We start from the raw sequence: 55,150 nt of genomic DNA, 5'->3' as shown, positions 1-55,150 counted from the left end.
TTGCGGCCCTTGCGGAACGTCGTCCCGATCGGATGGATCGGCGGCAGGTAGACCACGTCGAAGCCCATCGCGGCGATCGCGGGCAGCCGCCGGGCCGCCGTGCGGAAGGTCCCGTGCGGACGCTCCGCCGTGCCCTCGGAACGCGGGAAGAACTCGTACCACGAGCCGAACAGGGCCCGTTCCCGCTCCACGAGCAGGGGGACCGGGGCGCTCGCGGACACGAACTCCCGGAAGGGGTGGCGGGCGAGGACCTCGGCCACCTCCGGTGCCAGCGCGGCGGCGTACCGCTCGGACACCGGCAGCGAGTCGTCGAGCAGCTTCCTCGCGGCCTCCCGCACGACCGTCCGGGCCGGTCCGCGCGGCACGCGGGCGGCGGCCCGTTCGTGGAGCAGGCCGCCCTCCTCGAGGACGAGACCCGTGTCGATGCCCGCCGGGATCTTGATCTCCGCCTCCCGGCGCCAGGTCGTCACGGGGTCGCTCCAGGCCTCCACCGTGTACGTCCAGCGGCCCGCCTCGTCGAGCGTCACGTCGGCGCCCCAGCGGTCGGTTCCGGGAGCGAGTTCACGCATCGGCGTCCACGGTCCACGGCGGCCGTCGGGGCTCTTGAGGACCACGTTCGCGCCGATGGCGTCATGGCCCTCGCGGAACACCGTCGCGGTGATCGGGAACGTCTCCCCGCTCACGGACTTGGCCGGTCGCCTGCCGCACTCCACAAGCGGCTGGACGTTCCGTACCGGGATACGGCCGATCGCCTTCGTGGACCTCACGCTGCACCTCCGCTGTACCGAAACACGTGTCTGAAAACGGCTTGGGGGCGCCCGCCGTCGGATGCCGGATGGCCGGGGTGCGGGCGCTCCCTGCTAACGCTCGGCGGCCACACGCGGCACGGGTCGCGTCGACGCGACCCGTGCGACACCGTTCTTCCGCTTCGGCCCGCTCCGCCGGGGGCGGGTGTCCGCGACCCCGCGCAGATACTGCTCGGCGGCGTCGGCGGCCTCCCGCGCGCAACGCTTGCCCATCAGCACACAGAGGGTGTAACCGCAGTCCTCGAAGGTGGCGCGCACCGCGCGGTCGCCCGGGCACGCGAGCATCGCGCGCTCCCAGGCGCGGTAACTGCGCAGGCGTCTGGCTACTTCGGTCTTCGCTGGCAGCAGCATGGCGCTGTTCACCTTCCGGGAGTTCGAGAGGTACGTCGCCCCGCGACAAGCGGGTCGGCCCTGTAAGCAGAGGTGCGAAACCGTCAAACCTCCCGAGGCCTTCACTTATGGTGCACGGCCCACCACCCAACGTCCTGTTGGATCTTGGTCGTGGTGTGCTCGTGTTGCACGAATGGCGTAGCGGCCGCACTGTGGTTGTGACTCAGGAGCGATCAACGCTCACGCTTCGTGTTCGGGGTGCGGTCCGCGGACCGCCAACGAGCGGGAGCCTCGCCGGTGAGGAGCCAACGACGATGAAGACCGCAGTGCCCTGCTACTACCACCTCGACGTGGACGTGAGCCCGGAACGGGTCGGACAGGTCAGGCGCATTCTGGCCGCGCACCTCCGGTACTGGGACCTGGAGAACCTCGTCGAGCCCGTCTGCCGCGGTGCCGAGATGCTGCTGAAGGCCATCGACGAGCACGCCACGGACAAGCACACGTCGATCGAGATGTGGTGGAACCGCCAGCACCTCATCACCGCCGTCGGGGGCGACGACCGCGACCTGCGCCCGGACCAGGACCTGCGCGGCTGCCTGGAACACATCGCCGCGATGAGCGACGGCTGGGGCTGCTGCGCCACCGACAGCGGCAGCAAGGTCATCTGGTTCTCGCAGCGGGCCCGCGCCGGCGAACGCGTCCCGCTGGTCCCGACCACGCCGGAGCCGAAGCTGCGCGAGATGCTGCAGGTGCCGCGCGAACTGCCGGTGACGGCCCTGGCCGCCCCCGCGGACCAGGTCGACGGCGTCCTGGAGGGCACCCGGTGAGCTCGCGGACGAAGCGCAGCGCAGGGGTGCCCGTCTGGAGCGGGCACCCCTACCCGTTGGGTGCCGACTTCGACGGCGAGGGCACCAACTTCGCGTTGTTCAGCGAGGTCGCCCAGCGCGTCGACCTCGTCCTCGTCGACGACGACGGCAGCAGTCGCAGCGTGCCCCTGAGCGAGGTCGACGGCTTCGTCTGGCACGCCTATCTGCCCGGCGTCGTCCCGGGACAGCGCTACGGCTACCGGGTGCACGGTCCGTGGGACCCGGCCGCCGGACACCGCTGCAACCCGGCCAAGCTGCTCCTCGACCCGTACGCGCGGGCCGTGGACGGTCAGATCGACAACCACGCCTCCCTCTTCGAACGGGCGGGCGACCGGCCCGACCCGAAGGACAGCGCCGGGCACACCCTGCTCGGGGTGGTCACCGACCCGGCCTTCGACTGGGGCGACGACCGCCCACCGCGGCGCCCCTACGCCGACACGGTGATCTACGAGGCCCACGTACGCGGTCTGACCCGCACCCACCCCGACGTCCCGCCCGAGCTGCGCGGCACCTACGCCGGCCTCGCGCACCCCGCGGTGACCGACCACCTCACGTCGCTGGGCGTGACCGCGATCGAACTGATGCCGGTGCACCAGTACGTGCAGGACGGCGTGCTGCAGGACCGGGGCCTGTCCAACTACTGGGGCTACAACACCATCGGCTTCTTCGCCCCGCACAACGCCTACGCCGCCCACGGCAGCCGCGGGCAGCAGGTCGCCGAGTTCAAGGCGATGGTGAAGGCGCTGCACGCGGCCGGACTCGAGGTGATCCTCGACGTCGTCTACAACCACACCGCCGAGGGCAACGAGAAGGGCCCCACCCTCTCCTTCCGCGGCATCGACAACGCCTCGTACTACCGCCTGGTGGACGGCGACTGGTCGCACTACTACGACACCACGGGCACCGGCAACAGCCTGTTGATGCGCCACCCCTACGTCCTCCAGCTGATCATGGACTCGCTGCGGTACTGGGTGACCGAGATGCACGTCGACGGCTTCCGCTTCGACCTCGCGGCCACGCTCGCCCGGCAGTTCCACGAGGTGTCCCGGCTGTCGGCCTTCTTCGACCTGATCCAGCAGGACCCCGTGATCAGCCGCGTCAAGCTCATCGCCGAGCCGTGGGACGTCGGCGAGGGCGGCTACCAGGTCGGCAACTTCCCGCCCCTGTGGTCGGAGTGGAACGGCCGCTACCGCGACGCGGTACGGGACTTCTGGCGCGCCGAACCGGGCTCGCTGGCCGAGTTCGCCTCCCGGCTGACCGGCTCCGCCGACCTGTACGCCCACCACCGGCGGCGCCCGCGCGCCAGCGTCAACTTCGTGACCGCCCACGACGGCTTCACCCTGCGTGACCTCGTCTCCTACAACGACAAGCACAACCAGGCCAACGGCGAGGGCAACCGGGACGGCGAGAGCCACAACCGGTCCTGGAACTGCGGCGTCGAGGGCGAGAGCGACGACCCGGACGTACGGGAGCTGCGCGCCCGCCAGCAACGCAACCTCCTCGCCACGCTGCTGCTGTCGCAGGGCATCCCGATGCTCTGCCACGGCGACGAGCTGGGGCGCACCCAGCGCGGCAACAACAACGCCTACTGCCAGGACAACGAGGTCTCCTGGGTCGACTGGCGGCTCACGGGGGAACAGCGCGACCTGGTGGACTTCACCCGGCACCTCGTCGCCCTGCGCGCCGCCCACCCCGTCCTGCGCCGACGCCGCTTCTTCCGTGGTGAGACCGTGACGCACGCCGGGCAGCCGCTGCCCGACCTGGTGTGGCTGCTGCCGGACGCGCGCGAGATGAGCGACCGGGACTGGCAGCGCTCCGACGCGCACTGCGTCGGCGTCTTCCTCAACGGTGACGCCATCGCCGAACGCGACCCACAGGGCCGGCCCGTCGTCGACGACTCCTTCCTGCTGCTGTTCAACAGCTACTGGGAGCCCGTCGTCTTCCGGCTGCCCGGTGCCGAGTACGGGGAGCGCTGGACGGTGTGCGTCGACACCGTGGCAAGCGACGGCGGCCCGGACGAGGCCGAGTACAAGGCGGGCGACGCGGTGACGGTCGAGGCCCGCGGCCTGGTCGTGCTGTCCCGCCCCCCGAAGCGCTCGGAGTGAGGAAGGACGGCGGAGCGGGGTGCGGGACAGCTCAGAGGGAGGGGTTGCTCAGGGGGCTGCTCAGCGGTCCCGGTGCGAGGTCACCGTGAACTGGGCGCCGTCCGGGTCCCGCAGCACGGCCTCGTCGACGGCCTTGCCCAGCACGCTGCCACCGTGCCGCTCCGCGGCCCGCGCGCACGCCGCCACGTCGGCGACGGCGAAGTGGACCTGCCAGTGCGGCCGGATCGTCGGGTCGGGTGCCGCCTCCAGCGCACCCGACTCGATCCGGGCCACGATGTCGCCCCGGCTGCGCAGGACGACCTCTCCGCCCTCGTAGTGGACCTCGCAGCAGCCGGGCCGGTTCGAGGCCCAGTCGAGGATCTCGCCGTAGAAGATCGCGGAGTCGAAGGCGTCACGGGTGTGCAGCCGTATGAAGGTGGGGGCCGCCTGTCGCCAGGTCTCCCAGTTGCTGTTGAGCGCCCCCTCCCAGACGCCGAAGGTCGCGCCGTCCCGGTCGGCCAGCAGTGCCGCCCGGCCGGGTGGCAGGGAGATGGGGCCCACGGCGACCGTGCCGCCGCGCTCGCGGGCCCGCGAGGCGGCCACGTCCGCGCTGGGCACCGCGAAGTACGGTGTCCAGGCGACCGCCATCTGCCACATCGCGGCGACGGCGGCCACGCCGGCGACCGGGACGTCGCCGACCAGCGCGGTCCGGAAGTGGTCGCCGAGCCTGCCCCGGCGCCACTGCCAGCCGAGGACGGCCGTGTAGAAGTCCTGGGTGGTCTCCAGGTCGCGGCTGGTGAGGCTCACCCAGCAGGGTGCGCCGAACACGGAGTGCGTGGAGAGGACCTCCTTCGCACCGTGGGCAGATGTCGGATGATCGTTCATGGCACTCGCGTTCCTGCTCTCTCGGCGGTAGCCGGGGTCTTCCCCCAGTGTCCGGCCGGAACCGTCCACGGCGCCTGCCGAGAGACTCGACGGCACGATGGAGGAGTGCCACGAGTACCGCGCGGATCCGGCGGCGAAACGGACCGGACCGTCGGACTCCACAGAGAGGCCGACCAGCTCGGGGAGGCCGTCGCGCCGTGGTCGACCAGACGGTCGGTGCGGTCGTCGCCCTGGGGCGGATGACTCCGGACGGGGGATGGGCCGTGCCGCGGGAGTCTCCCCGCACACGAACGTCACACCGCGCCCTGTCGCGGAGACGTTCCTCGTCCGGGGGCGCACCGGGAACGTCCCCGGTCATCCGCGGGGAGCCGGCGGTGCTGGTCGACCGCCACGCCCCCTCCCGGAGGGGCGCGCCCCCGGTGGACCGCCGCGCGCGCCGAGCGCGGCCGCGCCCTCAGCGCACCTCGGAGACGACCTCGTCGCGCACGACCTCCTCGCGCAGTCGGGCGAAGCAGCCGCTCAGCAGCCGCGAGACGTGCATCTGGGAGATGCCGAGCTGTTCGGCGATGCTGCTCTGGGTCATCCCGCCGAAGAAGCGCAGGTACAGGATGGTCCGCTCACGCTCGGGCAGGGCGCGCAGACTGGGCGCCACGGCCACCCGGTCGACCACGGTGTCATAGCCGGGGTCGGGGTCGCCGAGGGCGTCCTCCAGTGCGTAGCCGTCGGTGCCGGGCATCTCGGCCTCCAGCGACAGCGCGGTGAAGCACTCCAGCGCCTCCATCCCGGTGCGCACCTCGTCCTCGCTCAGATGCGCGTGCTCGGCGATCTCGGCGACGGTGGGGGGCCGCCCCGGGGTGCTCTGGGACAGCTCCTTGGCGGCGTGCCGCACCCGGTTGCGCAGGTCCTGGACCCGGCGCGGCACGTGCAGCGTCCACATGTGGTCACGGAAGTGACGCTTGATCTCGCCGGTGATGGTCGGCACCGCGTACGCCTCGAAGGCGCGGCCTCGGTCCGGGTCGTAGTGGTCGACGGCCTTGACGAGTCCCAGGGCCGCCACCTGGTAGAGGTCTTCGAGGGCTTCGCCGCGCCCCCGGAAACGGACGGCGATCCGCTCGGCCATGGGCAGCCAGAGCCGGACCAGCTCGTCCCGGAGCGCCTGGCGCTCCGGCCCGTCGGGCAGCCGTGCGAGCCTGGCGAAGGACTCGGCGGTGTCCGGGGCGTCGTCGTGGGGGTGCTGCTTGGTTCTGACGGTGGAACGCATCACGCGCGCCTCCCTCAGGAGGGTGCCGGTGGATGGACGGACACCGTGGGACGCGCGCTCGGACCTGGCACGAAACACCCGGGGCCGGCCCTTCGACGGGATCCCACGGACGTGCCTCCTGTCCGAAGCACAGTGCTGCACATGCCCGCCGTGGTGGCTTTTGAAACAGTTGCGCTGTATTTGTCCACATTCTATGCGGCGACCGACGTGTCGGCCCCTCCTGCCGACATGCCGAGCCCCTCCCTTGACCCCTGACCTCTTCTTGGTGCCATTACCTCTGCTACAGAGATAATCTCGCGGCTGTGGACGAGGAAACCCTCCCGGAAGAGCTGGCCGACGCGCTCGTCGGTGTGCAGCGACTGCTCAGGCGCCGGCTGCGGGCCGGGCTGACCGCGCCGCACCTGCGGGGCGCCGAGGTCGAACTGCTGCGCCTCGTCGAGACCCGCCCCGGCATCGGTGTGTCGGACGCCGCCAAGGAGCTGTACCTGGCGGGCAACTCCGTGTCGACGCTCGTCAACCAGCTGGTCAGGGACGGCTACCTGGTCCGGGAGACCGACCCCGCCGACCGGCGAGCCGCGCGCCTGCTGCTCACCGGGGCGGCCGAGGCCCGGCTGCGGGACTGGAAGCAGCGGCGCACCGCGCTCGTCGGCCGGCACCTCGCCCGTCTCGACGCGGCCGACCAGGAGGCGCTGCGCGCCGCGCTCCCCGCCCTGCGCACCCTCGCCGACCATCTGCACGAGGAGGCCGAGGAATCATGACCACCACCATCGGCGACGCCGTCGCCTGCACCCGGCTCGCCTACGCCTTCGGGGCCGCGAAGGCGGTCGACGGGCTGGATCTGACCGTCCGCCAGGGCGAGGTCTTCGGTCTTCGGCTCCCACGCCCTCTATCCGGTCGACGTCATGCCGGGCTGGCTCCAGGCGGTCAGCAGGGCCAACCCCCTCAGCTACGAGGTGGACGCCCTGCGCGGCCTCCTCCTCGGCACACCGGCGCACCTCGCGCTGGACTTCGGGGTGCTGATCGCGGCCGCCGCGCTCGGCGTCACCGCGGCCTCCGCGCTGCTGGGACGACTGGCCCGCTGATCTTGCCCGGAGCCGCCGTTGGGACGTGATGTGCGGCACGCCGCCGATGCCGTGCCCGCGCCGCCGTGCACGGATCGTGCCTGCGCACGGCTTGATCAACGATCAAAAGGGGTGAATTCCCTGGCCACAGCGCATTCTGCCCATTTGACAGTGCACTGAGCACACGGATAGGAAGCAGCCCGAAGCAAGTCGAGAGGTGGACTGTGTACGAGCCGAACGTGGTCGGGGACTGGCACGAGTACGACGAGCACGCCGGTCTGCGGGTCCGCGTCCACCGCCTGGAGCGGGCCGAGCCGCCGCGCGGGCGCGACGACGCGGCCGAGGGCCTGACGTACTTCTGCCTGCGGGTGACCGTCGAGAACCGCGGGGAGCGCAGCTTCGGCGTCCACCTCGAGGACGGGCAGATGGACGTGCGGATCGGTCCCGACGGGGAGAGCGCCTTCATCGACTGGCGCAACTCCCAGTTCATCGAGGGCTTCGACGTCTACCCGCTGCGCCGCGCCACCGCCGTCCTGTACGCCGCCGGGCCGGAGGCCTCGCTGGGCCAGGTGGACGTCCAGATCCAGCTGCGCGTGGACGAGGAGTGGGCCGGGCGCCGGATGTGGGTGGGCGGCGTCGACCTGCAGGAGGGGACGGGCGGGGCCCCGGCCGGCACCGGCCGCGAGAGCCTGGCCCGTCAGGTGAGCAACTTCCTGCGGGACCAGGCCGAAGAGGGCACCGCCTGACGCCCCTCCCGCCCTGGCCGCCCCCGTCCGGGCGTCCGCGCCTGGCTGTCTCGCGGCCTCGGTGCGTCCCGCTTCGGTGTCTCCCGCCTCGGCGTGTCCGCCTCAGTGCGGGATGCCGTCGATGATCTCGCGGGCGCCCTGACGCAGCAGCGCGACGGCCACCGATGTGCCGAGCGTGGCCGCGTCGAGGCGGCCCGCCCACTCGTGGGCGTTGAGCCGGGTCTTGCCGTCCGGGGTGAACACGCAGGCCCGCAGGGACAGTTCGCCGCTGCGGTCCACGCGCGCGAACCCGGCGATGGGGCTGTTGCAGTGACCTTGGAGTACGTGCAGGAACATGCGCTCGGCGGTGGCCTCCCGATGGGTGGCCGGGTCGCCGAGCCCGCTGACGGCGTCGATGAGGTCGGTGTCGCCGTCGCGGCACTGCAGGGCGAGGATGCCCGCGCCGATCGGCGGCATCATCGTCTCCGGCGACAGGACCTCGCTGATCACGTCCGTCCGGCCGATGCGCTCCAGTCCCGAGACCGCGAGCAGCAGCGCGTCCGCCTCGCCCGCCGCCAGCTTCTCCAGCCGCCGGTTGGCGTTGCCCCGGAACGGCACGCACTCCAGGTGCGGGTGGGTCGCGGCCAGTTGGGCGACCCGGCGGACCGAGGAGGTGCCGACGCGGGTCCCGGACGGAAGCTCGTCGAGGGTGAGCCCGCCGGGGTGGACGAGGGCGTCGCGGATGTCGTCCCGCTGCAGGAACGCGGCGAACACCGTGCCCGCGGGCAGCGGCCGGTCCGCCGGGACGTCCTTCACGCAGTGCACCGCGAGATCCGCCTCGCCGGCCAGCAGCGCGGCGTCCACCTCCTTGGTGAACGCCCCCTTCCCCTCGACCTTGGACAGATCCCCCATCCACTTGTCACCGGTCGTCTTCACGGGGACGACCTCGGTGCGCACACCGGGATGCAGGACGGCCAACTCGGCGCGGACACGCTCCACCTGGGCCAGGGCCATGGGCGAGTCGCGGGAGACGATGCGGATGAGTTCCGGTACCGACATGCGGGACACGATAGACCCTGAGGGCGGTGGTCCGTGCCGTACGGTCACTCCCGCGCACCGCTCAGGACAGGGGCACACCGAGCACCGGCATCGTCCCCTCGCCGTGGCCGTGGGTGGCGTAGCGGCGTGTCGCGGCGCGCACCAGCTCGGTGAGGCGGGTGCGCCGACAGACGGTCCGCGAACGCCACCTCGTCGGTCCGCACGGCGGGGAGGCGTCCAGGGCGCACGGCACCGGCCGGCCGCGGGCGGCCGTGACTCGGCCACCATCGGGGCGTGGTCGGAGAGCCGGCCCAGCCGTTCCGGTCCGCGGGCGTCAAGCCGCTCGAAGGCCTCGTCGAGCCGTCCGCTCGTGTCGTTCGGATCGCTGCACCGGACGCTACGGTCCGGGTGGCGTCCCGGGACCGGGACCGGGGCCGGACCCGCGCACCGCTGGGGTCCTCCGCCCCGGGACCGATCCCGGTCACCGGCTCAGGCGTTGGGGTCGAAGGCGATCCCGGACGGCTTCGCCGACGCGAGGTGGCCGGCGAAGTTCGCGTCCTTCAGGCCGAAGTTGGCGCTGCCGAAGTTGTAGGCGCTCAACTTGTCCCGCAGGCCCGCCGGGTAGCCGTTCCAGCCGACCAGGGGCGGGTACTGCCAGGTCCCCTTGTGGTTCTCCGGGGGCTCGTCGCCCGAGCCGGCGAGACGGAAGCAGTGGGTGCTGATGCCGTCCTTGTGGTAGACGATCTTCGCGTGCGTGCCGTCGAAGCGGACCCCGGACGCCGCGGTGATGGTGAACGAGCCGTGGTTGGACGTCGAGACGTACTTCACCTGGTTGTTCTGCACCCAGACCACGACGTGCTCCCAGTCGTGGCGGTGTCCGCCGATGCTGCTGCCCGACAGGGCCTGGTCCTTCTCGAAGTAGAGGCCGTACAGGTAGGCGCACCAGCCGTTGTTGCACTTGTAGCGCGAGTAGCTGTTGGTGTTGTCCAGGTCGGAGGCGTCCCGGCAGTCGCCGCTGAGCGAACCGGTCGGGTTGAGGCCGCCGTTGACCGTGCCGTCCGGCCCGATCGCGGGGGTGGAGTAGCAGCCGTCCGTGTCGTAGTCGAACGCGGGCTGGTACGTCCGCTCGGCGGCCTCGGCGTTGGCCGGCAGCGCCTGGAGCGGGGCGGCGAAGGCGACGGTCGGGAAGGCGACGACGAGCGCGGCGGCACCGGCGAGACCGGTGAGCCATCTCCTGCGGTGTGCCTTCGACTTCGGTGACGACACTGCGTCCTCCTCTGGGTTGCGGGCGCAGCCCAACGGCTGTGGGGGAAAAGGCGGTTCAGCTTCCCCGGTTTTCACCACCGCGCCAAGAGGTCTCAGGCGTATCGGTGGTGAAGCGCAGCCCAATACTTGGGACGTGACGGCACATCACACGGGATTGTCCGGGATGTCGGCCGCGGACTCCTCGGGCGTGAGGTCGCTGCGCAGCCGCAGCCAGGACGGCTGGCGCAGCAGCCCGGCCCGCGTGCGGGCGCTGTAGCGGACCTCACCGACCAGCCGGGGCAGCACCCAGTGCGCGCCCCGCGCCGCCGGCACCGGGTCGAAGGGGCACGCGTCGGTCGTGATGGCCCGCAGCAGTGCCGCGAGTTCCTCGCGCTCCGCCGCGCTCCAGCCGGTGCCCACGCTGCCGACGTACCGCAGGGCGGAGCCGGCCCGCTGGCCGACCAGGACGGCGCCGGGCAGCCCCGTGAGCCGGCCCTTTCCGGGCAGCCAGCCGCCGACCAGGACGTCCACGCTGCGCATGTTGCGGATCTTGATCCAGGCCCGGGAGCGCACGCCGGGCTCGTACACGGAGTCCAGCCGCTTGCAGACCAGGCCCTCCAGGCCGTGCGCGCGGGTCGCCTCGAGGGCCTCGCGCCCGTGCCCCACGAGCGCGCCCGGTGTCGACCAGCACGGCCCTTCCAGACCGAGCGCCTCCAACCGGGCCCGCCGCCGCAGATAGGGGAGCCGGACGAGGGAACGGCCACCCAGGTGCATGACGTCGAACAGCACCAGGTGGACGGGGGCCGTCGCCGCGAGGCGCGCCGCCCTGGCCGGTGCCTGCACCAGCCCCATCCGGGACTGCAGCATCTGGAAGTCGGCGCGACCCTCCTCGTCCAGCGCGAGCACCTCCCCGTCCAGCACGGCGGGCGTCGGGCCCAGCGCAGCGCCCAGCGGACGCAGTTCGGGATAGGCGGCGGTGATGTCCTCCCCCGAGCGGGCCCGCAGGACGACGCCGCCGTCCCCGGCGAGGTAGACCACCGCCCGCTGCCCGTCCTGTTTGGTCTCGTAGGCCCAGCGCGCGTCCTGCGCCGCGGGCGGGAGGGTGCCGGGGGTGGCGAGCATGGGGGCGATCAGCGGCAGGGTCACGGGGGAGTTCTCGACGAACCCGGCCCACGCCACGCCCGCCGTCCGGGGGTTTCCCCTGAACGGAGGGGAGGAGACGCGGTCGACGGAGTGCCGGTGGGCCCCCGGATGGGCGGACCGATCCCCGGTGCGGACCCGTCGTCACCGGACCGCGGTCCGCGGGGCGCGGTCCGGTGGTCCGCGGTCCGGTGGGCCGGCTCGCCGTCACCGTCGTCCGCCCCACGCCGCCACCCGCTCGCCGTCACCGCGCGCCCCGATGCGTCCCGACGGGCCCCGACGGACCCCTGACGGGCGGCGACGGGTGCCGCGGTGAGCGGGCGGCCGGTGGCGGGCAGTGGGCAGTGGGCCGTGGGCGGCTCGGGTCGGCTCACCCCTCGTCGTCGTCCAGGGTGACGACGACCTTCTCCGCCGCGCCCGGTGTCAGCGCGAACTCGAACGCCCGGTCGGCCTGGGCGAAGGGGACGCGGTGGCTGATGAGCTTGGCGAAGCGCTCCTGGTGTTCCACCAGGTCCGGGGTCACCTCGAAGATCTCGGTGGGGTAGCCCTGCGAGGCGACGAGGGTCAGCTCGCTGCGCAGCATGCCACCGAGGTCGATCTCGGAGCCCGGCTTCTGCACCGCCACCATGACCAGCTTCGCGCCCCACTTCGCCGACCGGACCACGGTGTCGAAGACGACCGGGACACCGGCGGCGTCGATGAAGATGTCGGTGCCCGGCCGGGGCTGGCCGAGCGCGTTGGCGCTCCGGCCGTGCAGTTCGGTGAGGCGCTCGGCCACGTCCTCCTGGGCCGAGTCGATGACGGCGTCCGCCCCCACGGCCAGTGCCTTCTCCAGCCGGGAGGGGATGACGTCGGCCACCACCACGTGCTCGACGCCGCGCAGCTTCAGCCAGATCGCGGCGCCCAGACCGATCGGCCCGGCGCCCAAGACGACGACCTTGTCGCCGGGCTTCGCCTCGGAGCGGTTGACGCAGTGGCGGGCCGTGGCGGGCCACGGCCATCGGTTCGTTGAGCGAGGCGACGTCGAAGGGCACGGTGCCGGGGAAGACCGCGACGCTCCTGCCGACCTCGGCGTTCTCGATGAGCAGGTACTCGCTCATGCCGCCGTACCGGCCGCCGCAGCCGATGATGCCGGTCGGGGCGTCCTGGGGGTTGACCACCACGCGGTCGCCCACCCGCAGGCCGTCCACCTCGGCACCGACCTCGACGACCTCACCGGCCGGCTCGTGGCCCAGGGCCACCGGGACCAGGTCGCCGCCCAGATGCGCCCGGGCCGGCATGCCGCCCATGTGCAGGAAGGTGACGTCAGTGCCGCAGATGCCGCAGGCGCGGATCCGGACGAGCGCGTCCCCGGGCCCGGGCACGGGGCGCTCGACGTCCACGACCTCGATCCTGCCGGCCCCGCCGGTCCGGACGGACTTCATCATGCTCATAGGAGGGCCTTTCGGTGGGTGCGACGGAGGTCTACCGTGTTACTTGAGTTAGGCAAACACATGTGGATTACTTGAGTCAAGCAAGTGATAGTGAACGGTCTCGTGGATGAACGCCCACACGACGGAGCAGCCGTCTTCTGTCCGCGGCGCGGGGCAGCGCGTCCTGATCGTCGCCGGCGAACCGGGTGTCGCCGAACTGCTCGCCACCACGCTGGAGTTGGCCGGTTACCGGATCGGTCTCACGGGCAGTCTGGCCGAGGCGCTGGCGCGGCTCGACGCGCACCGCTTCGATCTCGTGGTCGCCGACACCGCCTTACCCGACCTGGCAGCGGTCGACGGCGAGCGCCGCCCGGTCGTCGCCCGACGGCCGCCGGTCCTCTACCTGACCGCCTGTGACTCGCTCGGCCGGCTGCTGCCCGAACTCGGCCCGGGTGAGACGGACTACGTCACCAAGCCGCTGCGGGTGGCCGAGGTCCTGGCTCGGATGCAGGTCCTGTTGCGCGGCACGGTCCCCGGTGGTCCGGGCCGCTCTCTGTGCTATGACGACCTCGCCCTGGACGGCACCCTCTGCCGGGCCCGGCGCGGCTGCCGTCCCCTCGACCTCACCCCCGCCGAGTACCGCCTGCTGCACCACCTCCTCGCCAACGCGCACCGTGTCCTGTCCAAGGAGCAGATCGGCCGGTACGTCTGGGGCGACTTCCACGGCGACAACGCGATCGAGCAGCTCGTCTCCCGGCTCCGGCGCAAGGTGGACCGCGACGCCCCGGCGCTCATCCACACGCGCCGGGGCTTCGGGTACTGGCTGGGGAGGGAGGGCGCAGGCTGAAAACGTACGGAGCAAACGCCCGGCACGTCGGTCCGCCGGGCGGAGGCGGGCGGCGTCGGGAGGTCGTCGAGCCGCCCGTCGCGCTGCCGGCGAACATCGGGACGGGGACGCAACTGCCGTGCCGGTGAGGCACGTTGGGGGAGAGTGTTGCTGATCCGCCCTCCGTGTCGGTCGATGTGATCCACGTCACGTCAGCTCTCCGACAGGAATCTGACCGGAAGGCGTCAGCCCGCTCTGTTTGCATGCGCTCACCGAGGCTTCGACCCCTTCCCCCGGCGCTCCGGCCCCACCGGAGCCCCCCACCACCGAGGAGAGCCATGGCCGACACCCTGACCGGCCCGGTACCCGAAACCCCGGGCGCCGTCCCGGAGTTCCCGATGCCCCGCGCGGACCGCTGCCCCTTCGACCCCCCGCCCGCGCTGAAGGACCTGCAGCAGCGGACCCCGCTGACCAGGGTCCGGCTGTGGGACGGCACCGAGCCGTGGCTCGTGACCCGCTACGCGCAGCAGCGGGCGCTGCTGGGCGACCCGCGGGTCAGCGCGGACACCGACCGCCCCGGCTACCCGACCAAGGCCTCACCCGAGGCGGGGGAGGGCAAGCTGAGCTTCATCATGATGGACGACCCGGAACACGCCCGGCTGCGCCGGATGGTGACGGCGCCGTTCGCCGTCAGGAAGGTGGAGGCCCTGCGGCCCGCCGTGCAGCGCATCGTCGACGACCTGATCGACGACCTGCTGGCCGGCCCGCGACCCGTGGACCTGATGGAGAGGTTCGCCCTTCCGATCCCGTCCCTGGTGATCTGCGAACTGCTCGGCGTGCCCTACGACGACCACGCCTTCTTCCAGGACAACACCAGGACGATGGTCCACCGGGACACCACCCCCGAACAGCGCGGCCAGGCCGCCCGGGACGTGGCCGCCTACCTCGCCGGGCTCATCGGCGAACGGCTCGCCGCCCCGCGCGACGACCTGCTGTCCGCCGTCGCCGGCCGCGTCACCGCCGGCGAGATCGACCACCGGCAGGCCACGGAGATGGCGCTGCTCCTGCTCATCGCGGGACACGAGACCACCGCCAACATGATCGCGCTCGGCACCCTCGCCCTCCTCCGGCACCCCGACCAGCTCGCCCTGCTGCGTGAGACCGACGACCCGAAACTGGTCGCCTCCGCCGTCGAGGAACTGCTGCGCTACCTGCACATCACCCACCTCGGCCGGCGACGCGCGGTCATCGAGGACATCGAGGTCGCCGGACAGGTCATCAAGGCCGGCGAGGGCGTCATCCTGGCCAACGAGATCGCCAACCGGGACCCGGACGTCTTCCCCGACCCCGACCGGCTCGACATCACCCGCGACGCCCGCCGCCACGTCGCCTTCGGCTTCGGCGTCCACCAGTGCCTGGGCCAGCCGCTGGCCCGCATGGAGCTCCAGGTCGTCTACGGCACCCTCTACCGGCGCGTCCCCACGCTGGCCCTGGCCTGCCCCCTGGAGGACGTGCGGTTCAAGCACGACGCCTTCATCTACGGCGTCCACTCGCTGCCCGTCACCTGGTGACGGTTCCCCTCCCGCAGACCGCACGACACCGAACGTGAAGAAGGGGAGCCCCATGCATCCCACCCAGCCCACTGAACCCGTGAGTCCCCTGACGGTGGAACTCGAAGCCGACAAGTGCGTCGCCTCCGGGCAGTGCGTCGTCGCCGCCATGCAGGTCTTCGACCAGGACGACGACGGTATCGCCGTCCTGCTGGCGGACCGGATCGGCCCCGAACTCGTGGACGACGTGCGCGAAGCCGTGGCGGTCTGCCCGGCCGCGGCCATCCGGCTGGTGGAGCGGTGAACCGGATCGTCGTCGTGGGCGCCTCGGCCGCCGGACTCGCGGCGGCCGAGACCCTGCGCCGCGAGGGCCACACCGGCGCCCTCACCCTCGTCGGCGACGAACCGCACCCGCCGTACGACCGGCCGCCGCTGTCCAAGCAACTCCTGGCCGCCGCATGGGAGGCGGACCGGCTGCCGTTGCGCCCGCCCGGCGACCTCGCCGCCCTCGACGTCGACCTGCGTCTCGGTGTCGCCGCCACCGGCCTCGACCTCACCGGCCGGACCGTGCGGCTCGCCGACGGCGCCGAGGTGCCCTACGACGGGCTGGTCCTGGCCACCGGGGTCCGGCCGCGCCGCCTGCCCGGGGCGGGAGCGCACGTGCTGCGCACCCTCGACGACGCGCTCACCCTGCGGGAGCGGCTCGCGCCGGGCCGCCACCTGCTCGTGGTGGGCGCCGGTTTCCTGGGCGCGGAGGCCGCCGCCGTGGCCCGGCGCCTCGGCGCCCGGGTCACGCTGCTGGAACCGGCGGCGGTGCCGCTGGCCCACGCCGTCGGCGCGCGGGTCGGGCGGGAGCTGGCGCAGGCCCACCGCGAGCGGGGCGTCGACCTGCGCTGCGCAGTCACCGTCACCGAGGTGACCGGGGAGGGCGTACGGCTCGGGGACGGCGAGGTCGTCGAAGCCGACGAGGTGCTGGTCGCGATCGGCTCGCTGCCCAACACCGACTGGCTGGCCGGCAGCGGTCTGACGGTCGGCGACGGCGTGGTCTGCGACGCGTACCTGGAGGCGGCGCCGGGCGTCTACGCGGCCGGTGACGTGGCCCGCTGGTACAACCCGCTGTTCGGCACGTCGATGCGGATCGAGCACCGCACCAACGCGGCCGAGCAGGGCATGGCCGCCGCCCGCAACCTGCTCGCCGCCCCCGGCGCGCGCACACCGTTCGCGCCGGTGCCGTACTTCTGGTCCGACCAGTACGAACTGAGAATCCAGGCGTACGGCTTCCTGCGCGGCCACGACGAGATGGCCGTCGTGGCGGGTGATCTCGCCGCCCGCGCGTTCGTGGCCGCCTACCGCACCGGCGACCGGGTGAGCGGGGCGCTCGCCGTCGGGATGCCGCCCCGGGTGCTCCGTCCGTGGCGGCGGGCGATCGCGGCCGGCGCCGCCTGGCACGAGGTGACCGCCGCCGCGTAGCGGAGCGCAGACAACGGAGGGGCGGGGTCCCCGGCGGCACCGGACGCTGGTCCCTGCGCTACGACACCCGCACCCTGCTCGTCTGCGGCGCGACCGCCCTGCTCACCGCCTGCGTCCTGGTGCTCGCCCTCGGCACCGGCGCGTACGCGCTGACCCCCGCCGAGGTCGTGCGCACCCTCGCGGGGAGCGGGCCGCCCGGCGCCGGGTTCATCGTGACCGGACTGCGGCTGCCACGGACCCTCGTCGCCGTCCTGTGGGCTTCGGGATGGGCCTGGCGGGTGCGGTGTTCCAGTCGCTGACCCGCAACCCGCTCGGCAGCCCGGACATCACCGGCTTCGGCAACGGGGCCTCGGCCGGCGCGCTCCTCGCGATCATCCTCTTCGACGCGGGCGCACCGCAGACGGCGCTCGGCGCGGGTGTGCGGCGGCCTCGCCACCGCCGCGGCCGTCTACCTCCTCGCCTGGAAGCGGGGCGTGCACGGCTACCGGCTCGTCCTCGTCGGCATCGGGGCCTCGGCGGTGCTCGGCTCGGCGACCAGCTTCCTGTACGTCCGCGCCGACATCGGCAGGGCGGCCCAGGCCGCGAGCTGGATGATCGGCTCCCTCAACGCCCGTGAGTGGACCGACGTGCGCATCGCCGCCCTCGGGCTGGTCGCGCTGGTCCCCGTCGTCCTGGCGTACGCCCGGCGGCTGACCCTGCTCGAAAGATGGGCGACGACACCGCCGCCGACCTGGCCACCCAGCGGCTCACCGGCTCGGCCCTGCTGCCGGTCGGTGTGGTGACCGGCGTGGCGGGCGGCGCGTACCTGGCGTGGCTGCTGAGGGGCGAGCGAGGAGCCGGCCGGCTGTGAACGCGGGAGCCGGTGCCGACCCCGCCGACCCGGCCAAGTTACTTGACTTACGCAACAAGATGGTAACGTGTGGCGCATGTCCAACGAACCGCTCCCCGCCTCTGCGGAAGTGATCGAGATCGAGCGCGCGCTCAACCGGATCACCTACCTGAGCACCCGTGCCCGCCAGCACGACCGGCTGATGGCGCTGGCCGGCGTCCCGCTGGACCGTGCCGCCGTGGCCCTGCTGCGGCAGGTCGCCGACTCCGAGCCGCTGCGGCCGGGAGAGCTGGCCCAGCGGCTGGGGGTGGAGGCCTCGCACGTGACGCGCACGGTGCAGCAGTTGCAGAAGTCCGGATACGTCACCCGGGTGCCCGACCCGGACGACGGCCGGGCCCAGCGGATCCAGCTCACCGACGCCGGCCGCGACGCCGTCGACCGGGTCCGGGACGCGGGTGCCCGCGGCATGCAGATGGCCCTGTCCGCGTGGTCCCCGGAGGAACTGCGCGAGCTCGCCACGCTCTTCCACCGCATGGTCGACGACTTCCTCTCCCACGCCGTCGACGAGGAGACCGACCAGCCGGCCGGACCGCGCGCCGACGGCGCCTGACGTCAGCGCCGCTCCAGCGCCCGCCCGGCGGGCGCGGGCTCCCGCACCCCCCGCAACAGGCACCCGGCCACCAGGGGCGGGACGACGAGCGGGGCCAGCCCCACCTGGAGGGACGTCGCGTCCGCCAGCGCACCGACCGCCGGGGCCACCACACCACCGACGCTCACCGCCAGCCCGAGGGTGACACCGCTCGCGGTCCCCACGCGCCGGGGCAGACAGTCCTGGCCCAGCGTCACATGCAGCGAGAACGGCACGTACAGTCCCGCCGACGCGAGCGCCAGGCACGGATACAGGGCGGGACCCGGCACGCACACCACTCCGGCCACCGCGACCACCGTCACCAGGTACGACCGGCGCACGACCGCGAGCCGCCCGTACCGCCCGGCCAGCCGGCTCCCGGCCAGCGTCCCCACCGCCCCGCCCGCGTAGAGCACACACAGGGCGGCCGTGCCGGCCGCCGCCCCTCCGCCGACGCGCTCACGGACGTACAGCGCGACGAACGCGCTCAGGCCGACGAAGACGATCGACCGGCACACCACGGCACCCGACAGCCGCAGGAACGACGCCCAGTCGTCGGCGCCCGCCCCCTCGGCCGCCGCGGCGCCCCGAGCACGGGCGCCCGGCGAGCGCACGGCGGCCGCGCACAGCACCGCCCCCGCCAGCCCGGGCGCGACCAGCAGCCACGTGGCCCGCAGACCTCCGCCGCCCACCACGGCCGAGACGAGCAGCGGCGCGAGCGCGAAACCCACGTTGCCGCCGAGCGCGAACCAGCCCATCGCCGTGTGCCGGCCGTCCGCGACGGCCCGCGCCGCCCGGGCGGCCTCCGGATGGTAGGCGGCGACACCGATCCCGGACGCGGCCACCGCCGCCAGGGTGAGCGCGTACGAGCCGCCCACCCCGCTCGCCGCGACGCCCGCCCCGGCGGCCAGCGCGCTCAGCGGCGGCAGCCACCACAGCGCCCACCGGTCGGTGACCACCCCGAACAGCGGCTGCGCCACCGAGGACAGCAGCGAGGCCGCCAGGACGATGCCGGAGGCGGCGGCGTACGAATAGGCGCGCTCGGCGACGAAGAAGGGGACCAGCGCGGCCACGGCCCCCTGGTACACGTCCACGCACGCGTGGCCCAGGGACATCAGGATGACGGATCGTTTCTCGGACACCCCGCGATCGTCGCGGGGGCGGCACCTGTCGCGCTTCCGGTAATCTGCCGCGTTGTGTCGCACATCCGCCACACCCCCGAGGCGCCGACCCGCACCCAGCTCCTCGCCGCGGGACAGCGCGTCGACGCCCACCGGCACGACGACCACCAGATCGTGTACGCGGGCTCCGGCGTCCTGGCCGTCACCACCGACGCCGGCACCTGGTTCGCGCCCGGCACCCGCGCCCTGTGGGTGCCCGCCGGCACCGTGCACGCCCACCGGGCCTACGGACACCTCGCCCTGCACCTCGTCGGCCTGCCCGCCGACGACAACCCGCTCGGCCTGGACGCCCCCACCGTCCTCGCCGTCAGCCCCCTGCTGCGCGAACTGATCCTCGCCCACACCCGCACGCCCGAGGACACGAGCCCCGAACGCGCCCGCCTCCTCGCCGTCCTGCGCGACCAACTGCGCGCCTCACCGCAGCAGCCGATGCGACTGCCCACCCCCACCGACCCCCGCCTCGCCGCGGTGTGCGCCCTGGTCCACGCCGACCCGGCCGACCAGCGCACCCTCGCCGCACTCGGCGCCGCGACCGGCACCGGTGAACGCACCCTCAGCCGCCTCTTCCGCCGTGAGCTCGGCATGACCTTCCCCCAGTGGCGCACCCAGTCCCGCCTGTACCACGCGCTGCGCCTGCTGGCCGACGGCACCGCCGTCACCACGGTCGCCCACCGCTGCGGCTGGTCCTCCGCGAGCGCCTTCATCGACGTGTTCCGCCGTTCCTTCGGATGTACGCCGGGCGCCCACCTGCGCCAGGTCCGGGACGAGACGTCCGGTCCGTCCTCGCCGTAGGTCTCACCGGCCCTGAGCTGCGGTCCAGTGGGAGGGCCCGCTGCGGGAGCGTTGCCTACCCTCCAGTAGGATCGCGCGCCAGGCCGTCAGAGGAGGAACCGTGTCCCGGTCCGAACGCTCACCCCTGCTGCTCGCGGGCCTGCTGGCCGGCGCCGGCATCGCCCACTTCGCCGCCCCGCGCACCTTCGACGCGATCGTGCCGCGGGCGCTGCCCGGCTCGGCCCGGACCTGGACGTACGCCAGCGGCGTCGCCGAACTGGCGCTGGCGGCGGGCGTGGCGCTGCCGCGGACCCGGAAGGCGGCCGCGCTGGCCACGGCGGCGTTCTTCGTCGGCGTCTTCCCCGCCAACGTCAAGATGGCCGTGGACTGGCGGCACCGGCCCACCCCGCTCAAGGCCGCCGCGATCGGCCGGCTGCCCCTGCAGGTGCCCCTCGTGCTGTGGGCCCGCAGCGTCGCCGAGCACGCCGGGAACGCGGAGGGACGCTCATGAGCAAGGCACCGCGGACCGGTGACGTGGTGGAGGACTTCGCGCTGCCGGACGAGACCGGGACGGTGCGCCGCCTCACCGAACTGCTCGCCGAGGGGCCGGTGGTCCTGTTCTTCTACCCCGCCGCCCTGACCCCCGGCTGCACCGCGGAGGCCTGTCACTTCCGCGACCTGGCCGCCGAGTTCGCCGCCGTGGGCGCCCGGCCCGTCGGCATCAGCGGCGACTCCGTCGACCGCCAGCAGGAGTTCGCCGGACGCCACACCCTCGGCATGCCGCTGCTGTCCGACGCCGACGGCGCGGTGCGGGAGATGTTCGGCGTGCAGCGCGGCTTCTCCTTGGCTCCCACCAAGCGGGTCACCTTCGTCATAGGGCAGGACCGCACCGTCCTGGACGTCGTCCGCAGCGAGCTGCGGATGAACACCCATGCCGACCGCGCCCTGGACGTGCTGCGCGCCCACCGCTCCTGACCGCCCCCGGCCCCGGTCCGCCACGGTCGGCGCGGCGGACCGAAGGGACCATTCCCGGGGCCGGTCCAGGCCCTGCGTCCTCAGCCGCCGCCGGATTGAGCGAGCCGTCTCAGAACTCCTCGTGCCTCTCCGGGTCCCCTCCGAGCCGCCGGTGCGCGCGGTCCGTGAGCGCGCGCATCCGGGCCGGGTCCAGCTCGAAGCCGAGGACGTCGAGGTTGGCGCGTTGACGGCCGGGGTCGGACGACTTCGGGATGGGGACGGCGCCGAGCTGGACGTGCCAGCGCAGGACGACCTGGGCCGGGGTCACCCCGTGGGCCTCCGCGGCGGAGAGGACCGCCGGGTCGGAAAGGAGTGCCGAGCCGCGGCCCAGGGGGCTCCAGCTCTCCGTGAGGATGCCCTTGGCCTCGTGGAAGGCGCGCAGGTCGTCCTGCGGGAGGAGCGGGTGCAGCTCGATCTGGTTGACCGAGGGGCGGACACCGGTCTCCTTCTCCAGCCGCTCGATGTGCCCGGCGGTGAAGTTGGAGACGCCGATCGAGCGGACCAGGCCGTCCTCGCGGAGCTTGATCATGGCCCGCCAGGAGTCGACGTACCTGTCGACGCGGGGGAGCGGCCAGTGGATCAGGTAGAGGTCCACGTGGTCGAGGCCGAGGCGGCGCCGGGACTCCTCGAAGGAGGTGAGGGTCTCCTCGTAGCCGTGGTGGCGGCCGGGGAGCTTCGTGGTCACCACGATCTCCTCACGGGGCACGCCCGAGCGGGCCACCCCGCGTCCGACGCCGGTCTCGTTGCGGTAGTTCGTCGCCGTGTCGATCAGGCGGTAACCCAGGCCGAGCGCCGCGGCCACCGCCTCCTCCGCCTGGGCGTCGTCCATCGGCCAGGTGCCGAGGCCGAGGGCCGGAAGGGTCGTTCCGTCGTTGAGCGTGTGCACCGGGATGTTGATCACCGTCGGGCCTTCCCTCGACTGTGCCGTCCCTCCCAGCCTCACCGACACCGGGAGGATCGATCAACCGGACGGACGGGGGACGACGGCGTCCGCGCCGTCCGGCTTGCTCCTCGACGGGGCACCGCGCTCGCGCTCGTCGGCGGGCAGGCGATCTCGCACACCGGCCCTGTCGCCAGGCCGCCGCTTCGCTGTCACGATCTTCCCTGAACGGTACGACGACGAGCGGAGCGCTGATGACGACGGACAGTTGGACGACCGACCTGGACCGGCGGGCCACCGAGGCCGCGCGGGCGGCCGGCATGGTGGTGAACCCGGTCGCCGGGCACATCGGCGCCGAGATCACGGGCGTCGACCTCGCCGACGGCCTCGACGACAGGCAGGTCGCCGCGACCCGGGCCGCGCTGCTGCGCTGGAAGGTGGTGTTCTTCCGCGGACAGCGCCTGGACCACGCCGGACACGTGGCGTTCGCCCGGCGGTTCGGCGAACCCGTCGTGCTGCGCAGGCGCGGCAGCGCCTCCCCGGCCGACGTCCCCGAGATCGAGACCACCGCCGACCGGCTGGAGCTCGGCGGCCGGTTCGGCATGGAGCACGACGAGTGGCTGCGGCGCCGTCGCCACACCCTGCAGCGCGGCTGGCACTGCGACCACGGCGCCCGCGTCGACCCGCCGGCCGCGACCATCCTGCGCGCCGAGACCGTACCGCCCTACGGCGGCGACACCACCTGGTCCAACCTGGCGGCCGCCTACGCCGGACTCTCCGCCCCCGTGCGGGAGTTCGTCGACGGGCTGCGCGCCGAGCACCGCCTGGGCGTCGGCTACCAGCCCCGCCCCGGCGACGACGCGTACGTACGCCATCTCCTCGACCACCAGGTGGCCTCCGTCCACCCGCTGGTACGGGTCCACCCGGAAACGGGGGAGCGGGTGCTGTTCGTCAACGGCTACTACGTCGAGCAGATCACCGGTCTCTCCCGCGCGGAGAGCGCGGCGATCCTGGAGATGCTCCTCGACCAGGCGACCCGGCCCGAGTACACCGTCCGCTTCCGCTGGGAGCCGGGCAGCGTCGCCTTCTGGGACAACCGGGCCACCATCCACCTCGCCCCCGGCGACAACGCCCACCTGGGCTTCCCCCGCACCATGCACCGGGTGATGCTCGCCGGTGAGGTGCCGGTCGGTGTGGACGGCAAGCCGTCGGAGCCGGTGACCGGGACCGAGCCGGGACGCTGGTGAGGCCGGCCGGAGGGTGACCGGCGGCGGTCGGGCGGGCTCCGCGCGGGTCACGAACGGGCGGTCGTCCTCCGGCAGGCGCAGAGGACGCGCACGCGCGCCGAAGCACCGCTCCAGCCCTGCCGGTCGGACGCCGGCCCGGTCACCGCCCTCCCGCCGCGGTCCGCCAGCCCAGTGCCGGACCCAGCTTCGTCGCCATGTCGGTGAGGATCTGCACGTAGTCCTCGTGCGCGAAGGTGAACGGCAGCGCGAACGCCACCTCGTCCACCTCACGGAACGCGGCGTGTCCGTGCAGCCGTTCGGCGATCTCGTCCGAGGTGCCGACCAGGTCGGGCGCGAACAACAGCCGCGCCGGGCCCTGCGGGGACGTCGTCCGCGGCAGGCGCGCGGCCGCGAACTCCTCGTACTTCGCCCGCTGTCCGGGTGAGGCGGAGTCCGTGGGGATGACGACCAGGCCCTGGGAGACACGGGCGGCCTCCCCGTCGGGGTGGGCGGCGCGGAAGGCGCGGATGTGGGACAGCTGGATGCCGGCGAAGTCCCCCGCGCCGTCCGGTCCTTCGGCCTTGACGACACTGCTGGTGAGGAAGTTCATGGCGTGCTCCCCGGCCCACCGCGCCGACCCCAGGCTGCCGCCGCCGTACCACATACGGCGGCCCAGGCCGGGGGAGTGCGGCTGGACGCGGTCCGAGAACGTCTCGAAGCCCACGACCCCGGTGAAGCCGGTGGCGGGCTCGCCCCGCACCAGGTCCAGCAGCCGCCGCACCCGCCCGTAGCCGAAGTCCTCGGCGTCGGCCGAGTCCGGGTACAGGGCCTCCTTGACGTGGTCGTAGTGCGTGGGCGGGCCGACGCTCACGCCCGGGTTGAGCCGCCCCCCGGACAGGACGTCCACGGTCGCCAGGTCCTCCGCCAGTCGCAGCGGGTTCTCCCAGCCCAGCGGGGTGACCGCGGTGCCCAGCTCGATGCGGCTCGTGCGCTGCGAGGCCGCCGCGAGGACGGCGACGGGGGAGGAGATGCCGTACTGCAGGTGCCGGTGGCGCACCCACGCGCTGTCGAAGCCGAGGCGCTCGCCCAGTTCGATGATCTCCAGCGTGGTCTCGTGCCCGCGGCGCGGATCGGCCCCGTCGAACAGGCCGATGGTGAGGAAGCCCAGCTTGCGCAGCGGGCGTGAGGCGGACGGCATGGACTCCTCCATCGTCGACGGCGTACGTCCGCCGTCCTGTGGTGTGCGGGGGCGCGGGTGGTCAGACCAGCGGGATGGTGACCTCGTCCTCGACGGGCGGGTCGAGTTCCTGCGCCCGGTTGCCGGTGGCCGCGTAGCAGCGCAGCCGGACGGCTTCCGGGCTCACGTCCAGACGCAGGAAGCACTTGAAGAACGGCGGACTGTACGTCGCCGAACTCGGTGAGAACAACTGCGTGTAGATCTTGCGCACGGGCAGCCGGAGGCGGGCGCTGCGGTCGGGGCGGCGACCGGCCCCCAGCAAAGTGGCGACCAGCCGGATCCGCCGCGTGAGCCGGACCTGCCCGCCCGGGGTCCGGGTCGGCGGGATGCCCAGGCGTTCGGCGACCACCGCCGTGGCCTCGGCCTCGGTGAGGGTGAAGAAGCGCGGCAGCCGCAGCCGGCGGCCGTACAGGCGGCTGTAGAAGGCGAGGGAGTCGCCGCGCAGCGGATAGCAGCGGAAGTCCGCCTCGGTCACACCGGCGACGTCGACGCGCGGGATGGTGTGCGTGGCGTGCATGAACGCGCCGCCACCGCCCGAGACGACGTACTGCAGGGTGCGGCCGTCCGCCAGAGGCACCGGATAGCGCTGGTAGTTGTGGATGTCGCCGCCGATCGCCGCGACGTAGTGGTGCTCCGGGTCGCGCACGATCTCGTCGACGGTGCCACCGCCCTCGACGGGGCACGGGTGGTGTTCGCCGTCCACGTACAGGGGCGACCCGGTGACCAGGATCTTCGGGCGGGGTCCTCGCGACACCTCGCGCAGCCACGCGCCCTGTTCGGCGTCCAGCGTGCCCAGCAGGCCCGTGTCGATGCCGATGATCCGCACCGGCCCGGAGTCGATCGCCCAGTACGGGCCCGGCTGCACGGCCTGTTGGGACTCCGCCGAGCGCAACGCCCGCGCCTCGGCGAGGCGTTCACCGTCGCCCGGGCGGGGCCGGTGCCACAGGAGCGAGCGCAGCCAGGCGCGGGTCAGCGGGCGCGGGGCGGGTTCGGCGGACAGCGGCGGGGCGTCGTCGCAGAAGACGCGCATGAACCCGCCGAGGTCCTCGTACCAGTCGTGATTGCCGGGTATCGCGTAGATCGGCGCCCGGTAGTCCCGGTACGGCCGGAAGAACTTGCCGTCGTAGTCGTCCGCGCTGCCCACGGGATAGATCACGTCACTGGCCAGGACGGCGAACCGGGTGTCCTGACCCACCTTCAGCAAGCCCGGCACCACCGCGTACTGCGGATCGTCGCCCTCACCGGTGTCACCGATGACCAGGAACGAGAAGCGGTCCGGGTCCGAGCGCCGGATCACCTTGTCCGCGGGCGCCCCGGCCGCCGCCCGCTGCGCCACCCAGCGTCCGCGCGTACGGCCCGTGGGGTCCCCGAACCAGGACGCCAGCACACCGTTGCGCGCCGCCCACAGCATCCTGGGGTCCAGCCACGAGATCTTCTCGACCCCGCCCGGCATCAGCTGTCGGTACGCGCCTCGGTCGGCGCCGCCCCAGCCGGCGCCTTCGGCGGTATCGCGTGAGGAGTTGGCCACCGGGGCACCGTAGCAATGACGCACGAACGTGTTCGGGCGGGGGCTGACCAGGAGGGCCTTCGGCCGTGACGGGGTCCGTCCGTCTCAACGAGGACGTACGCCCCTAAGGGCCGGCTCCACGCGCGGCCGGCGGCCGGCCCGGCGAGGGCCTGCCCCACCGGTCGATCGCACGCCGGCTGGCGGCCGATGGCTTTCGTCGACTGGGACCTGGCCGCGCCCGGCATGCGGATCCACGACGTCGCGCACCTGTGCTGGCAGTACCTGGACGTCGGGCCGGGCATCGCCGATCTCCCACCGCCGCGCGCCGCCTCCGGTTGGTCTGCGCGCGTACGGCCTGGAGGATCGCGAGCAGTTCGTGGTCACCGTCCTGTGATGGCAGGAGCGTTGTGGGCGCGGCATCGAGGAGGCCGCCGGACGCGGTGGGACCGCCATGGTCCGCCTGTGCCGGCAGGGGGTGCCGGCCCAGATCCGTGCCGCGCACCGCTGGGTCCACGACCGGCGCGCGGAGCTGGAGGCAGCCCTCCGACAGCGGGGGCGGCAGCCCCGGGAGCTGTCCCGTCGGCCGGTGCGCCGCCGTTTTGCGGCTCCGGGCGCCGGGGCAGCGGGACGGGGTTCCCCTTCTGGCGACCTGCCGCCCCCACCGGCCGATCGTCCCGCACGCGGGCTCCCTCCGCGTGCGGGACGTCGCCGTGGCTCAGTTCAGCGGGTCGAGGGTCAGGTAGGCCTGGCGCGGAGCGCCGTCGTGGACGAGGGACTCGTGGTGGCCGACGTCGTCGAAGGCGAACGCGTACGCCTTGCCGTCGGCCATCTGCGCGTGGATCTTGCGGGCGTAGTGGTTCGTCACCACGTCCTGGTAGAAGGCCGCCGACGAGGTGTCCGGCTGGTTGGGGTTGACCAGGAGCGTGGAGCGGTTGAAGCCGGCGCACAGCGTGCGGGAGATCGGCCCGCGCACGGCGTCGTTGGGCGCGTCCAGCAGCCGGTGGCAGCCGAAGACGCTGTCGGCGTCCGGCTTCTGGAAGCTGGTGACGACGGCTCCGGCGCTGTTCGTGAAGTTCAGGACGCCACCCGACACCCGGCCGTAGTACTTCGTTCCCGGCTGGTCGGCGAACGGGGTCACGGTCAGGGTCGTCGTCGCGTACTTCTGCCAGACCCGGTTGATGTAGTCGTCCATCACCGACCGCGGCAGGGCCCCGGTCTCCAGGCCGTACAGCGGTGAGAGCGCCCTGAGGACGGTGCCGTCGGAGCGGGTCTGGATCAGGTTCGCCCAGCCGCCGGGCTGCCCGCGCAGGGCGTTGAAGAAGCCGTTGTAACCGCCCGGCTTCAGGCGTCCGGTGCTGATCGTGCTTCCGTCGGAGCGCTGCACACCGACCGCGTACGGTGCCGAGAACATGTCGACCTGGGTGCTGTTCAGCCAGAGACCGGAGTCGTTGAGCGTGTACTCCGACCAATTGAACAGGATGTTGCGGTTCGGATCGCTCGGATTCTGCACGGCCGGCTGCACGAGCCCGCCGGTGGTCAGCCTGAACACCAGCTTCTGCCCGTAGGAGAAGTAGATCCGGCCCGAGAACTTGGGGATGCGGATCGTCGTGGACTGGCCGGCGGCCGGTCCCGGGATCGAGGCGTCCGGAGCCGGTGTGGGCGGGTTGCCGCCCGCGGGCCACGCGTGGAACGTGCCGTTCGCGTCGGCCCAGCCCTGCTGACCGGTGGTCAGGAGGGTGCCGAGGTTGTAGACGTACAGGGGCTCGCCGCGGCCCGAGTTGTTGGTGATCTTCAGGGGGATGGTGTCGGGGACCGCGGCCTGCGCCGGGGGCCCGAGGGTGAGCAATGTGCCGGCCAGAGCGACGGCCGCCGCCGCTGCCGCCAGCCGGGACCTGAGTGTGCGGAGCACTCTCCACCTCCGTGCGGGTAGACCTGTGGGGTTGGTCCGTACCTTGTTGAGAGCGCTCTCAAAATCCCATCGGGTAGTGAACATGTCAATCACTTGCGCACGAGGAGGCGCCCGCGGCGCTCTCGCCGCGGGCGCCCGGCAGCGGCCTCAGAAGGTGCGCTTCAGCAGGTCCAGCAGCGCCGTCCAGTGCCGCTCGGCGGCTTCCTGGTGGTACGCGGCGGTGTCGGCCTGGGTGAAGCCGTGGTGGGCGCCCTCGTACACCTCGCAGCGGTGGCGGACCCCCGCCGAGGTCAACGTGGCCTCCAGGCGCTCGATCTGCTCCGGGGGCAGGGACGGGTCGTCGTCGGCGTGCCCGAAGTACAGCTCGGCGGTGACGCGGTCGGCCACCAGGTGCGGGCTGTCCGGCGCGTCCGTCGCGAGCCGCCCGCCGTGGAACCCGGCCGCCGCGGCGACCCGGTCGGGGTGGGTGCCCGCGGTCAGCAGGGCGAGCCGGGCGCCCATGCAGTATCCGGTGAGCGCGACCGGTCCGTCCGCCACGAGCGGGCTCTCCGCCAGCCAGCGCAGGTAGGCGCCGGCGTCGCGCGCGGCCGACTCGTTGGTCAGCGACTGCATGACCGGGCGCAGCCTCTCGAAGATCTCCGGACGCGCGGAGGGGTCGATGAACTCGGGCAGCTCCACGACCGGGGCGCGCCCGTGCCGGTAGAACACGTTGGGCACCAGCACCGTGTACCCGGCCTCGGCCAGCCGGTCGGCCATCGCCCGCAGATGCGGGCGCAGCCCGAAGGCGTCCTGGTACAGCAGCACGCCCGGGCGGGGCGAGCCGTCACCGGGATGGGCGAGGTAGGCGTCCGCGACACCGTCCTCGGTGGGGATGTCCACGGCGGTTCCCTGTACGGAGGTCATGGGGGTGCCTCTCTGCGTGGTTCACGGGGCGAGCGGGGTCCGCCCGGCGGGGCAGCCGGGCCGGCCGCGACCATAGTTGCACGCACCATCCAACCGACCGCGAGGCCCCCCGGCGGGCAGACCGTGGCTTTACTCGGACCTGGGAGTCGTCCGAACCGCGGGGCGTCCCGACCCGGGGGTCACCCGGACCCGCCCGTCACCCGGACCGCGGCTCACTCGAACCGCGAGGTGTCACCCGCTCCGTGCCGCACGATCTCCGCCTCGCCGCCGGAGAAGTCGATGACCGTGGTCGGCTCGGTGCCGCAGTCCCCGGAGTCGAGCACACCGTCCACCACGTGGTCGAGCCGGTCCTTGATCTCCCAGCCCTGGGTCATCGGCTCCTCCTCGCCGGGCAGCAACAGGGTGCTGGACAGCAGCGGTTCACCGAGCTCGGCGAGCAGGGTCTGGGTGACGACATGGTCGGGGATGCGCACGCCCACCGTCTTCTTCTTCGGGTGCTGGAGCATGCGCGGCACCTCCTTCGTCGCCGGGAGGATGAAGGTGTAACTGCCGGGCGTCGTCGCCTTGATCGCCCGGAACACGTCGTTGTCCACCCGCACGAACTGCCCGAGCTGTGCGAAGTCCTGGCAGACGAGGGTGAAGTGGTGCCGGTCGTCCAGCTCGCGGATGGACCGGATCCGGTCGACGCCGTCCCGGCTGCCGATCCGGCAGCCGAGCGCGTAGCAGGAGTCCGTCGGATACGCGATCAGTGCGTCGGCCCGAATGGCGGCCGCGACCTGGGCGATGGTGCGCGGCTGGGGGTTGTCGGGGTGCACGTCGTAGTACTTCGCCATTCGCCGAGCTTATGCCGTGACACGGGGGCGCGCGTCGCGGGCCCGTCCGCAGTGCGCACGGCGGGCCGGGCACGGCCGATGCCGCGGGCCGATGCCTATGCTCACGCCCCGGCCCCGTGCGCGGTGGGCGTACCCCCGGGCCGGGGAACGGCAGGCGCTGCGGGGCCGTCGCCTTCGGTCACCCCCGGCCCCGTGGAATCGCGCGACGGCGGGCCGGGCACGGCCGGCCCATGCGGGGCCGTCGGCCTCGGCCACGCCCGCCACTCCGTCGACCGCGTCGGTCCGCCGGGCTTCCACGTCGAGCCCCGGCCGGACGCCCGCGTCGTACGGTACGGCGTGCGCCCGGCCCCCGGTCCGATGGGTGCCGCAGGGGGCGAGGGGGCCGCCGTCCGCCGGGGCTCACCGGCCCGGGTGGGGTAACGTCCCCGACCGATATGACTGATGGGGCCCGAGCGGGCCGCGAAGGACGAGGAGAGCGCCGACATGGCTGGCCGGGACGAGGAGAAGCGCCACACCGGCGTGACGGACGCCGGGCCGACGTGGGCGCAGGAGCTCCTCGAACACCTGCGCCCGACCGGACGCGACGTCCGCAGGATCGCCGACTGGCTCGCCGCCACCGTCGACGCGACCGTCTCCCTGCGCGACGACCACGGCACCTCGCTCGCCGGACCGCCCACCCCTCTCGACGAGAACCTGGTGGCCGACATCGTCAGCGGCCGCATCGCCTCCGCCGCCTGGGAGGGCGACGGCCGCCATCTGCGGCTGATGCGGGTCGAGCTCCCGGCGCCCGCGAAGGCGGGCGTGCTCGTCGTCTCCCGTACGGCCCCCTTCGACCGGCGCGCCTTCGAGGTCGTCACCCACACCGCGGCCGCCCTCGAGCTGCTGCTGCGCGCGGAGCGCACCGCCGTCACCGGGCACCGCCTCGCCCGTGCCACCTCCGACCTGCGCCTGGCCATCCTTCAGCTGCTCATGGTCGAGGACACCGTCGCCGCCCGCCGGGTCGCCGCCGGCCTGTGGCCCGGCCTCCTCGACGCCGACACCGCCTGTGTCTACGTCGTCGAGAGCACCCCCGAGGACCGCGACCGCCTCGCCGAGGCCTGCCTCGCCGCGACCCGCGACCACGCCCTGGTCGTCCGCTGCCCCGCCATGGACGCCCACGTCATCGTCGTCACCCCGCACGACACCGCCGGACGGGAACTGCGCGGACTGTGCGACCGCCACCCCGACACCTTCCTCGGCGGCAGCGTCCCCCAGAGCCTCGCCCACACCGCCACCGCCTACGGACAGGCCGTCAGCGCCCTCGCCGTCGCCCGCTTCCGTCCCGACAAGACGGCCGTCTACGCCGAACGCACCCACCCCGAACGCCTGATGGACCCCGCCGTCCTACGCGCCTGGACGACCCGTCTGCTGCGCCCCCTCGACACCCTCCCGCACCACACCCGCGCCGAACTCCTCGCCACCACGCGGCTCGGCCTGGAGTTCACGGCCGTCGCCGCGGCCAAGGTCCTCGGCGTCAGCCGCAACACCGTGCGCGCCCGCATGGAACGCGTCGAGGCCCTCCTCGGCACGGACTTCTCCGACCTCACCGTCCGCGCCACCGTCCACCTCGCTCTCAACGCCCAGGTCGGCATCGCCGAGTGCTACCCCGGCGCCGCGACGGCCCCCGACCGCCTCGACGACGTGCTCGACGGTCCCGCGCTGCGCGGCTGGGCACACGACCTGCTCGCCCGTCTGGACCTCGACAGCCGCGACCTGCGCCGCACCCTGCGCACCTGGATCGCCGCCGGCGGCAACTCCGAACGCGCCGCCCACCTGCTCGGTGTGCACGCCCAGACCGTCCGCGAGCACGTCCGCAGCGCCGAGCCCGTCCTCGAACGCCAGCTCCTCGCCGCGGGCAGTGACCTCTACGAGGTCGTCCTCGCCCACCTGACGACCGGTGACCTCCCCACGCCCGTTCTCCCCGTGACGGAATCGGGCCTTCCGGACTCACCTGTGCACAGGTGAGTCCTCCGGCCCCGTCAGCGGGCACCGGCACGATTCACAAGCCCTGGGCCCGCCACGTAGGTTCGACGCATCGCGGGGGCACGACCGGAACGGGGGACCGGTCGCGCCCCCGTGCCCGGTCAGCCCCGCGTCCGCACGGGGATCTCCTGCCAGCCGAACGCGATGAACGACGGCACCTGCCGCAGCTCCTCGGCCGCGCCGTCCAGCCGCAGATCCGGGAACCGGTCGAACAGGGCGGGCAGCGCCGTCAGCGCCTCCATCCGCGCCAGCGGGGCGCCGACGCACCGGTGCACACCGATCCCGAACGCCAGATGGTCGTCCGCGCCCCGGGTCGCGTCGAACACGTCCGCGTCCGGCCCGTAGTGCGCCGGGTCCAGGCCCGCCGCCGCGTACGTCGTGACGATGGCGTCCCCGGCCGGGATCGTCACGTCGCCCACCGTCAGGTCGCTCACGGCGAACCGCAGCGGCAGTGAGGCGATCGACGGGTGCACCCGCAGCGACTCGTCCACCACCGCGTCCCAGCCGATCTCACCCCGCCGCACGGCCGCCAGCTGCTCGGGCCGGTCCAGCAGCGCCACCACCGCGTTCCCGATGAGGTTGACGGTCGTCTCGAACCCGGCCCCGATGACCAGCAGCAGCGTGTACAGCAGTTCCTCGTCGCTGAGCCGGTCCCCGTCCTCGTCGCGCACCCGGATCAGCTCGGTCGTCATGTCGTCGCCGGGGTGTTCGCTCTTGTGGGCGATGAGCCCGCCCAGCACCGTGCCGATCCGCTCCTGCACGAAGGCGGCGTGCTCCGGGCTGGTGTCGGAGGTGTCCATGATGGCCGCGATCAGCCGGGCCGTGTCGTCCCGCATCTCCTCGGGCACACCGAACAGCTCGCAGATGATCCGCATCGGCAGCGGGTGCGCGAAGCCCGCTTTCAGGTCGACCGCCGCACCGCCCGCGGAGGCCTCGCCGAGCGCGTCCAGCAGCTCCGCGGTGATCGACTCCACTCGCTCGCGCAGCGCCTCGGTGCGCCGGTGGGTGAAGCTCGGTGCCACCAGCTTGCGCAGCCGCGCGTGGTCGGCGCCGTAGCTGGAGAGCATGTTGACCACGCCGACCCAGCCCAGGATCCAGCCCCAGGAGGGGTGGTCGCCGATCTCGGGCCACAGCCGCCAGTGCCGGCGCGGATCCTTGCTGACCTGCGGGTCGAGGATCAGCTCCTTCAGGGTGTCGTATCCGGTGGGCGCCCAGGCCGGGATGCCCCCGGGCAGCTCCACCGGCACGATCGGCCCCAGGGCGCGCAGCCGGGCGCTCTCGCCGGGGATGTCGGTGCCGAACGGGTCGAGGGCGATGCGGTCGGTCACGGTCACGGCTTGACTCCTGGCTGGTCGGGGGAGCGAGGGCTGAAACGGACGGGAAGGGCGGTCAGCGAGCGGTGGAACGGGCCCGGCCGCCAGGTCAGCCGCTCGCGGGGCAGGAGAGGATCGAGGTCGGGCAGCCACTGGGTGAGCTGCTCGATCGCCTCGGTGACCAGCAGCAGCGTGTGCTGCCTGACCGGGCAGGCGTGCGGGCCCGCGCCCCACGACAGGTGCGAGGCGTCGTTCGGGTGCCGGCCGCCGGTGACCTCCTGCCCGGGGACGGGGGCGCCCTGCCCGCCCTGCGGGTCGTGGGGAACCCCGAGCGCCCCGTACGACACCACCACGGGCACCGCGTCCCGCAGCCACACCCCGTGGAAGGCGACCGGCCTGCGCGCGTAGTAGATGCCGTAGTTGGCCAGCGGCGTCTCGTGGTGCAGCACCTCGACCACCGCGTCCATGACCGGACGGGCACCGCTGGTGAGGGTGGAGTAGTAGGCCGGGTTGCCCAGGATGCGGGACAGGGTGTTGGACAGCAGGTTCGCGGTCGGTTCGTACCCGGCGCCCAGGGTGAGGAACACCTGCCAGGTCACCTCCTCGCGGGTCAGCCCGGCCGGATGGTCGAGGAGCCGGCTCGGCAGGTCGTCGCCGGGCCGCTCGGCCTTGGCGGCGATCAGCTCCAGGACGTACCGGCCGTACTCGGCCTCGCCCTCCGCCGCCTGCGGCCCGCCCTCCATCATCTTGCCCAGACCCTCGTTGAGCCGGTCGCCGTAGCTGTCCGGCAGCCCGAACAGGTCGTTGAAGACCAGCGCCATCAGCGGCCGCGAGAAGTCCCCGACGAGGTCGGCCCCGCCGCGCGGGCCCACCCGGCCGACCAGCAGACGCACCGCCCGGTGCACGCGCGCCCGCAGGTCGTGCGGCTCCACCAGGTCGAACACGTCGATGAGGGTGCTGCGGTAGCGCACGTGCGCGGCCCCGTCGGCGAACAGGGCGTTCGGCCGCCACCGCATCATGCCCAGCACCGGTGAGTCGGCGGGCACGGTCTTCTCCCACGCGCGCGGGTCGTGCGAGAACGTCTCCGGGTCGCGCAGCACGTCCAGCGCGGCCCGCCGGTCCGTCACCAGGTACGCCGGCACACCGGGCGCCAACTCACCCCACCCGATGGGCCCCTGCGCCCGCAGGGCCGCGTAGTAGCGGTGCGGATCCGTGGCGAAGCCGTCCTCCCACAGCCGCACGGGCGCCGACCGCGTGAAGTCGTGCCGAGCCGGGGGATAGGTGGTCACCGCGCCTCCCCGGGGTCACCGGCGATCAGGTGGTCGACCAGGGCGAGCAGCGCGTCGATCGAGGAGTTCGCGTCCCGCGCGTCGCACGTCACCATGGGCGTTCCCGCCTCCAGGTCCAGGGCCCGCCGCAACTGCTCCTCGCCGTAGTGGCGGGGCGCGTCGGGGAAGGTGTTGAAGGCGACCGCGTACGGCAGCCCGCTCTCCTCCACCAGTCCCAGCACGTCGAACGACGCGTCCAGCCGGCGGCTGTCGACCAGGACCAGGGCGCCGAGCGCCCCGTAGGCGATGTCGTCCCACAGGGACCGGAACCGCTCCTGACCGGGCGTGCCGAACAGGTACAGCACCACCCCGCCGGCCAGGCTGATCCGGCCGAAGTCGATCGCGACGGTCGTCGTCGTCTTCTCCCGCACCCCGGCCAGGTCGTCCACCTGCGCGGACGCCTCGCTGAGGTGCTCCTCGGTGTGCAGCGGCCGGATCTCGGACACCGAGTCGATCAAGGTGGTCTTGCCCACCCCGAACGGACCCGCCACCAGGATCTTCACCAGGTCGCGGGCGGTGTCCGGCAGGTGGATCGCGTCGGGTGTGCCGACGCTAGGCGTGCTTGAGGGCGCGGAGGCCATCGGCCACTCTCTTCAGCAGGTCGGAGTCGAACCGTTCGGCGGGCGGGATCGGCGCGCGGGTGAGGACCAGGTCCCGGTCGGCGAGGCCGGCCGCCAGGACACGCACCGCGGAGACGGGCAGCCTGAGCAGCGCCGCCGCCTCCACCACCGTCAGCGAGCCGCTCTCCAGGAGGTCCAGCAGGGCGAGTTCGGCGGCGGGCAGACCGGACGGCACGGGCTCGCCGCTGCGGGTGAGCACCGACAGCCGTTCCAGGTGGGGGCGGCTGGGCCGGGCGACCCCGCCGGTCGACAGGTAGGCGGGAACCAGGGGACGGCCGGCCGGGCGGCCGGTCATGCCGGAGCGTTGTCGTCGGCTCCTCGGGGCGCGGCCGCCATGGCCTTCTCGCCGAGTCGCGCCACCTGGGAGTGCACCCGGTGCGCCAGCAGGTCCAGGCGCACCTCGGCGTCCCCGTACGCGGCCACGCAGGTGCCGTGGTCCGTCGGCACGATCAGCACGTAGCCGTGGTCGGACTCGATGACGACCTGGCGCACCTCCGCCCGGTCCCGGTCGGCGAACGCGGCCGCCGCCGTCCGGCACGCCCCCTGCACGGTGCTGGTGATGGCGGCGACCCGCTCGGCCGACGGCTGCGACAGCGCGTCGGTGTACCCCGTGACGAGCCCGTCGCGGGTCAGCATGACGGCGGCCACCACGTGCGGCACCTGCAGGATCGGTTCCAGCACCCATGCCGTGTCGCCCGTGTTGCGGCTGGTCATCGGGCCGCTCCCCCCTCGTCGTCGGTGTGGTCGGTGTCATGGGCCGCCGGTGCGGCGCCCTCGGGTACGGCCTCGGCGGCGGAGCGGGCCGCCGCGGTGCCGGACTGCAGTGCGCCCAGCGCGGCCGCGGCCTCCTCCGGGCGACGCGCCGGCCGAGCCGGCGCGGGCCGCTGCGGTGGGGCGGCCGCGCGGGTGCGGCGGCGGCGCTGGGGCAGCCCGTCGGCGTCCCGGGGTGTGCGGGGCCGGGGCGCGTCCGGCGCGGGATCCTCCGTGCCGTACGCGTGCGCGGCGGTCGCGGCGGCCGGTGCGCTCCCGCGGGTCGTGCGCGGCGCGCTCGCCGCCGGTGGCCGGTCGGCCGGGTCGAGGTCGGTGAGCAGGTGGCTGTCGACCCGCAGCACCGCCCGCACACCGCCGTACGGGGAGGCCGAGGAGACGTCGACGCCCAGGTCGAACTGCCGGGTCAGACGGCCGATGGCGGCCAGCCCCATGCGCGGCGGATCGCCGAGCTCGGTCAGCAGGATGGGGGCGCTGCCGGCCACCAGGCGCTGGGCGCGGTCGCGTTCGTCCCGGGTCATGCCGAGGCCCGCGTCGTCGATGGTCACGCACACGCCGTGGTGGACGTGCTCCAGGCTCACCACGACGTCGGTGTCCGGCGCGGAGTGCCGCAGGGCGTTGTCGAGGAGTTCGGCGACGATGATGGCGACCGGTTCCACCGCGTGCGAGACCAGGGCGGTGCCGGGCTCCAGATGGTTGTGGACCTTGACCCGGTGATAGCCCGCGAGCCGGGCCTGTCCGCCGGTGACCGCGTCCACCAGGTGGGACTCCTCGCGCGCCAGCCCCACCCAGGCCCCGCACACCACGGCGGCGACCTGGGCGCGGCGCAGCGACTGCTCGTTCTCGTGGTCGAGCTGGAAGAGGGTCTGCGCCAACTCCGGGTCGTCGTAGCGCTCTTGCAGCCCGCGCAGGGCGTCCTGGAGCCGGTACAGGGCGGCCTGGATCTCCCGGGTGGCGCCGCGCATCCCGGCCTGCGCGGCCGCGTCGACCCGGGTGCGCTGCTCGGCCACCTCGGACCGCACCGCCAGGAGCACGTTCTCCAGGGCGATGCCGAGCGGTGTGCCGAAGGTCAGCGGCTGGAGAGGGCCGGGCACGTCCAGGTGGGGGTGGGCGACCTGGTGGGCGGCGGCGGGCACCCGCCGGGCGGCCAGGTACTCGACCTCCGCCGTGAACGCCCTGGAGGAGCCCTCGAGCTGGGTGCGCAGCACGGTGATCTCCGCACGCTGCCGGGTCTGTTGCCGTCGTAACCGCAGCAGCCCGCCGCCGAGGGCGAGCGCGGACAGTGTGCCGGCGGCCAGACCGCCGGCCACCAGGTCCGGTAATTCGATCATCGATTCGGTTCCAGGGAGGGTCGGGCATTGCGCGGAGCGGAAGGGCAGGGGTGGGTCCGAGGACTTCGGACCGGGCACCCGCAGCACAGTACACACCGTCATCGACCGATCTCGCACGGTCGAGTCAGACTTCACATCGAAAGTGCTCGGTATCTGTTCGCTTCTGCGTTGACTGTCTGAATTGCCGTGCGGGCCAAGCGAGTTGGTGTGAGATACGCGTACCGGCCGCCGTGAACATGATCATAGGGGCGGGCCCCATGGCTCCGTGCCCTGGGCGCGGGGAGAGGGCGGCGAGGGCGGCGTTGACTCCGGGCGCGACGCGGGCGGCGTCCCCGGCCCCTGACGGACTACTCGCCGCCCGGCGGAGTCAGCACCGCGAGGGTGCCGTTGGCCTGACGCAACGCCAGCTCCAGTCTGCCGGGCGAGTGGAGCGCACCGGTTCCGTCCGGCGGCACGAGCCACTCCAGGAACCGCGCCGGCCGGTACGGCGGGGGCACCGCCACCCAGGTGCCCCGGCCCGCGTGGCGCAGCCCGGCGCCGATCCACCGGCTGCCCGGGTCGGGCGGCAGGAAGAAGCCCACCCGGTGGGCCGCGGTGTCCACGAGGGTCGGCCCCGGCACGGGCAGCGACGGCTCCCACAGCAGGTCCAGGGTGAGCAGGCCGAGCCGGTCGGGCACACTGAGCACGTCCCAGTACCGGCCCGCCTCCAGCAGCACGATCCCGCTGCCCTGGTCCCAGTCCCGCTTGCAGACCCGTGGGTCCGTCGCGGCGGCGGCGAGCCACTCCACGCTCCGCCCCCACATCACATCGCTCATGTCGGCTCCGTATGAGATGCGCCCGGGCCCGGGCGCATCTGCATGCTGGTAGATGTTTCTGGGTGGCGGAAGGGGTGGCGGACCCTGGCGTTTCGGTGTGGTGCGTTCGGCTCTCGTGCCCCTGTTCGACCCGCGACCTCGGGCGGGGCCCGGACGCGAGGGCTTCGGCCGGTGTGCCCCCGGTCGCGATGGGTACTCGGCGGGCGAGCCAACGACGTCAAGATCACGCTGGGAGGAGGCCCGTATGGCCACTGGCACGGAAACCGGCGACGTGACCGGCACCCGGGACAAGGACTACAACCTCATCTGGTACGTGGAGGCGTGTCTGGACAACGCGCTGCGGCTGGAGACCTACATCCAGGACGCCGAGCGCGCCAAGGACACCGAGGTCGCGGACCTGTTCCGCAAGGCCCAGGCCGACAGCCGCAAGGGTGCCGAACTGGGCAAGGAGCTGCTGCGCACGCGCCTGAGCGGCGGCTGATCCGCGCGGCGCGGAAGGGGCCCGGACACCGTGGGACGGTCACGGTGTCCGGGCCCGCCCGCATCTCCGGACCGGTCCGGACGGGGGCCCGCCCGAACGGCGCCGGACCGGCTCACGTGCGGCCGGCGCTGCCCTGCGGCACGGACAGCGGCGGCTCGGCCTGGCGCAGCTCGGCCAGCAACTCGTTCTGACCGGCGAGCAGTTCGGTCAGGATGCGGCGGGCCGCGCGCAGCAGCTCGGCCACGTCGCCGCCGGCGAGCGCGTAGCTGACCGTCGACCCCTCCCGGATCGACACCACGATCCCGGAGCGGCGCAACACGGCCAACTGCTGCGGCAGGCTGGACGGTTCGATCTCGATCTCGGTGAGCAGGTCCCGCACGGCGACGGGGCCGCCCTGCAGCAGTTCGAGGACCCTGATGCGCACCGGGTGCCCGAGCATGCGGAAGAACTCGGCCTTGGCCTGGTAGAGGGGAACCTGCATGGCCGTTCGCTCGCTCCCTGCCGTGTTCGCGGTCCTGGGTCGGTCACGATCCTGGCGACCGCGGGCGCCGCACACCCCGGTGATGCACGGATGTGGATGTGTCGAGTTGAAGAATCCTGCAACTCGCGGGCGTGCGAAGCCGCCGGCCGCCGAGCCGTCTACACCTCGAGCTCCGTCTCGATCCGCTTGAGCTGGTGGCGGGCCATGGCCGGGTTGGAGCGGCCGCGGTCCAGGACGAGGTAGAGGAACAGGCAGATGCTTGCCACGTTCATGCGTGCGTTGTCCGATTCCGCTTCACCGCCCCACGCGTCATGCAGTTGATGTCTCCCGGACCGCCCCCGCCGGCCGGCACCAAGGCCGCCCGGTCCCGGCAGGCCGCGGCGCCGTGACGGAGCGGCCCGGTCCACCGTCGCGGGCAAGGCCCCTTCCCGCGACCGCTGACGGGCTCGGGCGGGCCTGCCCCTTCCCGTCCGCGGGTTCGCATCCCGCCGGCGTCCGCAGCCACCCCGGAGCAGGCGGCTCGGTGAAACCACGGTGGTCCGCACGGCCGCGGCCGGGCCGAGACCGGCGTTCGGCCCGCGCCCGCGGACCGCGCCGCTTGCGGCCGGCCCGACGAGCGGGCAGGGTTCGGTGCCGTGGCCACCTTGCTGATCGTCCATCACACGCCCTCGCCGAACTGCCAGGCGATGTTCGAAGCGGTCGTCTCCGGCGCGACCGACCCGGACATCGAGGGCGTCCGCGTCGTCCGCAGGGCCGCCCTCGTCGCGACGGCCTCCGACGTCCTGGACGCCGACGGCTACCTGCTGGGCACCCCGGCGAACCTCGGCTACATGTCCGGCGCCCTCAAGCACTTCTTCGACCAGGTGTACTACCCCTGCCTCGACACGACCCGAGGCCGCCCCTTCGCCTATTACGTCCACGGCGGCAACGACGTCACCGGCGCCGTCCGCGGCATCGAGGCGATCACCACGGGCCTGGGCTGGCGGCGCAACGCCGAGCCGGTGACCGTCACCGGGGAACCCGGCAAGGCGGACCTGGAGGCGTGCTGGGAGCTCGGCGCGACGGCGGCCGCGGGCCTGATGGCGTGACCGTCCCGGCGAAGCCCGGACGGTCCGTGCCCGGCCTCACCCGTCCCGGCACACCGGCTCGGGCACACCGGCTCCGGCTCACACGGTCCCGGCTCACCGGTCCGGGCTCACCCGTCCCGGCGGCTCAGTCCCACAGCGGATAGCTGACGACCTCGGCGAACCGCTCCGGCCGCTCCGCCGTGTACTCCAAACTGATCCGGCCGTAGCGCTGCACCTGCGGGTCCTTCTCCCAGCCACGCGGCTCGTCGAGCCGTACGACGACCGGGTAGGCGCGGAAGGTGCCCGCGGCGCAGTAGGGCTTGCAGTCGTTGACGAGGTTGACGCCCTCGGCCTTCGCCGAGTCCGCGCGCCAGTGGTCCCACTTCAGGGAGACGAGCCGGCTGTTGCCGTCGCCGCAGGCCAGGATGAACTCGTCGGGCCGCACCTGCGGGTGCCACAGGCAGTCGACCAGGACGGCGGCCGCGGTCTGCCGCGGGGCGGCCCGCTCGGCCTGCTGTCCCGGTGACGTGACGGGCGCGGCCGAGGCCGTACCGACCGCCGCGGTGAGTCCCAGCGCGGCACACAGCAGGGCCGCCGTCCTCGTGGTGTGTCCGCGCATGTCCGCTCCTGCCAGCCCGTGTCGCAGCCCGGTTCTGTATCGACGCTACGACGACCCGGGGACGAGGACCACTCGAGCGGGTCGGAGCCGCGGAGGCGGGGGAGCGGGACGCCGTCCTCCCGCCGCACCGGCGGTGCCGGCACGTGGGCCGCGCGTCACCGGACAGCCGCCCTCAGGTGCGGTGCGGCCCGGCGCCGCCGCGGCCGGTGATCTGGGCCAACGGCGTCCCGCGCGCCCACAGCCGCAGGCGGGCGCCGTCGATCGGGTAGGTGTTGCCCTGGCGAGCGGCCCGGGCCTCGTCCCGGTGCGTGAACGTCCCGCGGTGCACGACGAGCCGCACCCGAGGCCCGGCCCGCGCCCGTGATCGGCAGGAGCAGGCGGTCTCCTCGTCCGGCAGGGGCTCGGCCACCGGCCGGAACGCCACGTCGAGCAGCCGGCCCCGCCCGTCCCGCGCGGCGAGGTGCGGGACGGTGTGCGCGGAAGGGGGCACGACCCGCCACCCGTCCCGCCGCAGCATCCGAGCCACGGCGAGTACGAGCGCGGGCAGGTCCAGCTCGGCCAGTTCCTCGGCGCTGTAGTAGCCGCGCCGCCGCCGCGCCGGCCGCCGCGACCGACGCCCTAGGACGCCGACGGCGACGACGAGCACCGCGAGGACGAGTACGGGAACCCACACGCCGACGACGCGGCCCGTCGGCGCGAGGGCCGCGGCCGTACCGCACACGACGACGACCACGACGACCAGAGCGGGCAGCACCTCGCGCAGCCGGGGTCCGTCACGGCCCGTCGCACGCAGCTCCCGCACGACCCGACGGCGCCGGGCACGCGACGACTCGTCGCCCGACGCTCGCTGCCCCTCGTGTCCCCCCGGGGCAGGCCCCCCACCCCGTTCACCACGACGTGTGAGGAGCTGATACCCGCGCTGCGCCGACGGGCCCGCGCCCAGCCGCTTTTCCGCCACTGTCCTGCCGAAGAGCGCCCTGCGCCGGCACGGGGCCGTTGTCAGTGGTGGATGCCAAGCTTGCTGGTCATGGACGAGGCTGACTTCATGCGGGGCCGGGTCTACGGCGCCGACCACGACGACGCGAGCCCCCGCCCGGACCGCGCCTACGCAGAACTCGTGGGCGGTCCTCTGGACGGCCTGCTGCTGGACGTCACGGACCACACCGACAGCGACCCGTCGGAGGTGGCCCTGACCACCGAGATAGGCCGGTACGGCCCGGGCGGCCGGACCCTGTACGTGCGCCGCCCCTCGGACGCCCGCCGTTTCGACTGGCGGGGGGACATGCCGGGCGCCCCCTGAGCGGGCTCTCGTTCGATCGTACGAACATGGCCGCGTGGGGGTTACCTGTGCATCCCCGGCTTGATAGGAAACCTTCCTGTCAGTTGACACGGAAGCACCCTCCACTCACCCCCCACTCCCCCAGGAGTCACTGTGGTGCACACCTCCCGCGCGGCGGAGGACCCGGCCGCCGCGTCCCGCCGCACGGTCCTGGCCCTCCTCGCCGCGTTGACGGCGACCCCGCTGACGGCCGCCCCGGCCGCGGCCGCCGCGCCCCGCGCCGCCCGGGGTCTCGACGACCCGGCGAAGAAGGAGATCGCCATGAAACTGGTGTCGAGCGCGGAGAACTCCTCGCTCGACTGGAAGGCCCAGTACCAGTACATCGAGGACATCGACGACGGCCGGGGCTACACCGCCGGCATCGTCGGCTTCTGCTCCGGCACCGGTGACATGCTCGACCTGGTGCAGCTCTACACCGACCGCACCCCCGGCAACGTCCTCGCCCGCTACCTGCCCGCCCTGCGCGCGGTGAACGGCACCGACTCCCACGCGGGCCTCGACCCCGACTTCCCCACGGACTGGCGCGAAGCCGCGCAGGACCCGGCCTTCCAGCGGGCGCAGAACGACGAACGCGACCGCGTCTACTTCGACCCCGCCCTCCGGCGGGCCACGGCGGACGGCCTGCGCACCCTGGGCCAGTTCGTGTACTTCGACGCCATCGTCATGCACGGCGACGGCGACGACGCCACCGGCTTGCGCGCCATCCGCAGGCGCGCCCTGAACAAGGCGAAGCCGCCCGCCCAGGGCGGCGACGAGACGACGTACCTGCACGCCTTCCTCGACGCCCGGGTCTGGGCGATGCAACAGGAGGAGGCCCACAGCGACACCAGCCGGGTCGACACCGCCCAGCGCGTCTTCCTGCGCAGGGGCAACCTCGACCTGAACCCGCCCCTCGACTGGAAGGTGTACGGCGACAGTTACCACATCGACTGACGGTCACCCGTCCGTCCGGCGGCGAAGGCCCTGGCAGCGCCGTGCCGTCGGCACGGTGCGCCTGCCCGGCCCGGGACGAACGGGCTCACCGTCGCGTTCGCCCGCACGGCCGCCGTGCCGGGTGCGGCAGGACACGGGCAGGACGCCGGGCGCGCACCCCGGGAAACCGCTCGGGGACATCGGCACACGGTCCAGTGATGCGCCTGAGGCATAGGGGACCGGTTCCGGGGTAGGCGCGCGGCCATGAACGGGGTAGTGAAGGCGGTCCGGATGGCACCAGTCCCGCTCGACGACAGGTCCTCCGGGGCCGGCGCGGGCCCTGTCGAGACGACGGTGGCCCTGGACGGCGAGGCCGGCTGTATCGCGGGTGCGCGGCATCTGACGGGTGATTTCCTCACGCGCGTCCAGCGTGAGCACGGAGTGCCGGTGTCGGCACGGACTCTGGACGTGGCGCAGCTCGTGGTGAGCGAACTGGTCACCAACGCGCTCCGCCACGCCCGGGCCCGGTCCTGCTGCACCTGCGCATCGTCGGCGCGGCGGTGGAGATCGCGGTCTGGGACAGCGATCCGGCGATGCCGGTGCCGCGCGGGGCGGACCCGACACGGGTGGGCCAGCACGGCCTGGAGATCGTCATGGCCGTGGCCCAGGACCTCGCCGTCGTCAGCGAACCGGTCGGCAAGCGGATCGTCGCCCGCCTGGGTCTGCTCGACGGGCTGTGAGCGGGCGCCCCGGTCAGCGCGGGGCGGCGCTGTCCTCGTCCAGGACGCGGAACGTCGCCCCGCCGAGGGCGAGGACCCCGTCGGACAACGGAGTGCAGCGCACACCGCCCCTGCCGCGCAACGCCCGTTGCGCGCCCGGGCCGACGGTGACGTCCATCCACGCGCAGGGCCTGGCCGGGCGGTTCACGGCGAACACCACGGGACCGTGCGCGCCGTCGAGGACGATCGTCGAGCCGACGTGGGAGTCGATGTCGACGCCCCGCAGCAGCACGTTGCGGCGGGTGTGCCGGAGGTCGGCGGCCGGGTTGACGTCCAGGGGGAGGTTCTCGGCGGCCATGAGCGTCACCGCCGCGTCCCGGTGCGCCGCCCGGCCGAAGTAGCGGTCCCCGACCAGCCCGAGCCCGCCGCGGACCCGCACCGACTCCACCAGCTCGCCGCCGGGGCCGTCCGCCGGCCCGTCCGCGGGACGCCCGGCGAACCGGTGCACCGGCGACACCAGCAGCTGCACGACCTCCACCTCGATCACGGGACCGACCCTACAAGCCGTCCCGCGCGGCCGGCTCCGGGCGGCCGGCCATCTGTTCGGTGGGCGGTGGCGGCGTGTGGCGTGTGGCGGGCGACCGGTCGTCCGTCTGGTGTGTGGCGGGAGGCCGGTCGTCCGTTTGGTGTGCGGCCGCAGGCCGGGCAGCATGGCGGCACAGACCGCGGAAGGGGAACCAGTGACCAGGCGAGAACGCCCCCGCAGCTTCTTCTACGAGACGCCCGGCGTCCCCCTCCCCGAGGAACCGGAGCCGCCGCTGGTCCTCGACCCGGCCACCGAGGCCCTCGAGGTCCGCCAGGTGACGGAGGCCTGGCAGCGCGTCGAGACGTGGCTGAGCGAGCACGCCCCCGCGTCCCACGCCACGCTGCGGCCCGGCGCCTCGGAGGAGCGGCTGTCCGCCGTCCTGTCGGCGATGGCCGGTCCCGTCCCCGCCGCGCTGCAGGCACTGTGGCGGCTGCGCGACGGTGTGGTGGACGACGCCGGCCGTGAGGCGTTCCTGCTGGGCAACTGGGCGCTGCTGCCGACCGAGGGCGCCATCGAGGTGTACCGGTTCCGCCGGCAGGACGGCGACGAGTACTGGCAGCCGCACTGGACGCCGTTCGCCTCGTGGAGCGCGCACGACAAGCGGTACGGACTGTTCCTCGACGCCGAGAGCGGAGAGGTCTGGTTGTGGGCGGACGGGACCCGCGCGCCGAAGTACGCCTCGCTGACCGACTACCTGGAGGAGATGGCCGACGCGCTCGAGGTGCCGTACCTGACGGCCGGACACCGCCCCGGCCTCACCCGCGGCGGCCTGAGGTGGGAGGACCCCGACCGCTCCCCGGAGGGCTGGGAGCCCTGCTCCGGCTGAACACCCGGCAGGACGTCCCGCCCGGGCGCCGGCGGCCGCCGCGCGAGACCGTCCCGGTGGAGGTGGCGCGCCCGGCGGGACGGGGAGGGGCGGTGGCCGCCCACGGACGCGGCCACCGCCCCTCCCCGTGCTCAGGGCTGCCGGCCGATGCTGGCGCAGTTCGACTCGGCGGGCCTGCCGTTGAGGCGGTCGGTCAGCCAGGAGATCGCCTCGCCCTGGTCGAGGAGCAGGGGAGCGAAGTGGTTGAGCAGCGACCGGCCGAGCGGCAGCAGCACGACCGGCTTGTAGGTGACGTCCGCTCCCTTGGCGCACCAGGCCACGGCGAGCTCCCGCGTCTGCGCGTGCGGCACCAGGTCGTCGGTGGTACCCGTCGCCACCCGCACCGGCGACGCCGGCCGGAGTCTGCCGATGCGCTGGTCGTCCAGGGACGCCTTCAGCATCGGCTCCGTCTCGATGATGTCGCCGAGGGAGCGCCCGTCCGTGGTCCACGCGGTGCTGCGTGCCGAGTTGTAGGCGAGGAGGGCGTCGCCCACGCACATGGTCGACAGATCCTTCAGGGCCGCCTTGCCGGCCGCGTTGAGGTGCGCCTCGGCGATGGGCTTCAGGGCGGGGTTCGACTGGACGAACCCGTTGACCGACCAGCCGAGCGCGCCGGCCAGGTCACCGCCGTCGATGGCCTCGGTGACGGCGACCAGGTCCGCGGGCGCGGCTCCCGTGTAGGTCCCGGCGAGCGGCACGTCGGGCGCGTACGAGGGCTGGAGCTCGGCGGCGGCCGCCGTGGCCCCGCCCCCTTGGCTGTAGCCGAACAGCGCAACCCGGGAGTCGTCCGTGAGGGACGTCCCGTCGAGGCGCCGTGCCGCCCGCACGGCGTCCAGCACGGCGTGCGCCTCGTCGACCCGGTTGACGTAGGTGTGCAGCCGGTCCGTCGCGCCCAGCCCGGCGTAGTCGGTGACGACGACGGCGATGCCCCGGGCCAGGAGTCGGTAGATCGCCAGGTTCTCGTAACCGACGGACACCGTCTGCCCGTTGAGGAAGAGGGGCCGTTCGAGGCCGAGGGAGGCGGCGCACTGGTCGCCCTGACCCATGGTGCCGGGCGCCAGGGCGACCAGCGGCCGTGGTCCGGTGCCCTTCCAGGCGGCCGCCGGCTCGATGTAGGCGCCGGTGACGGCCACGGGCTGCCCGTTGGAGTCCGTGGACTTGTACATCAGGCGGGTCGCGGTTCCGGGGAGCGGGCCGTCGATGCCCGGCAGGCTCAGGGCGAGGGGGAGCCGCTCGGTGCGGACCAGGGCACCGTCGGCGGCGGGAAGCGACGCGGGCGGACTGTAGAACGCCGGGATGGTGACACCGCGGGACACCACGGCGTCGGCGTCCGGTGCGGCGGCGGCCGGGACGGCCGACGTACCGATGCAGGCGGCCGCGGTGACGGCGGCGGCCAGCAGGCGGGTGGGGGCGGGCATGGCAGACCTCCTGGGGAAGAAGGGAGGCCGAGCCTTCCTGTGCGGCTCGGACGACGCACGGCCCGGTGAGGACGGACCGCTCGGCACGGGGCCCCGGTCGTCCACCGCTGCCCCGTACCGCTTGCAAAGCGCTCGCTCTTAGACGAACTGTCAGGACCGTAGCGGTCAGGGTGTTACCCGCGGTACCCGCCGGTAGGTTACGGTTCAGTAATATGAGGGGTGCGCCCACTCGGTGATCGAGTGGTGACGGCCCTGCCCCGGGCGTACGGTCGAACGGTGGACACGACAGTGGACGCCAGCGTTCACTGACCTCCCCCTCCGGGCCCGCCCGCGGGCGGGCGACACGTCATGAGCAGCTCTTCGCAGCCGACTTCCGCGACCCGGGCCTCCACCCGACAGGGCGGTGGCGGACACGCGATGGCGCTGCTGGTCATCGCCTCGTGCCAGCTCATGGTGGTCCTCGACATCACCATCGTGAACATCGCGCTGCCCGACATCCAGCGCTCCCTGGACTTCTCCACCACCAGCCTGTCGTGGGTGGTCAACGCCTACACCCTCACCTTCGGCGGACTGCTGCTGCTCGGCGGCCGGGCCGGCGACATCCTCGGCAGACGGCGGGTCTTCGTCTGCGGCGTCCTGCTGTTCGTGCTCGCCTCCCTCCTCGGCGGTTTCGCCCAGACCCACGGCCAACTCCTGGCCGCCCGCGCCCTGCAGGGCGTCGGCGGGGCCATCGCCTCCCCGACCGCCCTCGCCCTGATCAGCACCACCTTCCGCGAAGGACCCGAACGCAACCGGGCGTTCGGGGTGTTCGCCGCGGTCTCGGCGGGCGGCGGCGCGATCGGCCTGCTCGCCGGCGGAATGCTCGTCGAGTGGCTGAACTGGCGCTGGGTCCTCTTCGTCAACGTTCCGATCGGCCTGCTCATCGCCCTCGCGACACCGCGCTGGATCCAGGAGTCCGAACGCCACCCCGGCCGGTTCGACCTCACCGGCGCGCTGACCTCCACGGCGGGCATGGTCCTGCTGGTGTACGGCTTCATCCGGGCCGCCCAGGAGGGCTGGCGCGACGCCCTGACGCTCGCCTCGTTCGCCGGGGCCGTCGTCGTCCTGGTGCTGTTCGTCCTGGTCGAGCGGCGTTCCAGACAACCGATCACACCGCTGCACCTGTTCGCCGACCGCAACCGCGCGGGCACCTACGGCATCATGCTGTGCCTCGCCGCCGCGATCTTCGGCATGTTCTTCTTCCTCACGCTCTTCGTGCAGAACGTGCTGGGCTTCAGCCCGTTGCAGGCCGGGCTCGCCTTCCTGCCGGTCAGCGCCGTCATCGCGATCGGCGCCGGCCTGGCCTCACGCTTCCTGCCGGCCTACGGCCCCAAGCCGTTCATGGTGGTCGGCGCGATCCTCGCCGCGTCCGGCCTGGCCTGGCTGACCCTGACCGACGTCCACTCCACCTACGCGGGCAGCGTCCTCGGCCCGATGCTGGTCTTCAGCCTGGGCATGGGCATGGAGTTCGTCTCCCTGACCCTGATGGCGCTCTCCGGCGTCCGCACCCGGGAGACCGGCGCGGCCTCCGGCCTGCTCAACGCCACCCAGCAGGTGGGCGGTTCGCTCGGTCTGTCCATCCTGGTCACGATGTTCGGCACCGCCAGCACCCACGAGGCGGCGAAGCAGGTCCCCGACTTCCTGGCCCGGGCGACCCCCGCCGAACGCCTGCGCTTCCAGCGCACCGGCGAACTCCCGCCGCCCTGGTCGCACGAGGTCCTCACCGCGGGCGTCTCGGCGGCCTTCGTCACCGCGGCCCTCTTCACCCTGCTCGCGGCGGTGATCGCCGTCCTGGTGATCCAGGTCCGCCCCTCGGACCTGGAACGCCTCAAGGGCGGGACCGGACCCGGCGGCAGCTGACCGCGGCCTACGGACATCCGGGCCGTCGTGACGCCGCTCTCCGCAACCCGGACTGCCGGCTTCCGGGCCTTCGTGACGCCGGTCTCCGGCCTCCGGGCCTCCGTGACAGCCCCGGCCTCCGGCCTTTGGGACTGCCGGGTTAGGGTCCGCACATGCCGCAGCGAGACGTGGGAATTCTGCACCCCGGTGCCATGGGAGCGAGCGTGGCGGCGCAGGCCGCGGCCGCCGGGGCCAGAGTCTGGTGGCTGTCCGCCGGCCGGTCCACGGCGACCCGGCAACGGGCCGCCGAGCTGGGACTGCGCTCCGCGGCGAGTCTGGAGGAACTGGCCGCCACCTGCGACACCGTCCTCAGCGTCTGTCCTCCCGCCGCCGCCCTCGACGTCGCCGGCCAGGTGGCGGCGGCCGGCTTCCGGGGCCTGTACGTCGACGCCAACGCCGTCAGCCCGCAGCGCATGGCCGACATCACCCGGCTGTTCGGGGACGGCGGCGCGACGGTGGTGGACGGCGGCATCACTGGACCGCCGCCGCGCGAGACGGGAACGACCCGCCTGTACCTGTCGGGGGAGGTCACGGCCGTCGCCCGCGTCGCGGCCCTCTTCGAGGACACGGCGCTCGCCGCGGTCGCCCTGGACGGCCCGATCGGCCGGGCGTCGGCCCTCAAACTGGCCTTCGCCGCCTACAACAAGATCTCCTACGCGCTGGCCGCCCAGGCCTGCGCCCTGGCCGACGGCCACGGAGTCCTGGACGACCTGGTCGACCTGGCGGCCCACGCCCTGCCCGACACCCCGCTGGCCGGCACGGAGCGACTGGCCGGCGCCGGGCCGCGAGCATGGCGCTGGGAGCCGGAGATGCGGGAGATCGCCCGCGCCTGGCGGGAAGCGGGCCTACCGACCGCGTTCGCCGAGGCCGCCGCGGAGACGTTCGGGCGGTGGGAGGCCCACAAGGACGACTGGACGGTGACCGGCGCACGTCTCATCGCCGATCTGCGCCGGGACGACGGCGACCCCGCCCCATGAGCCGGCACAACCACCGGCGTCCTATGCGCGACCGGACGCCGGTGGTTCGCCGTGCCGCCCGTCGTCTCAGTCGTCCAGCGCGGTCAGGACGTCGCCGAGGTCGACGAACTTGAAGTTCGTCGCGGTGCGGTCCGTGGCGTCGCCGGCGTCGTCGTGGCCGTCCTGGACCACGAGCAGACCGTCGGGATACCTGCTGCCCAGCGGGGCGTTGAGCGCCGCGGCGCCGTCGCACTCCTCCGAGCCGTCGGGCCCCGTGGCCGTGGGGCCGACGCGGAAGCCGCCCTCGTACTCGTTGTCGTCGCCGAGTTCACGGTCGTAGGCGGCGAAGGTGTTGTCCCCCTGGCTGGACGCCAGCAGGTAACCGTCCCCGTCGGCCTGTGTGACCAGCGTCAGGCCCTCGACGTCCGCGGACAGCCGGGTGCCGCCGTAGCCCGGGTCGCTCCCGCTCACGCACTCCTCGGTGGCCTCGTCGTACGTGCCGGGCACGCCGTACTCCCGCACCCTGTCGAGCAGTTCGGGCGTCCCGGTGAGGGTGGCGGGGACGCGCCAGATGCCGACGTCCTCCTGCCCGGCGTAGAGCGTGCCGTTCGCCGGGTCGACCACCATGCCCTCGACCTGGGGCAGTTCACCCGGCTCGGCGCACGGCGACCAGGACCTGCCGTCGGGCAGACGGAACGCCGAGGGCAGGCTCAGCGTGCGGACCTTGCGGTAGCCGACCTTGCCGTCGGCGGTCGCGGTGAGTTCGAGCAGGGCGATCGTGGTGCGCTCACGCTGACTGACCAGCGCGTAGGCGCGGCCGGTCGCCTTGTCGGTCCAGGTGGCGAGACCGTAGGCGGTGCGCTGCTCGTTGATCTCGGCCTGGCCCGCGGAGAAGACCGGCCCGGCGGTCGCGGCGGTGACGTCCGTGAGGGGACGGCCGGGGGTCGCGGGGTCGATGCGGTAGAAGCGCAGACGGTCGTTGCCGCGGTCGGTGGTGACCGCCAGGTCGGCCCGGCCCGTGGAGAGCTTCATGCCCTGCACGAGGTCGACGTTGTTGAAGCGGCCCGGCGCGTCCTCGGGCCCCGGTCCGGCCGGCGCGGGGATCGCCTGCACGAGCCGGGCGTCGAGGTCGTAGACCCGCAGCCCGCCCTCCTTCGCGGTGGCGACGACGAGACTGGCGTCGGGACGGGCGGCGTTGCGCCAGATCGCCGGGTCGTCCGCGTCGGCGTTCCCGCCCTCCTCGTCGTCGAAGACAGCCGGGGTCTCGACACGGGGCAGGACGGCCGGCAGGACCTCGTCGTCCTCCGCGGAGGCGGGGAGCGCGGCGGTGAGAGCGAGTGACAGCGTGAGGACCGAGACGGCGAGCGATCTCGGAAGAGGTCTGGCCACGTCGACTTCCTTCCGTAGCGGGCTTCTTCTTGACAGGCGGGACAACGTGGTGATCTTGGTCGCCGGGGCGAACGCCGAAGCGGCCGACGGGTGAAGGGAAGGTACCGTCGAGCGGAACAACTGCCGTGTGGCCAGGGCTGTTTCCGGTCACCGGCCGGTGGGCCGTCCGGCTGGATCCGGCGCACGCCCCATCTCCCGACGGCGCTGTGCCGAGGCCGTGTGCCCGGATGTGTTTGCCGTCGGAGCGAGAGGCAAAGCGATGTCCATGAGTGAACCGAACACGCAACCGAACGAGGAAACCGAATCCAAGCGGGCGACCGCCGCCAAGGCGCGGCGGACCGCTGACAAGGCGACCGCTCCCGCCGCGCGAGCCGCGAAGGGCGCCGCGACGAAGGCCGGTGACGCCTCGTCAGCGGCGAAGTCCGCGGCCGGGCGCACCGCCGAGGTGACGACGGGCGCCGCGCAGAGCGCCGCCCGTGGTGTCGAAGCGGGCCGTCAGGCGATCATCGCCACCTCGGGACAGGTCGCGGCCACGGCCAAGACGGCCTGGACGGTCATCGCCCACCGCAAGATCGTCGCCGCCGGCGTGGGCGCCGGCCTGACCGCGCTGACCGCCGCGTCCTACGCGGCGGGCCGCCGGTCCGGACGCCACACGCACGGGCCCCTCACCCGGCTCACCGGCGGGCGCATCTGACGGGCCGTCATGACGGGCCGCCGGCAGCCGGCGCGGCGCCGGCGGCCCGTCCCGCGGGAACCCCGAGTGCGGGCCGCGATGCCGGCGGGCCCCCGCGCCCCCGGCCGTCTGCGGCGGTCGGGCGCCCGCCGGGGCCCGCCGACAGTGGCCACGGCTACGGCTACGGCGGCGGGGTGAGGCGGGCGGGGGCCTCAGTGATCGTTCCGAGGTTTCCGACGGGGAGGAGAGCATCACCGTGACCGCACCCACTCGCCCTCCGCTGCCTCGGCGCCCGGCCCGCCGTCGCCGTTTCGACCTGCGGTCCACGGCCTTCTTCTTCGCCTTTCTCGCCCTGCTCATCAGCCTCGGCGGGCTGGCCGTCCGCACCGCGGCGGCCGCCGCGGAGCGCCGTCCCGCCTGGGCCGCCGTGCTGCTCCTGCTGACCGTGGCCGCCGTCGTCGCCGGCCGGCGGGGCCGGCGCCGCTGGTCGGCCCGCAGGCTCGTGCGGAGCGCCACCGAGGCCCTCGAGGAAGCGGCCGAGACCGCGGCCGACGCCCTGGACGCCCAACCCGGGCCGGACGCGCGCGGCGTGCGCGCGGACGCGCGGGCGGCCGCACCCGACGGTGGCGTGCCGACGGCCACCGTTCCCCTGCGTGACCCCCTCACCTGCGGCGAGACACTCGTCCTCAGCCCGGAGCCGGAGTGGGAACCGGACCCGGCGCAGTCGGCCGTCGACACCGACGTCATGGGCGTCGAGGCGTTCGAGGCGCTGGAACCCGCGGCGTTCGAGGAGGCGATAGCCGACCTGTGCGTCCGCGACGGCTGCACGGACGTGGAGGTCGTGGGCGGCGCGGGCGACCTGGGCGCCGACGTCCTGGCGGTGGCGCCGGACGGCCGCCGCGTCGTCATCCAGTGCAAGCGCTACGCCGACGGCCACAAGGTCGGTTCCCAGGACATGCAGCGCTTCGGCGGCACGTGCTTCACCGTGCACGCGGCCGATGTCGCCGTCGTCGTCACGACCAGCGACTTCACGGCACCCGCCGCCGAGTACGCCGAGCAGTGCGCCATCGTGTGCGTGGACGCCGAACGCCTGGGAGAGTGGCAGTCGGGCACGGGCCCACGGCCCTGGGACCTGCGCGCCGCCGAGGGCCGTATCGAGGGCTGAACCGACGGCTGAGCCGGGCCTGGTCGAGGGCCGAGCCAGGTATGTCACTGATTGTTCTGGTTCGTCGGCCGCGGAGTGGGCACTTGGCGGTGAGCGAACGGCGAGCACGGGAGGTTGCTGTGGCGGTTCGGCATCGTCTGGTGAAGGCGGACCCGCGGACGGTGTGGGCCGTCCTGGCGGACGGCAGTCGGTACGCGGACTGGGTGGTGGGGACGGCGGAGTCGCATCCGGTGCGCGGCCAGTGGCCGCAGACGGGTGCGGCGATCCAGTACGAGGTACGTCTGGGGCCCGTCAGCCTCACCAACGAGACGGTCGTACGACACTGCGAAGAGGGCACCACTCTGGAACTCGAGGCGCGGGCGGGTGCGCTCGGCACCGCCAGGATCGCCCTGGAACTGCGCCCCTGGGGCGAGCACTGCCTGGTGATCGTGGACGAGCACCCGCTGCAGGGGGCCGCCGGAGCGCTGCACAACGTGGCCGTGGAGGTGCTGATCCAGGTCCGGCACCGGGCCATGCTGGCCCGGCTGGCCCGGGTGTGCGAGGCCGAGGCCGCCGCCCGCGGCGAAGCGGACGGCCGGCGCCCGTCCGAGGCGGCGGCGGGACAGGCCGCGCGCGGGGGCGGCGATGCCTGACGCCGTGGTGATCGGGGCCGGGCCGAACGGGCTGGTCGCGGCCAACGTGCTCGCCGACGCGGGCTGGAGCGTGGAGGTCCTGGAGGAACAGCCCGAGCCCGGCGGCGCGGTCCGCCACGACCGGGGCGTCGACCCGGACTTCGTCAACGACCTCTTCAGCTCGTTCTACCCGCTGGCCGCCGCCTCCCCGGTGCTCACCGCACTGCGCCTGGAGGAGCACGGCCTGCGGTGGAGCCACGCGCCGCGCGTCCTCGCGCATCCACTGCTCGACGGCCGGTGCGCGGTCCTGGACCGCAGGGTCGACGTCACCGCCGACTCCCTGGAGGCCTTCCACCCCGGGGACGGCGCGGCCTGGCGGCGCCTGCACGGTGTCTGGGAGCGTCTTCGCCCCGACATCCTCGCCGCCCTCTTCACGCCCTTCCCGCCGGTCAGGGCGACGACACGACTCGCCGTACGGCTGCGCGGAGCGGGCGGGCTGCGGCTGGCGCGGACCCTCGTCCTGCCGGTGCGGCGCATGGGCGACGAGGAGTTCGGGGGCGAGGGCGGCAGGCTGCTCCTGGCCGGCAACGCGTTGCACGCCGACCTCGCGCCCGAGGCCGCGGGCAGCGGGGGCTTCGGCTGGCTGATGTCCATGCTCGGCCAGACCTACGGCTTCCCGGTGCCGGTCGGCGGCGCGGGCGCCCTCACCGCGGCCCTGGTGCACCGGCTGCAGGCCAAGGGGGGCACCCTGCACTGCGGCCGGCGGGTCGGCCGGATCCTGGTCCGTGACGGACGGGCCGTGGGCGTACGCACCACCGACGGCGAGACGGTGACGGCGCGCCGCGCCGTGCTCGCGGACGTGTCGGTGCCCGCGCTCTACGGCGAACTCGTCGAACCCGACCACCTCCCCGCCCAGCTGCTGGCCGACCTCGAGCGGTTCCAGTGGGACTTCGGCACCTTCAAGGTCGACTGGGCCCTCGACGGCCCCGTGCCCTGGAGGGCCGAGCGGGCCGGACAGGCCGGAACCGTCCACCTGGCCGACGGCCTGGACGAACTCACCCGCTTCGCCTCCCAGATCGCCATGCGGCAGGTTCCCGACCGTCCGTTCGCGCTCTTCGGCCAGATGACGACGGCAGACGCCTCCCGTTCGCCGCTCGGCACGGAATCGGCCTGGGCGTACACCCACGTGCCCCACCGCGTCACCTCCGACGCCGGGGACGAGGGCCTCACCGGCGTCTGGGACGACCGGGAGCGGAATGTGATGGCCGACCGTGTCGAACGCCAGGTCGAACGGTTCGCGCCGGGCTTCCGGTCGTTGATCCGCGCCCGCCGCATCCTCGCCCCGCCCACCCTCCAGGAGCTGGACGCCAACCTCTGGGGAGGCGCCATCAACGGCGGCACCACGGCCCTCCACCAGCAGCTCGTCTTCCGGCCGCTGCCCGGCACCGGGCGGCCCGAGACACCCGTACGCGGGCTCTTCCTCGCCTCCGCCGGAGCCCATCCGGGCGGCGGCGTCCACGGAGCTCCGGGGGCCAACGCCGCCCGCGCGGCACTGCGGCGGCACCGGGCCCCGGGGCTGACCCGGCTGCAACGCGTCCTCGCCGGCCGGGACCGCGTCGGAGACAGAACACCTCCCGCCGGCTGATCCCCGGCGGGGACACCGCGGTGAGGCGATCACCGCAGGCACGAACGGAGCACGCCGTGGCCGACAGCCCTCTCCGCAACCGCACCGTCGTCGTGACGGGCGCCGCCCGTGGACTGGGCGCGGCGCAGGCCCGAGCCCTCGCCCGGCGCGGAGCCCGCCTGGCCCTGCTCGGTCACGAGAAACCGGAACTGGAGGCCGTCGCGGCCTCGCTGCCCGTCCCCGCCCTGGCCGTCGAGGCCGACATCACCGACGAAAAGGCTCTTGAGCGCGCGGCCGACGCGGTCCGGGAGCGGCTGGGCCCGCCGTCGGTCGTCGTCGCGAACGCCGGCATCGCCGAAGGGGGCCCGTTCGTCACGGCGGACATGGCCTCCTGGCGCCGGGTCATCGAGGTGAATCTCGTGGGCAGCGCCCTGACGGCCCGGATTTTTCTGCCCGACCTCCTGCGGACGTCGGGCTACTTCCTGCAGATCGG

At 73.6% G+C, this 55,150-nt stretch carries 54 protein-coding genes and 4 pseudogenes (1 of these 58 running past the window's edge); 29 read left to right on the top strand and 29 right to left on the bottom strand.

Going from position 1 to position 55,150, the window contains the following annotated elements:
- Together ACIBBD_RS31725 and ACIBBD_RS31720 are read right to left on the bottom strand one after the other, a co-directional pair.
- Positions 1 to 767 (bottom strand): maltotransferase domain-containing protein (locus tag ACIBBD_RS31725; protein WP_399423008.1); only part of this gene is annotated, 767 nt, incomplete at its 3' end.
- Between the two features lie 93 nt (positions 768 to 860).
- Positions 861 to 1,157 carry a DUF5133 domain-containing protein gene (locus ACIBBD_RS31720; RefSeq protein ID WP_399423007.1) on the bottom strand — a complete coding sequence of 99 codons (297 nt, stop codon included), beginning with the start codon at positions 1,155 to 1,157 and terminating at the stop codon, positions 861 to 863.
- 293 nt (positions 1,158 to 1,450) lie between these two features.
- Between ACIBBD_RS31720 and ACIBBD_RS31715 the strand changes: the two genes are divergently transcribed.
- Positions 1,451 to 1,963 (top strand): pep a2, encoded by a 513-nt coding sequence (locus ACIBBD_RS31715; protein WP_399423006.1) that lies wholly within the window; start codon positions 1,451 to 1,453, stop codon positions 1,961 to 1,963.
- A complete protein-coding gene (gene glgX, locus ACIBBD_RS31710; protein ID WP_399423005.1) occupies positions 1,960 to 4,107 on the top strand; it encodes a glycogen debranching protein GlgX in 2,148 nt (715 codons plus the stop codon). The genes ACIBBD_RS31715 and glgX overlap by 4 nt, the downstream gene beginning before the upstream one ends.
- A gap of 60 nt (positions 4,108 to 4,167) precedes the next feature.
- Here glgX and ACIBBD_RS31705 read toward each other — a convergent pair whose 3' ends face one another.
- Both ACIBBD_RS31705 and ACIBBD_RS31700 read right to left on the bottom strand, forming a co-directional pair.
- Positions 4,168 to 4,971 (bottom strand): VOC family protein, encoded by an 804-nt coding sequence (locus ACIBBD_RS31705; protein WP_399423004.1) that lies wholly within the window; start codon positions 4,969 to 4,971, stop codon positions 4,168 to 4,170.
- A gap of 454 nt (positions 4,972 to 5,425) precedes the next feature.
- On the bottom strand, positions 5,426 to 6,232 hold the full coding sequence (locus ACIBBD_RS31700) for an RNA polymerase sigma factor SigF (protein WP_399423003.1): 807 nt from the start codon (positions 6,230 to 6,232) through the stop codon (positions 5,426 to 5,428).
- A 302-nt stretch (positions 6,233 to 6,534) separates the two neighbouring features.
- Here ACIBBD_RS31700 and ACIBBD_RS31695 point away from each other — a divergent pair, with 302 nt between their 5' ends.
- The 3 genes and pseudogenes from ACIBBD_RS31695 (at position 6,535) to ACIBBD_RS31685 (ending at position 8,039) form a co-directional block, all read left to right on the top strand.
- Positions 6,535 to 6,990, top strand: coding sequence for a MarR family winged helix-turn-helix transcriptional regulator (locus ACIBBD_RS31695; protein WP_399423002.1), 456 nt, complete (start codon positions 6,535 to 6,537; stop codon positions 6,988 to 6,990).
- A gap of 111 nt (positions 6,991 to 7,101) precedes the next feature.
- Positions 7,102 to 7,314, top strand: a pseudogene (locus ACIBBD_RS31690) (multidrug ABC transporter permease); the annotation flags it as partial.
- 203 nt (positions 7,315 to 7,517) lie between these two features.
- A complete protein-coding gene (locus ACIBBD_RS31685) occupies positions 7,518 to 8,039 on the top strand; it encodes a hypothetical protein (RefSeq protein ID WP_399423001.1) in 522 nt (173 codons plus the stop codon).
- 102 nt (positions 8,040 to 8,141) lie between these two features.
- Here the strand turns inward: ACIBBD_RS31685 and hemC are convergent, their stop codons facing one another.
- From hemC to ACIBBD_RS31660, 5 genes and pseudogenes are all read right to left on the bottom strand, one after another.
- Positions 8,142 to 9,077, bottom strand: a complete 936-nt coding sequence (hemC, locus tag ACIBBD_RS31680) for a hydroxymethylbilane synthase (protein WP_399423000.1) — start codon at positions 9,075 to 9,077, stop codon at positions 8,142 to 8,144.
- 468 nt (positions 9,078 to 9,545) lie between these two features.
- The gene (locus tag ACIBBD_RS31675; protein WP_399422999.1) at positions 9,546 to 10,322 is read right to left on the bottom strand and encodes an NPP1 family protein; all 777 of its coding nucleotides are present in this window, start codon (positions 10,320 to 10,322) and stop codon (positions 9,546 to 9,548) included.
- Positions 10,323 to 10,466: 144 nt separating this feature from the next.
- A complete protein-coding gene (gene ligD, locus ACIBBD_RS31670; RefSeq protein ID WP_399423015.1) occupies positions 10,467 to 11,423 on the bottom strand; it encodes a non-homologous end-joining DNA ligase in 957 nt (318 codons plus the stop codon).
- 388 nt (positions 11,424 to 11,811) lie between these two features.
- Entirely contained in the window at positions 11,812 to 12,369 is a 558-nt protein-coding gene (locus ACIBBD_RS31665; RefSeq protein ID WP_399422998.1) for a zinc-binding dehydrogenase, read from the bottom strand.
- Positions 12,370 to 12,568: 199 nt separating this feature from the next.
- Positions 12,569 to 12,865, bottom strand: a pseudogene (locus ACIBBD_RS31660) (alcohol dehydrogenase catalytic domain-containing protein); the annotation flags it as partial.
- Between the two features lie 115 nt (positions 12,866 to 12,980).
- On the opposite strand from ACIBBD_RS31660, the gene ACIBBD_RS31655 reads away from it, so the two are divergent.
- From ACIBBD_RS31655 to ACIBBD_RS31630, 6 genes and pseudogenes are all read left to right on the top strand, one after another.
- The gene (locus ACIBBD_RS31655) at positions 12,981 to 13,700 is read left to right on the top strand and encodes a response regulator transcription factor (RefSeq protein ID WP_399422997.1); all 720 of its coding nucleotides are present in this window, start codon (positions 12,981 to 12,983) and stop codon (positions 13,698 to 13,700) included.
- A gap of 317 nt (positions 13,701 to 14,017) precedes the next feature.
- Positions 14,018 to 15,250: a cytochrome P450 gene (locus tag ACIBBD_RS31650; RefSeq protein ID WP_399422996.1), complete on the top strand. Its 1,233-nt coding sequence runs from the start codon at positions 14,018 to 14,020 to the stop codon at positions 15,248 to 15,250.
- An 88-nt stretch (positions 15,251 to 15,338) separates the two neighbouring features.
- Positions 15,339 to 15,533: a ferredoxin gene (locus ACIBBD_RS31645; RefSeq protein ID WP_399423014.1), complete on the top strand. Its 195-nt coding sequence runs from the start codon at positions 15,339 to 15,341 to the stop codon at positions 15,531 to 15,533.
- Complete coding sequence (locus tag ACIBBD_RS31640; RefSeq protein ID WP_399422995.1) at positions 15,530 to 16,699, top strand: NAD(P)/FAD-dependent oxidoreductase; 1,170 nt, start codon at positions 15,530 to 15,532, stop codon at positions 16,697 to 16,699. The genes ACIBBD_RS31645 and ACIBBD_RS31640 overlap by 4 nt, the downstream gene beginning before the upstream one ends.
- 53 nt (positions 16,700 to 16,752) lie before the next feature.
- Positions 16,753 to 17,549 (top strand): annotated as a pseudogene (locus tag ACIBBD_RS31635) (FecCD family ABC transporter permease).
- 76 nt (positions 17,550 to 17,625) lie between these two features.
- Positions 17,626 to 18,138, top strand: coding sequence for a MarR family winged helix-turn-helix transcriptional regulator (locus tag ACIBBD_RS31630; RefSeq protein ID WP_399422994.1), 513 nt, complete (start codon positions 17,626 to 17,628; stop codon positions 18,136 to 18,138).
- A gap of 2 nt (positions 18,139 to 18,140) precedes the next feature.
- Here ACIBBD_RS31630 and ACIBBD_RS31625 read toward each other — a convergent pair whose 3' ends face one another.
- The gene (locus ACIBBD_RS31625; RefSeq protein WP_399423013.1) at positions 18,141 to 19,271 is read right to left on the bottom strand and encodes an MFS transporter; all 1,131 of its coding nucleotides are present in this window, start codon (positions 19,269 to 19,271) and stop codon (positions 18,141 to 18,143) included.
- Between the two features lie 81 nt (positions 19,272 to 19,352).
- Between ACIBBD_RS31625 and ACIBBD_RS31620 the strand changes: the two genes are divergently transcribed.
- The 3 genes from ACIBBD_RS31620 to ACIBBD_RS31610 all read left to right on the top strand — a co-directional run bounded on the left by ACIBBD_RS31620 (position 19,353) and on the right by ACIBBD_RS31610 (position 21,083).
- Positions 19,353 to 20,129 carry an AraC family transcriptional regulator gene (locus ACIBBD_RS31620; protein ID WP_399422993.1) on the top strand — a complete coding sequence of 259 codons (777 nt, stop codon included), beginning with the start codon at positions 19,353 to 19,355 and terminating at the stop codon, positions 20,127 to 20,129.
- Between the two features lie 100 nt (positions 20,130 to 20,229).
- On the top strand, positions 20,230 to 20,619 hold the full coding sequence (locus ACIBBD_RS31615) for a hypothetical protein (RefSeq protein ID WP_399422992.1): 390 nt from the start codon (positions 20,230 to 20,232) through the stop codon (positions 20,617 to 20,619).
- Entirely contained in the window at positions 20,616 to 21,083 is a 468-nt protein-coding gene (locus ACIBBD_RS31610; protein WP_399422991.1) for a peroxiredoxin, read from the top strand. The genes ACIBBD_RS31615 and ACIBBD_RS31610 overlap by 4 nt, the downstream gene beginning before the upstream one ends.
- Positions 21,084 to 21,192: 109 nt before the next feature.
- On the opposite strand, the gene ACIBBD_RS31605 is transcribed toward ACIBBD_RS31610, so the two are convergent.
- Complete coding sequence (locus ACIBBD_RS31605; protein WP_399422990.1) at positions 21,193 to 22,023, bottom strand: aldo/keto reductase; 831 nt, start codon at positions 22,021 to 22,023, stop codon at positions 21,193 to 21,195.
- Between the two features lie 233 nt (positions 22,024 to 22,256).
- Between ACIBBD_RS31605 and ACIBBD_RS31600 the strand changes: the two genes are divergently transcribed.
- Entirely contained in the window at positions 22,257 to 23,249 is a 993-nt protein-coding gene (locus ACIBBD_RS31600; RefSeq protein WP_399422989.1) for a TauD/TfdA dioxygenase family protein, read from the top strand.
- Positions 23,250 to 23,388: 139 nt separating this feature from the next.
- Here the strand turns inward: ACIBBD_RS31600 and ACIBBD_RS31595 are convergent, their stop codons facing one another.
- From ACIBBD_RS31595 to ACIBBD_RS31575, 5 genes are all read right to left on the bottom strand, one after another.
- Positions 23,389 to 24,426 carry an LLM class flavin-dependent oxidoreductase gene (locus tag ACIBBD_RS31595; protein ID WP_399422988.1) on the bottom strand — a complete coding sequence of 346 codons (1,038 nt, stop codon included), beginning with the start codon at positions 24,424 to 24,426 and terminating at the stop codon, positions 23,389 to 23,391.
- Positions 24,427 to 24,487: 61 nt separating this feature from the next.
- Positions 24,488 to 25,993, bottom strand: coding sequence for a metallophosphoesterase family protein (locus ACIBBD_RS31590; protein WP_399422987.1), 1,506 nt, complete (start codon positions 25,991 to 25,993; stop codon positions 24,488 to 24,490).
- 694 nt (positions 25,994 to 26,687) lie between these two features.
- Positions 26,688 to 27,881, bottom strand: a complete 1,194-nt coding sequence (locus tag ACIBBD_RS31585) for a glycoside hydrolase family 64 protein (RefSeq protein ID WP_399422986.1) — start codon at positions 27,879 to 27,881, stop codon at positions 26,688 to 26,690.
- Positions 27,882 to 28,028: 147 nt separating this feature from the next.
- Entirely contained in the window at positions 28,029 to 28,784 is a 756-nt protein-coding gene (locus tag ACIBBD_RS31580; protein WP_399422985.1) for a dienelactone hydrolase family protein, read from the bottom strand.
- A 212-nt stretch (positions 28,785 to 28,996) separates the two neighbouring features.
- The gene (locus ACIBBD_RS31575) at positions 28,997 to 29,617 is read right to left on the bottom strand and encodes an L-threonylcarbamoyladenylate synthase (protein WP_399422984.1); all 621 of its coding nucleotides are present in this window, start codon (positions 29,615 to 29,617) and stop codon (positions 28,997 to 28,999) included.
- A 483-nt stretch (positions 29,618 to 30,100) separates the two neighbouring features.
- On the opposite strand from ACIBBD_RS31575, the gene ACIBBD_RS31570 reads away from it, so the two are divergent.
- Complete coding sequence (locus ACIBBD_RS31570; RefSeq protein ID WP_399423012.1) at positions 30,101 to 31,621, top strand: helix-turn-helix domain-containing protein; 1,521 nt, start codon at positions 30,101 to 30,103, stop codon at positions 31,619 to 31,621.
- A gap of 119 nt (positions 31,622 to 31,740) precedes the next feature.
- On the opposite strand, the gene ACIBBD_RS31565 is transcribed toward ACIBBD_RS31570, so the two are convergent.
- From ACIBBD_RS31565 to ACIBBD_RS31535, 7 genes are all read right to left on the bottom strand, one after another.
- Positions 31,741 to 32,973, bottom strand: coding sequence for a cytochrome P450 (locus tag ACIBBD_RS31565; protein ID WP_399422983.1), 1,233 nt, complete (start codon positions 32,971 to 32,973; stop codon positions 31,741 to 31,743).
- Positions 32,970 to 34,241: a cytochrome P450 gene (locus tag ACIBBD_RS31560; RefSeq protein WP_399422982.1), complete on the bottom strand. Its 1,272-nt coding sequence runs from the start codon at positions 34,239 to 34,241 to the stop codon at positions 32,970 to 32,972. Before ACIBBD_RS31560 ends, ACIBBD_RS31565 begins: the two co-directional genes overlap by 4 nt.
- Positions 34,238 to 34,861 (bottom strand): GTP-binding protein, encoded by a 624-nt coding sequence (locus tag ACIBBD_RS31555; RefSeq protein WP_399422981.1) that lies wholly within the window; start codon positions 34,859 to 34,861, stop codon positions 34,238 to 34,240. Before ACIBBD_RS31555 ends, ACIBBD_RS31560 begins: the two co-directional genes overlap by 4 nt.
- Complete coding sequence (locus ACIBBD_RS31550; RefSeq protein ID WP_399422980.1) at positions 34,833 to 35,195, bottom strand: DUF742 domain-containing protein; 363 nt, start codon at positions 35,193 to 35,195, stop codon at positions 34,833 to 34,835. The genes ACIBBD_RS31555 and ACIBBD_RS31550 overlap by 29 nt, the downstream gene beginning before the upstream one ends.
- Entirely contained in the window at positions 35,192 to 35,614 is a 423-nt protein-coding gene (locus tag ACIBBD_RS31545) for a roadblock/LC7 domain-containing protein (RefSeq protein WP_399422979.1), read from the bottom strand. The genes ACIBBD_RS31550 and ACIBBD_RS31545 overlap by 4 nt, the downstream gene beginning before the upstream one ends.
- Positions 35,611 to 36,999, bottom strand: coding sequence for a sensor histidine kinase (locus tag ACIBBD_RS31540; RefSeq protein WP_399422978.1), 1,389 nt, complete (start codon positions 36,997 to 36,999; stop codon positions 35,611 to 35,613). Before ACIBBD_RS31540 ends, ACIBBD_RS31545 begins: the two co-directional genes overlap by 4 nt.
- A gap of 347 nt (positions 37,000 to 37,346) precedes the next feature.
- On the bottom strand, positions 37,347 to 37,814 hold the full coding sequence (locus tag ACIBBD_RS31535; protein ID WP_399422977.1) for a hypothetical protein: 468 nt from the start codon (positions 37,812 to 37,814) through the stop codon (positions 37,347 to 37,349).
- 244 nt (positions 37,815 to 38,058) lie between these two features.
- Here ACIBBD_RS31535 and ACIBBD_RS31530 point away from each other — a divergent pair, with 244 nt between their 5' ends.
- Positions 38,059 to 38,295, top strand: a complete 237-nt coding sequence (locus tag ACIBBD_RS31530) for a hypothetical protein (RefSeq protein WP_399422976.1) — start codon at positions 38,059 to 38,061, stop codon at positions 38,293 to 38,295.
- 112 nt (positions 38,296 to 38,407) lie between these two features.
- Here ACIBBD_RS31530 and ACIBBD_RS31525 read toward each other — a convergent pair whose 3' ends face one another.
- Complete coding sequence (locus ACIBBD_RS31525) at positions 38,408 to 38,776, bottom strand: ArsR/SmtB family transcription factor (protein WP_399422975.1); 369 nt, start codon at positions 38,774 to 38,776, stop codon at positions 38,408 to 38,410.
- Positions 38,777 to 39,411: 635 nt separating this feature from the next.
- Here ACIBBD_RS31525 and ACIBBD_RS31520 point away from each other — a divergent pair.
- The gene (locus ACIBBD_RS31520) at positions 39,412 to 39,864 is read left to right on the top strand and encodes a flavodoxin family protein (RefSeq protein ID WP_399422974.1); all 453 of its coding nucleotides are present in this window, start codon (positions 39,412 to 39,414) and stop codon (positions 39,862 to 39,864) included.
- A gap of 124 nt (positions 39,865 to 39,988) precedes the next feature.
- Here ACIBBD_RS31520 and ACIBBD_RS31515 read toward each other — a convergent pair whose 3' ends face one another.
- The gene (locus ACIBBD_RS31515) at positions 39,989 to 40,462 is read right to left on the bottom strand and encodes a hypothetical protein (RefSeq protein WP_399422973.1); all 474 of its coding nucleotides are present in this window, start codon (positions 40,460 to 40,462) and stop codon (positions 39,989 to 39,991) included.
- A 172-nt stretch (positions 40,463 to 40,634) separates the two neighbouring features.
- The gene (locus ACIBBD_RS31510) at positions 40,635 to 41,264 is read right to left on the bottom strand and encodes a hypothetical protein (protein ID WP_399422972.1); all 630 of its coding nucleotides are present in this window, start codon (positions 41,262 to 41,264) and stop codon (positions 40,635 to 40,637) included.
- Between the two features lie 225 nt (positions 41,265 to 41,489).
- Between ACIBBD_RS31510 and ACIBBD_RS31505 the strand changes: the two genes are divergently transcribed.
- The 3 genes and pseudogenes from ACIBBD_RS31505 to ACIBBD_RS31495 all read left to right on the top strand — a co-directional run bounded on the left by ACIBBD_RS31505 (position 41,490) and on the right by ACIBBD_RS31495 (position 43,453).
- Positions 41,490 to 41,762 carry a hypothetical protein gene (locus tag ACIBBD_RS31505; RefSeq protein WP_399422971.1) on the top strand — a complete coding sequence of 91 codons (273 nt, stop codon included), beginning with the start codon at positions 41,490 to 41,492 and terminating at the stop codon, positions 41,760 to 41,762.
- Between the two features lie 132 nt (positions 41,763 to 41,894).
- Positions 41,895 to 42,734, top strand: a complete 840-nt coding sequence (locus tag ACIBBD_RS31500; protein WP_399422970.1) for a chitosanase — start codon at positions 41,895 to 41,897, stop codon at positions 42,732 to 42,734.
- Positions 42,735 to 43,004: 270 nt separating this feature from the next.
- Positions 43,005 to 43,453: pseudogene (locus ACIBBD_RS31495) on the top strand (ATP-binding protein).
- A gap of 13 nt (positions 43,454 to 43,466) precedes the next feature.
- On the opposite strand, the gene ACIBBD_RS31490 reads toward ACIBBD_RS31495, so the two are convergent.
- Entirely contained in the window at positions 43,467 to 43,979 is a 513-nt protein-coding gene (locus ACIBBD_RS31490) for a molybdenum cofactor biosysynthesis protein (protein WP_399422969.1), read from the bottom strand.
- 193 nt (positions 43,980 to 44,172) lie between these two features.
- Here ACIBBD_RS31490 and ACIBBD_RS31485 point away from each other — a divergent pair, with 193 nt between their 5' ends.
- A complete protein-coding gene (locus ACIBBD_RS31485; protein ID WP_399422968.1) occupies positions 44,173 to 44,844 on the top strand; it encodes an SMI1/KNR4 family protein in 672 nt (223 codons plus the stop codon).
- A 131-nt stretch (positions 44,845 to 44,975) separates the two neighbouring features.
- On the opposite strand, the gene ACIBBD_RS31480 is transcribed toward ACIBBD_RS31485, so the two are convergent.
- Positions 44,976 to 46,301 carry an alpha/beta fold hydrolase gene (locus ACIBBD_RS31480; RefSeq protein WP_399422967.1) on the bottom strand — a complete coding sequence of 442 codons (1,326 nt, stop codon included), beginning with the start codon at positions 46,299 to 46,301 and terminating at the stop codon, positions 44,976 to 44,978.
- A gap of 417 nt (positions 46,302 to 46,718) precedes the next feature.
- Here ACIBBD_RS31480 and ACIBBD_RS31475 point away from each other — a divergent pair, with 417 nt between their 5' ends.
- Together ACIBBD_RS31475 and ACIBBD_RS31470 are read left to right on the top strand one after the other, a co-directional pair.
- On the top strand, positions 46,719 to 48,200 hold the full coding sequence (locus ACIBBD_RS31475; RefSeq protein ID WP_399423011.1) for an MFS transporter: 1,482 nt from the start codon (positions 46,719 to 46,721) through the stop codon (positions 48,198 to 48,200).
- A gap of 152 nt (positions 48,201 to 48,352) precedes the next feature.
- Positions 48,353 to 49,216, top strand: coding sequence for a DUF1932 domain-containing protein (locus tag ACIBBD_RS31470; RefSeq protein ID WP_399422966.1), 864 nt, complete (start codon positions 48,353 to 48,355; stop codon positions 49,214 to 49,216).
- 66 nt (positions 49,217 to 49,282) lie between these two features.
- Here the strand turns inward: ACIBBD_RS31470 and ACIBBD_RS31465 are convergent, their stop codons facing one another.
- Entirely contained in the window at positions 49,283 to 50,584 is a 1,302-nt protein-coding gene (locus ACIBBD_RS31465) for a phytase (protein WP_399422965.1), read from the bottom strand.
- A 259-nt stretch (positions 50,585 to 50,843) separates the two neighbouring features.
- On the opposite strand from ACIBBD_RS31465, the gene ACIBBD_RS31460 reads away from it, so the two are divergent.
- The 5 genes from ACIBBD_RS31460 to ACIBBD_RS31440 form a co-directional block, all read left to right on the top strand.
- Positions 50,844 to 51,278 carry a hypothetical protein gene (locus ACIBBD_RS31460; protein WP_399422964.1) on the top strand — a complete coding sequence of 145 codons (435 nt, stop codon included), beginning with the start codon at positions 50,844 to 50,846 and terminating at the stop codon, positions 51,276 to 51,278.
- Between the two features lie 235 nt (positions 51,279 to 51,513).
- Positions 51,514 to 52,422, top strand: coding sequence for a restriction endonuclease (locus ACIBBD_RS31455; protein ID WP_399422963.1), 909 nt, complete (start codon positions 51,514 to 51,516; stop codon positions 52,420 to 52,422).
- 119 nt (positions 52,423 to 52,541) lie between these two features.
- Positions 52,542 to 53,054: an SRPBCC family protein gene (locus ACIBBD_RS31450; protein WP_399422962.1), complete on the top strand. Its 513-nt coding sequence runs from the start codon at positions 52,542 to 52,544 to the stop codon at positions 53,052 to 53,054.
- Positions 53,047 to 54,678 carry a phytoene desaturase family protein gene (locus ACIBBD_RS31445; protein ID WP_399422961.1) on the top strand — a complete coding sequence of 544 codons (1,632 nt, stop codon included), beginning with the start codon at positions 53,047 to 53,049 and terminating at the stop codon, positions 54,676 to 54,678. The genes ACIBBD_RS31450 and ACIBBD_RS31445 overlap by 8 nt, the downstream gene beginning before the upstream one ends.
- A 56-nt stretch (positions 54,679 to 54,734) precedes the next feature.
- Positions 54,735 to 55,150: the start of an SDR family oxidoreductase gene (locus ACIBBD_RS31440; protein WP_399422960.1), read on the top strand. Its footprint extends 463 nt past the window's final position; only the first 416 of its 879 coding nucleotides appear in the window; its start codon is at positions 54,735 to 54,737; the stop codon falls past the right edge of the window.

The sequence above is a fragment of the Streptomyces sp. NPDC051315 genome, assembly GCF_044455165.1.
Taxonomy (GTDB): Bacteria; Actinomycetota; Actinomycetes; order Streptomycetales; family Streptomycetaceae; genus Streptomyces.
Note: the sequence above shows the minus strand (reverse complement) of the source record. Positions and strands in the feature narration are given on the sequence as shown.

Bases quoted from the DNA above. Each gene is read 5' to 3' on its own strand.
- ACIBBD_RS31600 (WP_399422989.1), top strand. From the start codon at position 22,257: ATGACGACGGACAGTTGGACGACCGACCTGGACCGGCGGGCCACCGAG.
- ACIBBD_RS31475 (WP_399423011.1), top strand. From the start codon at position 46,719: ATGGCGCTGCTGGTCATCGCCTCGTGCCAGCTCATGGTGGTCCTCGAC.
- ACIBBD_RS31570 (WP_399423012.1), top strand. From the start codon at position 30,101: ATGGCTGGCCGGGACGAGGAGAAGCGCCACACCGGCGTGACGGACGCC.
- ligD (WP_399423015.1), bottom strand. From the start codon at position 11,423: ATGCTCGCCACCCCCGGCACCCTCCCGCCCGCGGCGCAGGACGCGCGC.
- ACIBBD_RS31705 (WP_399423004.1), bottom strand. From the start codon at position 4,971: ATGAACGATCATCCGACATCTGCCCACGGTGCGAAGGAGGTCCTCTCC.
- ACIBBD_RS31625 (WP_399423013.1), bottom strand. From the start codon at position 19,271: ATGTCCCTGGGCCACGCGTGCGTGGACGTGTACCAGGGGGCCGTGGCC.
- hemC (WP_399423000.1), bottom strand. From the start codon at position 9,077: ATGTCGGTACCGGAACTCATCCGCATCGTCTCCCGCGACTCGCCCATG.
- ACIBBD_RS31460 (WP_399422964.1), top strand. From the start codon at position 50,844: ATGTCCATGAGTGAACCGAACACGCAACCGAACGAGGAAACCGAATCC.
- ACIBBD_RS31550 (WP_399422980.1), bottom strand. From the start codon at position 35,195: ATGACCGGCCGCCCGGCCGGCCGTCCCCTGGTTCCCGCCTACCTGTCG.
- ACIBBD_RS31610 (WP_399422991.1), top strand. From the start codon at position 20,616: ATGAGCAAGGCACCGCGGACCGGTGACGTGGTGGAGGACTTCGCGCTG.
- ACIBBD_RS31525 (WP_399422975.1), bottom strand. From the start codon at position 38,776: ATGCAGGTTCCCCTCTACCAGGCCAAGGCCGAGTTCTTCCGCATGCTC.
- ACIBBD_RS31470 (WP_399422966.1), top strand. From the start codon at position 48,353: ATGCCGCAGCGAGACGTGGGAATTCTGCACCCCGGTGCCATGGGAGCG.
- ACIBBD_RS31545 (WP_399422979.1), bottom strand. From the start codon at position 35,614: ATGACCAGCCGCAACACGGGCGACACGGCATGGGTGCTGGAACCGATC.
- ACIBBD_RS31540 (WP_399422978.1), bottom strand. From the start codon at position 36,999: ATGATCGAATTACCGGACCTGGTGGCCGGCGGTCTGGCCGCCGGCACA.
- ACIBBD_RS31445 (WP_399422961.1), top strand. From the start codon at position 53,047: ATGCCTGACGCCGTGGTGATCGGGGCCGGGCCGAACGGGCTGGTCGCG.
- ACIBBD_RS31655 (WP_399422997.1), top strand. From the start codon at position 12,981: ATGAACGCCCACACGACGGAGCAGCCGTCTTCTGTCCGCGGCGCGGGG.
- ACIBBD_RS31480 (WP_399422967.1), bottom strand. From the start codon at position 46,301: ATGCCCGCCCCCACCCGCCTGCTGGCCGCCGCCGTCACCGCGGCCGCC.
- ACIBBD_RS31715 (WP_399423006.1), top strand. From the start codon at position 1,451: ATGAAGACCGCAGTGCCCTGCTACTACCACCTCGACGTGGACGTGAGC.
- ACIBBD_RS31555 (WP_399422981.1), bottom strand. From the start codon at position 34,861: ATGGCCTCCGCGCCCTCAAGCACGCCTAGCGTCGGCACACCCGACGCG.
- ACIBBD_RS31575 (WP_399422984.1), bottom strand. From the start codon at position 29,617: ATGGCGAAGTACTACGACGTGCACCCCGACAACCCCCAGCCGCGCACC.
- ACIBBD_RS31720 (WP_399423007.1), bottom strand. From the start codon at position 1,157: ATGCTGCTGCCAGCGAAGACCGAAGTAGCCAGACGCCTGCGCAGTTAC.
- ACIBBD_RS31535 (WP_399422977.1), bottom strand. From the start codon at position 37,814: ATGAGCGATGTGATGTGGGGGCGGAGCGTGGAGTGGCTCGCCGCCGCC.
- ACIBBD_RS31630 (WP_399422994.1), top strand. From the start codon at position 17,626: ATGTCCAACGAACCGCTCCCCGCCTCTGCGGAAGTGATCGAGATCGAG.
- ACIBBD_RS31595 (WP_399422988.1), bottom strand. From the start codon at position 24,426: ATGCCGTCCGCCTCACGCCCGCTGCGCAAGCTGGGCTTCCTCACCATC.
- ACIBBD_RS31580 (WP_399422985.1), bottom strand. From the start codon at position 28,784: ATGACCTCCGTACAGGGAACCGCCGTGGACATCCCCACCGAGGACGGT.
- ACIBBD_RS31650 (WP_399422996.1), top strand. From the start codon at position 14,018: ATGGCCGACACCCTGACCGGCCCGGTACCCGAAACCCCGGGCGCCGTC.
- ACIBBD_RS31515 (WP_399422973.1), bottom strand. From the start codon at position 40,462: ATGCGCGGACACACCACGAGGACGGCGGCCCTGCTGTGTGCCGCGCTG.
- ACIBBD_RS31505 (WP_399422971.1), top strand. From the start codon at position 41,490: ATGGACGAGGCTGACTTCATGCGGGGCCGGGTCTACGGCGCCGACCAC.
- ACIBBD_RS31530 (WP_399422976.1), top strand. From the start codon at position 38,059: ATGGCCACTGGCACGGAAACCGGCGACGTGACCGGCACCCGGGACAAG.
- ACIBBD_RS31700 (WP_399423003.1), bottom strand. From the start codon at position 6,232: ATGCGTTCCACCGTCAGAACCAAGCAGCACCCCCACGACGACGCCCCG.